General features: G+C 57.9%; 54 protein-coding genes, 1 tRNA gene and 2 pseudogenes. 21 read left to right on the forward strand and 36 right to left on the reverse strand.

What is annotated here, in order from left to right:
• Positions 1 to 133: 133 nt before the first annotated feature.
• A pseudogene (locus D9V82_RS03310) lies at positions 134 to 553 on the forward strand (HNH endonuclease signature motif containing protein); the annotation flags it as partial.
• Here D9V82_RS03310 and D9V82_RS03315 read toward each other — a convergent pair.
• The 25 genes from D9V82_RS03315 to rho form a co-directional block, all read right to left on the reverse strand.
• Positions 550 to 1,665 (reverse strand): cysteine desulfurase family protein, encoded by a 1,116-nt coding sequence (locus D9V82_RS03315; RefSeq protein ID WP_121910978.1) that lies wholly within the window; start codon positions 1,663 to 1,665, stop codon positions 550 to 552. The pseudogene D9V82_RS03310 and the gene D9V82_RS03315 overlap by 4 nt on opposite strands.
• Positions 1,665 to 2,606: an electron transfer flavoprotein subunit alpha/FixB family protein gene (locus D9V82_RS03320; RefSeq protein ID WP_121910979.1), complete on the reverse strand. Its 942-nt coding sequence runs from the start codon at positions 2,604 to 2,606 to the stop codon at positions 1,665 to 1,667. Before D9V82_RS03320 ends, D9V82_RS03315 begins: the two co-directional genes overlap by 1 nt.
• An 8-nt stretch (positions 2,607 to 2,614) precedes the next feature.
• Entirely contained in the window at positions 2,615 to 3,397 is a 783-nt protein-coding gene (locus D9V82_RS03325; RefSeq protein ID WP_121910980.1) for an electron transfer flavoprotein subunit beta/FixA family protein, read from the reverse strand.
• Between the two features lie 25 nt (positions 3,398 to 3,422).
• On the reverse strand, positions 3,423 to 4,556 hold the full coding sequence (locus D9V82_RS03330) for a THUMP-like domain-containing protein (RefSeq protein WP_121910981.1): 1,134 nt from the start codon (positions 4,554 to 4,556) through the stop codon (positions 3,423 to 3,425).
• Positions 4,553 to 5,380 (reverse strand): NUDIX hydrolase, encoded by an 828-nt coding sequence (locus tag D9V82_RS03335; RefSeq protein ID WP_121910982.1) that lies wholly within the window; start codon positions 5,378 to 5,380, stop codon positions 4,553 to 4,555. The genes D9V82_RS03330 and D9V82_RS03335 overlap by 4 nt, the downstream gene beginning before the upstream one ends.
• Positions 5,380 to 6,198, reverse strand: a complete 819-nt coding sequence (locus tag D9V82_RS03340; RefSeq protein WP_183122427.1) for an ABC transporter ATP-binding protein — start codon at positions 6,196 to 6,198, stop codon at positions 5,380 to 5,382. The genes D9V82_RS03335 and D9V82_RS03340 overlap by 1 nt, the downstream gene beginning before the upstream one ends.
• A gap of 50 nt (positions 6,199 to 6,248) precedes the next feature.
• Complete coding sequence (locus tag D9V82_RS03345; protein WP_121910984.1) at positions 6,249 to 7,175, reverse strand: tetratricopeptide repeat protein; 927 nt, start codon at positions 7,173 to 7,175, stop codon at positions 6,249 to 6,251.
• Positions 7,175 to 7,483: a thiamine-binding protein gene (locus D9V82_RS03350; protein WP_121910985.1), complete on the reverse strand. Its 309-nt coding sequence runs from the start codon at positions 7,481 to 7,483 to the stop codon at positions 7,175 to 7,177. The genes D9V82_RS03345 and D9V82_RS03350 overlap by 1 nt, the downstream gene beginning before the upstream one ends.
• Positions 7,484 to 7,493: 10 nt before the next feature.
• Positions 7,494 to 7,778, reverse strand: coding sequence for a hypothetical protein (locus D9V82_RS12575; protein ID WP_121910986.1), 285 nt, complete (start codon positions 7,776 to 7,778; stop codon positions 7,494 to 7,496).
• Positions 7,778 to 8,470 (reverse strand): endonuclease NucS, encoded by a 693-nt coding sequence (gene nucS, locus D9V82_RS03360; RefSeq protein WP_121910987.1) that lies wholly within the window; start codon positions 8,468 to 8,470, stop codon positions 7,778 to 7,780. The genes D9V82_RS12575 and nucS overlap by 1 nt, the downstream gene beginning before the upstream one ends.
• Positions 8,471 to 8,491: 21 nt before the next feature.
• Complete coding sequence (locus tag D9V82_RS03365) at positions 8,492 to 8,971, reverse strand: DUF2550 domain-containing protein (protein ID WP_121911140.1); 480 nt, start codon at positions 8,969 to 8,971, stop codon at positions 8,492 to 8,494.
• A gap of 184 nt (positions 8,972 to 9,155) precedes the next feature.
• The gene (locus D9V82_RS03370; RefSeq protein WP_121910988.1) at positions 9,156 to 9,524 is read right to left on the reverse strand and encodes a F0F1 ATP synthase subunit epsilon; all 369 of its coding nucleotides are present in this window, start codon (positions 9,522 to 9,524) and stop codon (positions 9,156 to 9,158) included.
• Positions 9,525 to 9,533: 9 nt separating this feature from the next.
• Positions 9,534 to 10,979: a F0F1 ATP synthase subunit beta gene (gene atpD, locus D9V82_RS03375; RefSeq protein WP_121910989.1), complete on the reverse strand. Its 1,446-nt coding sequence runs from the start codon at positions 10,977 to 10,979 to the stop codon at positions 9,534 to 9,536.
• Between the two features lie 3 nt (positions 10,980 to 10,982).
• Positions 10,983 to 11,972, reverse strand: coding sequence for a F0F1 ATP synthase subunit gamma (locus tag D9V82_RS03380; protein ID WP_121910990.1), 990 nt, complete (start codon positions 11,970 to 11,972; stop codon positions 10,983 to 10,985).
• A 50-nt stretch (positions 11,973 to 12,022) separates the two neighbouring features.
• Positions 12,023 to 13,663 (reverse strand): F0F1 ATP synthase subunit alpha, encoded by a 1,641-nt coding sequence (atpA, locus tag D9V82_RS03385; protein ID WP_121910991.1) that lies wholly within the window; start codon positions 13,661 to 13,663, stop codon positions 12,023 to 12,025.
• A 60-nt stretch (positions 13,664 to 13,723) separates the two neighbouring features.
• Positions 13,724 to 14,539, reverse strand: a complete 816-nt coding sequence (locus tag D9V82_RS03390) for a F0F1 ATP synthase subunit delta (protein ID WP_121910992.1) — start codon at positions 14,537 to 14,539, stop codon at positions 13,724 to 13,726.
• Positions 14,540 to 14,545: 6 nt separating this feature from the next.
• Entirely contained in the window at positions 14,546 to 15,115 is a 570-nt protein-coding gene (locus tag D9V82_RS03395) for a F0F1 ATP synthase subunit B (RefSeq protein WP_121910993.1), read from the reverse strand.
• 43 nt (positions 15,116 to 15,158) lie between these two features.
• Positions 15,159 to 15,398 carry an ATP synthase F0 subunit C gene (locus D9V82_RS03400; protein ID WP_121910994.1) on the reverse strand — a complete coding sequence of 80 codons (240 nt, stop codon included), beginning with the start codon at positions 15,396 to 15,398 and terminating at the stop codon, positions 15,159 to 15,161.
• Between the two features lie 104 nt (positions 15,399 to 15,502).
• Positions 15,503 to 16,303, reverse strand: coding sequence for a F0F1 ATP synthase subunit A (gene atpB / locus D9V82_RS03405; RefSeq protein ID WP_121910995.1), 801 nt, complete (start codon positions 16,301 to 16,303; stop codon positions 15,503 to 15,505).
• 445 nt (positions 16,304 to 16,748) lie between these two features.
• Positions 16,749 to 17,162: a Cg1360 family ATP-synthase-associated protein gene (locus tag D9V82_RS03410; protein ID WP_121910996.1), complete on the reverse strand. Its 414-nt coding sequence runs from the start codon at positions 17,160 to 17,162 to the stop codon at positions 16,749 to 16,751.
• 64 nt (positions 17,163 to 17,226) lie between these two features.
• The gene (locus tag D9V82_RS03415) at positions 17,227 to 18,366 is read right to left on the reverse strand and encodes an MraY family glycosyltransferase (protein WP_121910997.1); all 1,140 of its coding nucleotides are present in this window, start codon (positions 18,364 to 18,366) and stop codon (positions 17,227 to 17,229) included.
• Positions 18,367 to 18,380: 14 nt separating this feature from the next.
• Positions 18,381 to 19,049, reverse strand: coding sequence for an L-threonylcarbamoyladenylate synthase (locus D9V82_RS03420; protein WP_121910998.1), 669 nt, complete (start codon positions 19,047 to 19,049; stop codon positions 18,381 to 18,383).
• 32 nt (positions 19,050 to 19,081) lie between these two features.
• Positions 19,082 to 19,915 (reverse strand): peptide chain release factor N(5)-glutamine methyltransferase, encoded by an 834-nt coding sequence (prmC, locus tag D9V82_RS03425; RefSeq protein WP_121910999.1) that lies wholly within the window; start codon positions 19,913 to 19,915, stop codon positions 19,082 to 19,084.
• Between the two features lie 9 nt (positions 19,916 to 19,924).
• On the reverse strand, positions 19,925 to 21,001 hold the full coding sequence (gene prfA, locus D9V82_RS03430) for a peptide chain release factor 1 (protein WP_121911000.1): 1,077 nt from the start codon (positions 20,999 to 21,001) through the stop codon (positions 19,925 to 19,927).
• Positions 20,994 to 22,844, reverse strand: a complete 1,851-nt coding sequence (gene rho / locus D9V82_RS03435) for a transcription termination factor Rho (RefSeq protein ID WP_121911001.1) — start codon at positions 22,842 to 22,844, stop codon at positions 20,994 to 20,996. Before rho ends, prfA begins: the two co-directional genes overlap by 8 nt.
• A gap of 374 nt (positions 22,845 to 23,218) precedes the next feature.
• Here rho and D9V82_RS03440 point away from each other — a divergent pair, with 374 nt between their 5' ends.
• From D9V82_RS03440 to mobA, 5 genes are all read left to right on the forward strand, one after another.
• Entirely contained in the window at positions 23,219 to 25,006 is a 1,788-nt protein-coding gene (locus tag D9V82_RS03440) for a long-chain fatty-acid--CoA ligase (protein WP_121911002.1), read from the forward strand.
• Between the two features lie 61 nt (positions 25,007 to 25,067).
• Positions 25,068 to 26,183 carry a GTP 3',8-cyclase MoaA gene (moaA, locus tag D9V82_RS03445; protein WP_121911003.1) on the forward strand — a complete coding sequence of 372 codons (1,116 nt, stop codon included), beginning with the start codon at positions 25,068 to 25,070 and terminating at the stop codon, positions 26,181 to 26,183.
• Positions 26,184 to 26,194: 11 nt separating this feature from the next.
• Complete coding sequence (locus D9V82_RS03450; RefSeq protein ID WP_121911004.1) at positions 26,195 to 27,394, forward strand: molybdopterin molybdotransferase MoeA; 1,200 nt, start codon at positions 26,195 to 26,197, stop codon at positions 27,392 to 27,394.
• A gap of 14 nt (positions 27,395 to 27,408) precedes the next feature.
• Positions 27,409 to 27,888, forward strand: coding sequence for a cyclic pyranopterin monophosphate synthase MoaC (gene moaC, locus D9V82_RS03455; protein ID WP_121911005.1), 480 nt, complete (start codon positions 27,409 to 27,411; stop codon positions 27,886 to 27,888).
• A complete protein-coding gene (mobA, locus tag D9V82_RS03460) occupies positions 27,888 to 28,463 on the forward strand; it encodes a molybdenum cofactor guanylyltransferase (protein WP_121911006.1) in 576 nt (191 codons plus the stop codon). The genes moaC and mobA overlap by 1 nt, the downstream gene beginning before the upstream one ends.
• 52 nt (positions 28,464 to 28,515) lie before the next feature.
• Here mobA and D9V82_RS03465 read toward each other — a convergent pair whose 3' ends face one another.
• Positions 28,516 to 28,995, reverse strand: coding sequence for a molybdopterin-binding protein (locus D9V82_RS03465; RefSeq protein ID WP_121911007.1), 480 nt, complete (start codon positions 28,993 to 28,995; stop codon positions 28,516 to 28,518).
• 228 nt (positions 28,996 to 29,223) lie between these two features.
• Between D9V82_RS03465 and D9V82_RS03470 the strand changes: the two genes are divergently transcribed.
• The 5 genes from D9V82_RS03470 to narI are packed head-to-tail and all read left to right on the forward strand — an operon-like array spanning position 29,224 to position 37,523.
• Positions 29,224 to 30,549 carry a nitrate/nitrite transporter gene (locus tag D9V82_RS03470; protein WP_121911008.1) on the forward strand — a complete coding sequence of 442 codons (1,326 nt, stop codon included), beginning with the start codon at positions 29,224 to 29,226 and terminating at the stop codon, positions 30,547 to 30,549.
• An 18-nt stretch (positions 30,550 to 30,567) separates the two neighbouring features.
• Entirely contained in the window at positions 30,568 to 34,305 is a 3,738-nt protein-coding gene (locus D9V82_RS03475) for a nitrate reductase subunit alpha (RefSeq protein ID WP_121911009.1), read from the forward strand.
• The gene (gene narH, locus D9V82_RS03480; RefSeq protein ID WP_121911010.1) at positions 34,305 to 35,897 is read left to right on the forward strand and encodes a nitrate reductase subunit beta; all 1,593 of its coding nucleotides are present in this window, start codon (positions 34,305 to 34,307) and stop codon (positions 35,895 to 35,897) included. Before D9V82_RS03475 ends, narH begins: the two co-directional genes overlap by 1 nt.
• Positions 35,898 to 35,905: 8 nt before the next feature.
• Positions 35,906 to 36,733: a nitrate reductase molybdenum cofactor assembly chaperone gene (gene narJ / locus D9V82_RS03485; RefSeq protein WP_121911011.1), complete on the forward strand. Its 828-nt coding sequence runs from the start codon at positions 35,906 to 35,908 to the stop codon at positions 36,731 to 36,733.
• A 10-nt stretch (positions 36,734 to 36,743) separates the two neighbouring features.
• Positions 36,744 to 37,523, forward strand: coding sequence for a respiratory nitrate reductase subunit gamma (gene narI, locus D9V82_RS03490; RefSeq protein WP_121911012.1), 780 nt, complete (start codon positions 36,744 to 36,746; stop codon positions 37,521 to 37,523).
• A 292-nt stretch (positions 37,524 to 37,815) separates the two neighbouring features.
• Here the strand turns inward: narI and D9V82_RS03495 are convergent, their stop codons facing one another.
• The 3 genes from D9V82_RS03495 to D9V82_RS03505 are packed head-to-tail and all read right to left on the reverse strand — an operon-like array spanning position 37,816 to position 41,464.
• The gene (locus tag D9V82_RS03495) at positions 37,816 to 39,198 is read right to left on the reverse strand and encodes a multicopper oxidase domain-containing protein (RefSeq protein ID WP_121911013.1); all 1,383 of its coding nucleotides are present in this window, start codon (positions 39,196 to 39,198) and stop codon (positions 37,816 to 37,818) included.
• Positions 39,199 to 40,398, reverse strand: coding sequence for a beta-carotene 15,15'-monooxygenase (locus D9V82_RS03500; protein WP_121911014.1), 1,200 nt, complete (start codon positions 40,396 to 40,398; stop codon positions 39,199 to 39,201).
• Positions 40,388 to 41,464 (reverse strand): hypothetical protein, encoded by a 1,077-nt coding sequence (locus tag D9V82_RS03505; protein WP_121911015.1) that lies wholly within the window; start codon positions 41,462 to 41,464, stop codon positions 40,388 to 40,390. Before D9V82_RS03505 ends, D9V82_RS03500 begins: the two co-directional genes overlap by 11 nt.
• Positions 41,465 to 41,534: 70 nt before the next feature.
• On the opposite strand from D9V82_RS03505, the gene D9V82_RS03510 reads away from it, so the two are divergent.
• The 4 genes from D9V82_RS03510 (at position 41,535) to D9V82_RS03525 (ending at position 45,165) form a co-directional block, all read left to right on the forward strand.
• On the forward strand, positions 41,535 to 41,795 hold the full coding sequence (locus D9V82_RS03510; RefSeq protein ID WP_121911016.1) for a DUF2249 domain-containing protein: 261 nt from the start codon (positions 41,535 to 41,537) through the stop codon (positions 41,793 to 41,795).
• Positions 41,796 to 41,879: 84 nt separating this feature from the next.
• A complete protein-coding gene (gene modA, locus D9V82_RS03515; protein WP_121911017.1) occupies positions 41,880 to 42,641 on the forward strand; it encodes a molybdate ABC transporter substrate-binding protein in 762 nt (253 codons plus the stop codon).
• A 3-nt stretch (positions 42,642 to 42,644) separates the two neighbouring features.
• Entirely contained in the window at positions 42,645 to 44,501 is a 1,857-nt protein-coding gene (locus D9V82_RS03520) for an ATP-binding cassette domain-containing protein (RefSeq protein ID WP_121911018.1), read from the forward strand.
• Positions 44,502 to 44,505: 4 nt separating this feature from the next.
• Positions 44,506 to 45,165: a helix-turn-helix transcriptional regulator gene (locus D9V82_RS03525; protein WP_121911019.1), complete on the forward strand. Its 660-nt coding sequence runs from the start codon at positions 44,506 to 44,508 to the stop codon at positions 45,163 to 45,165.
• Here the strand turns inward: D9V82_RS03525 and thrB are convergent.
• The 4 genes from thrB to argS form a co-directional block, all read right to left on the reverse strand.
• Positions 45,152 to 46,081 carry a homoserine kinase gene (thrB, locus tag D9V82_RS03530; protein ID WP_121911020.1) on the reverse strand — a complete coding sequence of 310 codons (930 nt, stop codon included), beginning with the start codon at positions 46,079 to 46,081 and terminating at the stop codon, positions 45,152 to 45,154. The genes D9V82_RS03525 and thrB overlap by 14 nt on opposite strands.
• Before the next feature lie 24 nt (positions 46,082 to 46,105).
• On the reverse strand, positions 46,106 to 47,446 hold the full coding sequence (locus D9V82_RS03535) for a homoserine dehydrogenase (protein ID WP_121911021.1): 1,341 nt from the start codon (positions 47,444 to 47,446) through the stop codon (positions 46,106 to 46,108).
• Positions 47,447 to 47,622: 176 nt separating this feature from the next.
• Complete coding sequence (lysA, locus tag D9V82_RS03540) at positions 47,623 to 48,960, reverse strand: diaminopimelate decarboxylase (RefSeq protein ID WP_121911022.1); 1,338 nt, start codon at positions 48,958 to 48,960, stop codon at positions 47,623 to 47,625.
• Positions 48,961 to 50,613, reverse strand: a complete 1,653-nt coding sequence (gene argS / locus D9V82_RS03545; protein WP_121911023.1) for an arginine--tRNA ligase — start codon at positions 50,611 to 50,613, stop codon at positions 48,961 to 48,963. It abuts the gene before it with no gap.
• A gap of 222 nt (positions 50,614 to 50,835) precedes the next feature.
• Between argS and D9V82_RS03550 the strand changes: the two genes are divergently transcribed.
• From D9V82_RS03550 to D9V82_RS03570, 5 genes are all read left to right on the forward strand, one after another.
• On the forward strand, positions 50,836 to 51,621 hold the full coding sequence (locus D9V82_RS03550) for a (Fe-S)-binding protein (RefSeq protein ID WP_121911024.1): 786 nt from the start codon (positions 50,836 to 50,838) through the stop codon (positions 51,619 to 51,621).
• Complete coding sequence (locus D9V82_RS03555) at positions 51,621 to 53,126, forward strand: lactate utilization protein B (protein WP_121911025.1); 1,506 nt, start codon at positions 51,621 to 51,623, stop codon at positions 53,124 to 53,126. The genes D9V82_RS03550 and D9V82_RS03555 overlap by 1 nt, the downstream gene beginning before the upstream one ends.
• Positions 53,123 to 53,743 (forward strand): LutC/YkgG family protein, encoded by a 621-nt coding sequence (locus tag D9V82_RS03560; protein WP_121911026.1) that lies wholly within the window; start codon positions 53,123 to 53,125, stop codon positions 53,741 to 53,743. Before D9V82_RS03555 ends, D9V82_RS03560 begins: the two co-directional genes overlap by 4 nt.
• Before the next feature lie 111 nt (positions 53,744 to 53,854).
• On the forward strand, positions 53,855 to 55,411 hold the full coding sequence (locus tag D9V82_RS03565) for an alpha/beta fold hydrolase (RefSeq protein WP_121911027.1): 1,557 nt from the start codon (positions 53,855 to 53,857) through the stop codon (positions 55,409 to 55,411).
• Between the two features lie 53 nt (positions 55,412 to 55,464).
• Positions 55,465 to 55,538, forward strand: a tRNA-Arg gene (locus D9V82_RS03570).
• A gap of 91 nt (positions 55,539 to 55,629) precedes the next feature.
• Here D9V82_RS03570 and D9V82_RS13070 read toward each other — a convergent pair.
• Both D9V82_RS13070 and D9V82_RS12160 read right to left on the reverse strand, forming a co-directional pair.
• Positions 55,630 to 55,839 (reverse strand): annotated as a pseudogene (locus D9V82_RS13070) (hypothetical protein); the annotation flags it as partial.
• A gap of 262 nt (positions 55,840 to 56,101) precedes the next feature.
• A complete protein-coding gene (locus D9V82_RS12160) occupies positions 56,102 to 56,320 on the reverse strand; it encodes a hypothetical protein (RefSeq protein ID WP_167449719.1) in 219 nt (72 codons plus the stop codon).
• A 211-nt stretch (positions 56,321 to 56,531) separates the two neighbouring features.
• On the opposite strand from D9V82_RS12160, the gene D9V82_RS03575 reads away from it, so the two are divergent.
• Positions 56,532 to 56,771: a hypothetical protein gene (locus D9V82_RS03575; protein WP_121911028.1), complete on the forward strand. Its 240-nt coding sequence runs from the start codon at positions 56,532 to 56,534 to the stop codon at positions 56,769 to 56,771.
• A 453-nt stretch (positions 56,772 to 57,224) separates the two neighbouring features.
• Here D9V82_RS03575 and D9V82_RS12165 read toward each other — a convergent pair whose 3' ends face one another.
• Positions 57,225 to 57,383, reverse strand: a complete 159-nt coding sequence (locus D9V82_RS12165; RefSeq protein ID WP_167449720.1) for a hypothetical protein — start codon at positions 57,381 to 57,383, stop codon at positions 57,225 to 57,227.
• Between the last annotated feature and the right edge of the window lie 288 nt (positions 57,384 to 57,671).

A 57,671-nucleotide genomic window follows, 5' to 3' on the forward strand; every position in this document is an offset into this window, starting at 1 on the left:
AGACACCTCATGCACCGCACAGGAGACGCCAATGGTGACCACAACCAGCTAACCGCCTGACCTCAAACACAGAACTGAATACCGAGCCGAAAGCACAAACGGCTACACCACTACACGGGACTTGACCACCCCGACTACCACTTGGGATATGGACCAGGCGGCAATGAGGGTAAGCCCAGCCTACTCCACGCCACCGCTCGTCGGTGCTTATGTGGAAGGTCGCGATGGTGTCTGCCGTTGGCCAGGCTGCAACCGACCCGCCTACAGCTGCCAAAAAGATCATCGGATCGATTTCTCAGAGGGAGGAAAAACGACCGCAGGAAATTTAGCCTCGCTGTGCCAACACCACCACAACATAAAAACGGATAGAAGCGCCTTTTACATCATGGATCCTCACAGCGGAGATATTGTCTGGCTGTTCCAAGATGGCCGGTGGGAATACGACGAACCACAGGGGCCTCTAGCTACAAAGAATAAGAACTGGGCGCTGACCGTTGCCCAGGCAATCGCCGCGCGGCGACGCAACGCCGCCAAAGAAAGGACCGATACTTAAACCGTGCGAGCCCGGGCGACGACATCCGGCAAGTGCGCAAGCAGGTAATCCACATCGTCTTTTGAAGTAAGACGGCCCAAGGTGAAACGGAGGGACCCGATTCCTTCATCTTCGGTGACACCCATCGCCGACAACACATGAGACATGCGGTTGACGCCTGCACTGCAGGCACTGCCAGTCGATGCCTCAATCTGCAGCGAGTCCAGCAACATGATGAGACTATCGCCATCGCTCCCAGGGAAAGAAACATGCAGGTGCGAGTGCAAGCATGGCTCGGTGGAATTGACGAGGACGTTATCAATGGAAGAGACAATCCCCTCCCGCAGCTTGTTCCGTAGTGCAGCGACGCGTTCGGATTCGGCAGCGCTTTCGGCAATAGACTCCTCCAAAGCCGCGGCGAGCGCGGAGGCGCCGGCTACGTCTACCGTGCCGGGGCGAAGCCCGCGCTCTTGCCCGCCGCCGTAGTAAATCGGCTGTGGTGCAGGGGTACGCTTCGCCAATAGCACGCCGATACCGCGCGGGCCGCCAAATTTGTGGGCGCTGGCGGCAAGCGTCGTCAGACCCAACTCTGTAAAGTTGATTGGAAGCTTGCCCGCTACCTGCACCGCATCCACGTGCATCGGAATACCAGATTGTTGCGCGAGGGTTGCGAGCTTTTCGATGGGCTGAACCGCACCGGTTTCGTTATTGGCCCACATGCAGGTGGCAACATCGGCAGGCTGAGCGAATGCACCCTTATCGCTGACATGGCCACTGCGGTCCACCGGGAGCAGATCGACATTGGCGCCGTCTCGGGCAAGCTTGCTTACGGTATCGCGCACCGCTGGATGCTCAATATCCGTCGAGATAATGCGGTTGGTTTTTCCCGCCGCATAAAGCCCCTGGATAGCGATATTATCTGCTTCAGTACCAGAGGAGGTAAAGACGACCTCGATGGGTTCGCACCCAAGGAGGGAGGCGACCTTCTCGCGGGCATCATCCAGCACGGAACGGGCCCTGCGCCCCGAAGCGTACTGCGCGCTAGAATTAAGCGACCCGGAGGCGGCAACCCATGCGTCAATGGCGGATTGGCGCATCGGTTGGGTTGCTGCGTAGTCGAAATAATGCGGCATTACCGGCGCGCCTTCAGTTCCTCAGTCAGAGCTGGGGCAATTTCGTGTAGGTCGCCTACGACACCGAGATCTGCGATCTGGAAAAATGGCTCATCTTGGTCCTGGTTGACCACCACGATAGTGCCGGAGGTCTGCATGCCCGAAGTATGCTGAATTGCACCGGAAATGCCCAGCCCAATATAGAGATCCGGCGACACAGACACGCCAGTCTGGCCCACCTGGTGGGGGGCGTCGTAGAAGCCTTCATCGACAGCGTCGCGGGTGGCACCGACGGCACCACCGAGGGCATCGGCAAGCGGCTCTACAATCTCGGCGAAGTTATCGCCTACGCCACGGCCGCCGCATACCACAATTCGGGCTGCGGTGAGGTCGGGCCGACCAGACTTTTCAGCTGGGGTAAAGGAATTAACCTTGACATCTCTCTCCGTGGCCGCAGGTAGCGGCATGGGGGCGGGCTGGGCTTCCACCTGCTGGGGCTCTGCTGCGACTGAACCGGGCTGCAGGGTATAAATAGGGCAGCTGCCAGAAGCCTCCGAGGTGGTCTCGTAAGTGGCGCCGAAAATTGTCATCGTCGCGGAACCATCCGCATTGATAGAGTCCACATTGGAAAGCACACCGGAAGCCAGGCGAGCAGACAGGCGGCCAGCAATCTCATTATTCGTCGGGGTGGCGGCTAAGACCATCGGCGCCGGATTTGCCGCGCCTAAGGCATGCAAGGCATCAACTTCAGGGGTCACCAGACGCTGGTCATAATCCTCGGCCGTTGCCTGCACCACCTGGGCGGCACCGAGGGCCGCTAGTTCGCCATCAAAAGCATCCGCTTGCTTGCCGACGACCACCGCAGACACCGTACCCAACTCGCGTGCAGCAGTAATGAGCTCACTGGTAACGGGGAGAATGCCGTCTGTATCGTGTTCAACAAGTACGTAAACGTGAGACATTTCTACTCCTAAATCAAGTTCTTTGCGGCAAGGAAATCAGCAATCTTCTTCGCAGCATCTTGCGGCTGTGGCTCCGAGATAACCTCACCGGCCGTGCGCGGTGGGCGCTTGGAAGAAGCAGTTACCCTCGTGGTCGGCGCGACGGCATCAATGCCCAAATCCGCCACACTCAGAGTGGTAATCTCTGCTTTTTTAGCGGCCATTAGCCCTTTGAAATTAGGGAAGCGTGGCTTATCCGCTTTATCGGTGACTGAAATAATTGCAGGTAGAGCGGCCTCAAGTTCCCAGGTTCCGCGGGCATCGTCGCGGGTGCCTTTCACTGCGCTGCCTGCAAGCTCCACTTGATGTAGCTCGGTCAACGCGGGTAATTGGCGGTACTCCGCCAACAAACCGGCAAGCATTCCAGTCGAGGAATCGGAAGCCTCATTACCCAACGTAATCAGTTGGACGTCCTGGAGCGTGTTAATCGCCGCATTGAGCGTCCACGCGGTTGACAGTGCATCAGCGCCGGCCAGTGCGTCATCGGATACTAGGACCGCGTCATCTGCACCCATCGCAAGCGCCTTGCGAAGAGCTTCATCCGCTTGCGCGGGTCCCATCGTCAACGCGACTACACGGTAGTTCTCATCCGGGTTGTCATCGCGCAACCGTAACGCCTGTTCCACGGAATACTCATTAATCTCATCAATGATATTATCCACGGAGGTGCGATCCAGGGTGTGATCATCTTCCAAGGATTTGGTGGACCACGTATCTGGTACATGCTTGACCAGAGCCACAATCGTTGGCATTGGGGCAATCACCTTTCAGATAGATTTATCTTGCGTAATTATCTTCGGACGATAATACTCGGGGTTGGCACAGCAAGGCGATACCCTGTGAGCCAATTCGCGTAATGATAACTGCGAAAGGCCTCGACCCCTTTAACTTCATCTGCTTTCTCAGCTGGTCGGGATCAATATCGACCCCGCGCACAAGGATTTCCAGGCTGCCTGCATCATAAGATTTTAGTACCGACTTTAGGCGCTTTAAGGGAACCTTTTCTATGAATGGAAATCCCGACATTCCCTGCGGAATGCGATTGCCTGTCAAATACGCGATTCGCGGATCGATCTGCCACAATCCCTCGCGCGCGGCGTAATGCTGCACGAGACCGGCGCGCACCACTGCCCCATCGGGATCAATAAGATACGTGCCGATCTCACCAGCCTCTGGTAAGTGCTGCTCTTCATCTGTTAGCACGTCAACCGACTCCCCTTGAATCATTACCGCCTGCCTGCCAGTTCCAAGGCCAGGTGTGTAAAGGCATGCTTCCTTAACTGCCCCGTTGACGCTGCTTATGATGACCAATCCATCCCAATCATTGAAATCAAGCCCCGGTGCGCACTTGATGGCCATGTGTGCGTCCCTGTGCGCAGCTATCAGGTCCGGCAACGGTGGCAGCAAGTCTTCCGGGCGGGAAATCCGTCGCCCTGATTTTCTGCGGGCAGGGTCGGCGATAATCGCGTCAGCCGCAGAAGTAGTTGTTAGCGCGTCTGCTTGAAAGAAAGAGCCAGAAGCCACATTATGCCGGGCCATGGCAAGGCGCGCGGCGTCGATATCGGAGCCGATGTAATCAAGGCTGGATGCATAGCCTTCGGTGCCAATGGAACAGGTAACGTCGTGCACGCTGCGCACTCCCCGCTGGCGCAAAAACTCGGAACGATAGCGCGCGACGGGCAGCGGGGTGGCTTGCTGGGCTGAATCGCCATCCATAAGCCAAGTCTCAGGCAGCTTTTTGCCCCGTCGGGCAATAAGCAGCTCCATAGCGCAGCGCGCATAATCACCGTAGGCAGCTTTCAGCTTTTCTATATCCCGCAGCCGCGAAGCCTTGCTCAGCTCCAAATCCCAGCTGGTGAGTTCGGCGTTATACTCGCTTAAAAAACGGACTTCGTCGAGGTTAAAACTCATATGCGCTCGGTGGGGGTGGTGGCAAAATATTCCGCATACTGCGGATCGTTTCTGGGATCGCCGATGACGGGGCGAAGGTCGGACGATGAAGCATCATCAAGCACTTCCTGTACGGTGGAGTATTTGCATAGCCGCTGCATCTGCGCCCACGTAGGAACTACAAGGCGGACAAGTCCGGCCCGCCAGCCTTCCAGGACGAGCTGCGGCGAAAACCACCCAGCGTCATCGGCCTCGTGGGTATCCCCGTCCGGTTCCTGCCCACGCGGGAGCACGGCGACGAAGAAAAAGGTATCGAACCAATGATTTTTGCTTTGCCCTACCCACCGGGCCCATGGAAAGAGCATATCGGTATCGACGCGCATCCCGTTATTGCTGAGGAATTCGGTAAAGGAGATGGTGTGATTTTCCAACAGCCTTCGCTCGCGGTAATACCCGCGTACATCAGAAATCTTGCCATAATCCCGGATAGCAAATAAGATACCGGATTCCTCGAAGAGCTCCCGGGCCGCGGCAAAGACTAAAGCGTGTGCCTTGTACTTGGTCACGCCCATACGCCGAGCCATAGACACGACGGACTTTCCGGCCCACAAGTTACCGGAACCCCAAGAGCGCGGTGGAAAATCGCGCGGGTCTACCCCACCGCCGGGGAATACGGCATGGCCCGGGTAGTTACGCATGGTGCTCACGCGTTCTTGCACCCATACCTCGAGCCCTTCGGGGCCATCGCGAAGCAACAGCACGGTCGCTGCCATACGCCCACCGTTGAACCCGGTGAGATCGTTGGAATCGATCGCATCGAGCCGGTCATGAATCTCGTTGTCCATCAAGATATCCGGCGGGCAAAGTATCGCTTCCCAATGCGATCCACTTCAATGGGCTGGTGGAAAGCCTTGGAAAAGTTTTCCGAGGTCAGCACGGAATCGATCATCCCTTTTGCTACCACCTCTCCTTCATCCAGAAGCATCGCGTGGGTAAAGCCATACGGGATTTCTTCCACGTGGTGGGTAATCATAACGATGGCCGGGGCATCCGGATCCATGGCGAGATCGCCCAAGTATCTCACAAGATCCTCGCGACCCCCGAGATCCATACCTGCGGAAGGCTCATCGAGGATGAGTAGCTCCGGGTTGGACATCAAGGCGCGGGCGAGGATGACGCGCTTCTTTTCACCTTCCGAAAGCGTCTTCCACGTGCGTTCCTTTAAGTGGCTGGCGCCGACCCGGGCCAAAATGTCATCGGCGCGGGAAAAGTCCATATCGTGGTACTCTTCGCGCCACCGGCCCAGAACTGCATAACCGGCGGAAATAACAAGGTCGTGGACTCTCTCATCCGCGGGAATACGCGATTGTACGGCGGCAGAGGAAAGACCAATCAGCGCGCGAAGATCCCGCATATCGGTCTTGCCAATTTGCTCACCCATCAAAAAGGCCGTGCCCTTGGTAGGAAATTCCTCTGCGGCCGCCATGCGGACCAGGGAGGTCTTTCCGGCACCGTTCGGCCCGATAATGACCCAGCGTTCATCGAGCTCGACTTGCCAGTCCACAGGCCCTACCAAGTTCTTGCCACCGCGGCGCAACTCCACGCCACGGAAGTCGATGAGCCAGTCTTCATCAGTTGGGGTTACGTCGTTCACGTCTTCCATTGTGACTGATTTATTCACCGCCCGCAGTAATTGACACAGCTCCGCCGACTTTAATACAGCACGTTCGCCAGCATCGTGCGTGCCTTAAGGACACGGGGATCATTGCTTGCAAAAAGACCGAAGAACTCAAGCAGTCGCTGCCTCAGCTGAGCCTTCTCATCGCCGCCTGCGAACTGCATCGTCTCAATAAGACGGTCGAAAGCCTTTTCTGGGGCACCTGCCACGACTTCGGCATCAGCGGCACGCATCTGCTTGTCGATGTCCCCCTTATCCCCATCCGCAGCAACAATCGGGTCCTCGGTTTGGTTTGCAAGATCTAGCCGCTTTAAAATCACGGCGGTATCACGCGCCCGCTTAATCTGCACATTATCACGATCCGATTCCAAAATAGACTCATAAATCTTTATTGCGCCATCGAAATCGCCGGCGTTTAAGAAAGATTCTGCCTCCTGCAGGCGAGGGTCATCCTCTTCTTCCTCGTGTGCAGCAGCCGGAGTGGGCTCAAGGCCCTTAAGCTGCGGGCCCACTTTTTCTACCAGGCTATCCAACCACCGCTGGAGGGCCTCCTTGGGCTGGGCTCCCTCGAAATTAGTAAGCGGTTGTCCGGCAGCAATGGCTACCACGGTAGGCAGATTTTTCACCCCAAAGGCTTGCGCAACCTGCGGAGTGGCCTCCGCATCGACGTAGCCTACGAGGAATTTCAAGTTGCCCGCCACCGCTAATTCCTGCAGGTCGTGCTTCAGCTGCTCGGACTGAGTAGAACGCGGTGTGCCGATGAGTACGACGACCGGAACCTCGGTGGAGCGGCGCAACACGTCAGAATCGAAGTTCGCCTCGGTGATGGTAAAAAATGGCTGGACTCGGCTAGCCTGTCCAGCTGCCGCCTGCTCTTGCGCCTGCTGTCGGGCTTCAGCACGCGCCTTGACCTGGCTGAGATCGAGCGCACCGCCCACATACGCATTATTCGCAGAAGTCATTAATCCTCCTTAGCTAAACGACGATTCACGGCATCTACTTTATCTGTCAGTTGGTTTGTCACACCTTCGCGGATATCAGCCTTAACTACCAATGAAGTGCGCGGCGATACCGCCCGCACCGCTTCCGTAGCTTTTTTGATCGTCCCAAATACCTCGTCCCACTCACCTTCTAAGAGGGTAAACATGGCGTTGGTTTCATTGGGCAAGCCGGATTCGCGAACCACGCGGACCGCCTCCGCCACGGCATCTGCCATCTCGCCCGAGTCATTATCCACCACTGCAGGTGCTACTGAAAATGCAACAATCATGCCCGCGAGTCTACCTTCGCTCCCAGCAGTGCCGATGCCAATGGCGGCGATCGTCGCCTTGCCTACCGGTATCACGCGGCCAGGCGACGATGTGAGCGACTCCTGGCGGAATATTTTGATTACATTCTGGGCAAATATAATATTTTTGCGCCCGCGCGGAACCAATATGCCGCATGATATGAGGCTCTCCGTGCGTCCACCTAGGCCCTTCGACCGTCTGCGAACCCAAAAAGGTTGAGCCGTCTTCTGGCAACGGCCGGGATTGCTGTGGTTTTCGCCGATTTCGCCGTGGCATTAAAATAACCGCAATTCTTTCGATTCAAGTCCGCGCAGCTCCTGGTAGTCCAAGACCACACAGCGTATCCCGCGGTCTTCGGCTAGCATTCGGGCTTGCGGTTTGATCTCCTGGGCCGCAAAAATCCCGGATACCGGGGCGATTAACTCATCGCGGTTCAGCAGATCCAGGTAGCGGGTTAATTGCTCTACTCCATCGATGCCACCGCGGCGTTTAACCTCCACGGCGACATTCCGGTTATCAGCGTCCTTAGCCATGATGTCTACCGGACCGATGGCAGTAGGGTACTCACGGCGGACCAGGGTAAAATTAGAGCCCAAGGTATCTATCTTCTCAGCCAAAAGCTCCTGCAAGTGTGCCTCCACACCATCTTTGACCAGCCCGGGGTCCTCGCCCATGTCATAGGAGATATCCTCGTGGATTTTCGCAATTGTGATGCGCAATTGCTCCCCTTTCGGGTTTTCCACTAGCCACAACACCTCGCCTGTGTCATTGCCATCGACGTCCTCAATGGCGGATTCATTCACGGTGCACGGCGGGGTCATCCAATTCAGAGGCTTGTACGCGCGGTCATCGGCATGCACCGATACCGAGCCATCTGCTTTGATGATAAGCAGGCGGTCCGCCAAGGGCAGGTGGGCGTCGAGCCGTCCCACGTAATCAACTGAACAACGGGCGATTACTAAGCGCATGGCTACTACCCTAGCCTGTTACTAGTGGCGCTTGGACTGGCGGGTAACTCGTTGCCGCAACCGCTTGTAATCGAAGCGCTGTTGCCGCTTGGACGGCGCCGCCTCAACCCAGGCTTCAAAGGCCATAATCCCACGGGCATCGGAAGCCAACTCGTATTCCGCATCCCCGGTCCTAAAGTGCACCACTTCGGTTGCATGAGACATAAAAGAAGCCTCGTCATCATCTAGGGAACGAGAGTTCACAATGGTGATGTCGAGGCGGTTGAACCAAAGATTATAGCGCGGAAATACAGAACGCAGTTTGAAGTATTCGACAACTTCGCCGGTATATCGCAGTACACCATGGCGCCAAGAATAGCTATCTTTCGCCGGCATTGGGCGCAGCAAAACTGCGGTACCGCGCGAACGCAAGGTAAAAAACCGCAGGGCAGCCAGCAGGACGAACAGCAATACCACTACCGCTAAGGCCCACAGGACCACCGAGATAACCATTGAATTCATGGGCTCCACACGCCATCCTTGGTTAGTGAAAGAATAATTATTTGGATTGTAGCGCTTGATTCCGCTTGCACGCCAATAAGAAAAGACCAAGAAAAAGTGAAAAGCGCACCGGAAAAATCCGATGCGCTTTTTTGAGAGCAGGAAGGGCGGATATTGCTGCCCTCTCCTACCAACCCAAGGTTTATTAAGCCTGTGAACGGCGAAGTGCACGCAGTGCGGCCTCACCGCGAGACTTGGTGAGCTCATGGGACGAAGAGGAATCCTCTTCTGCCTTGGCCTTATCCACCTCGTCGGACCAAATAGCCCAATCGGCGAGGACGGTAATCTTGTCCTGGGTAACGGAGAGGAAGCCACCCTGGACGGCGGCAACACGCCGCGCGCCATCAACTGGGTGGATGGTCACTACACCATTGTCGATCAACTGACCGATCACAGGTTCGTGACCGGGAAGCACGCCGATCTCACCCTCGGTGGTTTCTGCCGTCACCATGGAGGCCTGACCGGACCACAATGAGCGCTCAACGGAAACCAATTCGGCGGTGATGTCAGCCATGGGCTCTCCCTACTTCTCGTTCAACTTTTGGTATGCAGCCTCGACGTCATCCAAACCACCCAAGCCGTTGAATGCCTGCTCTGGGTAGTGGTCGAACTCACCGTTGCAGATGCGCTCGAAGGCATCGATCGTATCCTGCAGCGGCACGTAGGAACCCTCCAAGCCGGTGAACTTCTCTGCAACGAAAAAGTTCTGACCCAAGAAGCGCTCGATACGGCGGGCACGCTGCACGGTAACCTTGTCTTCTTCAGACAACTCGTCCATGCCCAGGATGGCAATGATGTCCTGCAGTTCCTTGTTCTTCTGCAAGATACCGATGACGCGCTGTGCAACCTCGTAGTGCTTCTCGCCCACAATGCCAGGCTCGAGGATACGAGAGGTAGAGGTCAGGGGGTTCACTGCAGGGTAGATACCCTTGGAGGCAATGGCACGGTCCAGCTCGGTCGTCGCATCCAAGTGGGCGAAGGTCGTGGCTGGGGCCGGGTCAGTGTAGTCATCCGCAGGCACGTAAACGGCCTGCAGAGAGGTAATGGAACGACCCTTGGTGGAGGTAATGCGTTCCTGCAACACACCCATCTCATCAGCCAAAGTTGGCTGGTAACCCACAGCAGAAGGCATACGACCCAACAGGGTGGATACCTCGGAGCCCGCCTGGGTAAAACGGAAGATGTTGTCAATGAACAGCAGCACGTCCTGGTTCTGCACATCGCGGAAGTACTCCGCCATGGTCAGGCCGGACAGGGCCACGCGCATACGAACTCCTGGTGGCTCGTCCATCTGGCCGAAGACAAGTGCGGTGTCTTGCAAAACGCCCATCTCTTCCATTTCTAGGAAGAGGTCGGTGCCCTCACGGGTGCGCTCGCCAACGCCGGCGAAGACCGACGTACCAGAGAACTCGCGGGCAATACGGGTAATCATTTCCTGAATCAGGACGGTCTTACCCACACCCGCACCACCGAAGAGGCCAATCTTGCCGCCCTTCACGTAAGGGGTCAGCAGGTCGATGACCTTAATGCCGGTTTCGAGGATCTCGGTCTTGCCCTCGAGCTGGTCGAATGCTGGTGGCTCGCGGTGGATTCCCCACTGCTCGCCGTCGCGGCCGAGGCCCGGCTCGTCAAGGCAGTCACCGAGAGCGTTGAAGACGTGGCCCTTGACGACGTCGCCGACCGGAACGGAGATAGGCTGCCCGGAATCGACCACTTCGGCACCACGGACTAGGCCGTCGGTAGGTGCCATGGACACGGTACGAACAAGGTTGTCACCGAGGTGCTGAGCGACCTCAAGGGTGACGGTCTTTGCCACAGCTTCAAGCTTAATCTCGACGTGAAGTGCGTTGTACAGGGCCGGAAGTGCCTCACGCGGGAATTCCACGTCCACCACCGGACCGATGACGCGCACGACACGACCGGCGACTGCCGAAGACTGTGCATTCTGCTCTTGCAGAGCTGTAGTCATAATCTAGTCACTTTCTGCGCTGTCAGATAGCGCGCCAGCGCCACCGACGATCTCTGAAATTTCCTGGGTAATCTGCGCCTGACGAGCCTGGTTAGCCACACGAGAAAGGTCATTGACCATCGCGGTAGCGTTGTCAGTAGCAGATTTCATAGCTGTACGGCGTGCAGCGGACTCAGAAGCCGAAGCCTCCAAGAACATAGCAAATAGGATACGCGAGACGTACTGGGGAAGCAGGGCTTCCATCAAGGTATCCGCGTCCGGTTCGAACTCGAAGTCCGGGGAAATATTATCCACTCGCTCCGGGTCCTCTAGTGCGGAGTCACCCATCTCGAACTCCTCGCCCTGCACTACCGGCTCAACAGGCAAAAGCTGCTGCGCACGCGCGGTTTGGGTGAGCATCGACTCAAATTCGGTGTAGACCACATGCACTTGGTCGAAGCCGGTGACACCCGCTCCTTCACCTTCCGCATGCAGACCCTCACGGGCCTTGGTGATTCCCTTCGAACCAGCAATGAAGCCATCGATTATATGGCGACGCACGTTGTGGGTAGCCTCCCAGGTGGGATCCTGAGAGAAACCGTCCCAGCTGCCGGCTACTTCTTCCTCACGGAAGTTGTAATGCCCGATGCCTTTGCTACCGGCAACGTAGAGAACTACCTCGTAACCCTTACTTTTGAGGAGGGCCTTGAGCTGGGCTGCCTTCTTAAAGACGTTGTTGTTGTAGCCACCGCACATGCCTCGGTCAGAGGTAATTACGAGAATCGCGGCGACGTTGCCGTCTTCACGCTCGCGCAGCATAGGGTGCTCTAGCGTCGACGCAGCGGCCAACCGGTTCATGACATTGGTCAGCTCAGTCGCGTACGGCTGAGAAGCTTCTACCCGAGCCTGCGCTTTGGTAATGCGCGAGGTAGCAATGAGCTCCTGGGCTTTGGTGATCTTCTTGGTCGAGTTCACGGACCGAATGCGGTCGCGCAATTCGCGAAGATTAGCCATCGTTTCTCCTCCCTTCTTTCATATAGACGGTCAATTACGAGAGCCGAACTCTACTTAGCCGTCTTCCGGGAGACGTTGAGCTCAGTGCTTTTCACGTCATTTTCATCCAAAGGATCTACAGGCTCTTCGGTACCCAAATTCTGACCTTCGGAGGTACGGAACGTAGGTGCGAATTCCTTGGCTGCGGCTTCGAGTGTTTCCTTGGACTCATCGCTCAACGCCTTGCCACCAGCGATCTGTTCAAAGACCTCTGGAGTATTAGCGTTGAGGTACTCGTGCACCTCGGCCTCGAAGCGGCGGACGTCCTCGACGGGAACGACGTCGAAGATGCCTGCCTCGGCGAGGTAAATGGACACCATCTGGTATTCCACCGCCTGCGGCGAAGATTCAGACTGCTTCAGCAGCTCAACCAAGCGGGAGCCACGCTCCAGCTGCGCCTTGGAGGCAGAATCAAGGTCAGAAGCGAAGGCAGCGAATGCCTGCAAGTCACGGTAAGCAGCTAGGTCTAGACGGAGATTACCCGCAACCTTCTTCATACCCTTGGTCTGTGCCGCACCACCAACACGGGACACGGACACACCAACGTTGATAGCCGGGCGAACGCCCTGGTTGAAGAGGTCAGACTCCAAGAAGACCTGACCGTCCGTAATGGAAATGACGTTGGTCGGGATGAAGGCACTGACGTCATTGGCTTTCGTCTCAATAATGGGCAGAGCGGTCATAGAGCCTGCACCCATGTCATCAGAGAGCTTAGCAGCACGCTCTAGCAAACGAGAGTGCAGGTAGAACACGTCACCTGGGTAAGCTTCACGTCCTGGCGGGCGGCGCAGCAATAGCGAGATTGCGCGGTAAGCCTCAGCCTGTTTAGTCAAATCATCGTAAATGACCAGGACGTGGTTGCCCTCGTACATCCACTGCTGCCCCAGTGCAGCACCAGAAAATGGTGCCAGCCACTTGTAGCCAGCGGAGTCAGAGGCCGGGGCTGCCACAATAGTGGTGTAGTCCAGCGCGCCGTGCTCTTCGAGGGTACGACGCACGCTCGCGATGGTTGAGCCTTTCTGGCCAATGGCGACGTAAATACAACGGACCTGCTTGTCCTTGTCGCCAGACTCCCAGTTGGCCTTCTGGTTCAAAATAGTATCGATGGTAACCGCGGTCTTACCGGTCTTACGGTCACCAATGATCAGCTGGCGCTGACCACGTCCAATCGGAGTCATCGCATCAATAGCCTTGATGCCGGTCTGCATTGGCTCTTCAACCGGCTGGCGCTGCAGCACCGAAGGTGCCTGCAACTCGAGGACGCGCTCTTCTTGGCTTTCGATTGGGCCCAAGCCGTCGATGGGCCGGCCCAGTGGGTCGATAACGCGGCCGAGGAATTCCTCGCCCACGGGGATGGAGAGAACCTCGCCGGTCCTCTTCACCTCGTCGCCCTCCTTAAGGGACTCGTAGTTACCCAGGACCACGACACCAATAGAGTTGGTGTCAAGGTTCTGTGCGACGCCAATTACGCCGCCGGGGAACTCGAGCAGCTCATTCGCCATGACGGATGGCAGGCCAGAAACCTGCGCGATACCGTCAGCTGCCGAAATGACCACGCCGACCTCCTCACGGGAGGCCTCCGCGGAGTAGCTCGAGGTGTAGTTCGCGATCGCACTACGGATCTCGTCGGAGGAGATCGTCAGCTCCGCCATGTTCTTCCTGCTCTCGGTAGTATCTTCCAGCAATTACTTAAATCATTTCTGTCGTTTCGGCTAGACCATCTGGGCACGGAAGCGGGCAATCCTGCCTGCTGTCGAACCATCGATAATTTCATCGCCGACGCGGATGCGCATGCCACCGAGGAGGCTGGTGTCAACCTCAGAATGAATGGACATCGCACGACCATAAATTTTGCCCAGCTTCTCAGCGAGTACTGCCTGCTGGCTTTCATTCAATTCACCCGCCGCGACAACGCGCGCGATAGTGCGATCCTGCAGGGCTGCTGCAGCATCAGCCAAACCGGCTACGTCATCAATGGGGTTCTGCTCTGGACGGCTGATGGCCTGCAGCGCGAGCGCTTCAGTAAACATCGTGACCTTGCCATAGAGCACGTTTGCCAGCAATCCGCGCTTGCGCGCGGAGTCAGCAGTTCGATCGGAAAGCAGCTGGGTAAGCTCGCCCTCGCGGTCCAGAATCCGTGCCAAGCGGAATAGCTCGCCTTCGACCTGGCCCAATTGGCTTTGCGCCTCGGCTGCACGCAATAGTGCGCGGCGCCCCAAGGACACAAGCCCGTTAACGAAGTCCTTCGGCGAAGACCATTGATTCGCCGCCGCTGCCTGCAGGATACTTAGCGCACCGGCAGACACCTTGGAACCAAAGAGATTCTCGGCCAAGGACTTCCGTGCTTCAGCCGGGGCGGCGACGTCAATAAAAGCACCGCGCAATTCGCGGTCACCATCTAATACGTCGACAACCTCGAAGATATCCAGGCCGGCTTGGACTGCACTGGCAACGTTCTGATCGCCAGCGAGAATTTCATCTACACGGGATTGTGAGTTCGCGAGCGCTTCGCGGCTAGCTGCCTTCATAGGTGCCTACTTTCCGGCCGGTGCCACAGAGTCGAGCTCGGACAAAAAGTCATCAATGGTAGAGGACTTCTTGGAAGCATCAGAAAGCTCGCTGCCCAGAATCTTTTCTGCCAGATTGATGGAATTTTGTCCCATTTCGGAACGCAGCTCAGTAACAACCTGCGCACGAGAAGCTTCCAATTGCTTTTCGCCGTTGGCAACAATGCGGCGGGATTCCTCTTCCGCCTGGCTCTTCGCGTCAGCTTCGATCTGCTTACCACGCTCGCGCGCCTGCTCGCGGATCTCGGCTGCCTCTGCGCGGGCATCAGCCAGCTGAGCATTGTACTTTTCTAGAGCAGCCTTAGCCTCGGCCTGCTGAGCCTCCGCACGCTTCATGCCGCCCTCAATCCGGTCTTCACGCTCTTCGAGCAACTTGGTGTACCGAGGAAGTACGAACTTCCAGAACAACCAAAGGATTACGATGAAGCACAGCAAAGACCAGAAAATGTCATAGTTCTTAGGCAGAAGAACGGAGAAGCTACCCGAACCTGGGTTCTCTTCGCCCTCTGCTGTAAGCAAATAAACGACGTTATTCATAGGTCTCCCGTCTTAAAAGTTTCGGTTTGAAAAACTCGTACTTTTAGAACAGGAAGCCGGCAACAAGGCCGATAAGGGCCAGGGCCTCGGTGAAGGCGATACCCAGGAACATAGTGGTACGCAGCTGGCCGGCCATCTCCGGCTGGCGAGCCATAGCCTCTACGGTCTTGCCCGCGACGATGCCAATACCGATACCAGGGCCAATAGCAGCCAAACCGTAACCGATGGTGCCGAAGCCTTCGAACTTCGTAGCAACATCCTGTGCCAAAATGATTTCGTTCATGGTGAAAGTCGTTCCCTTTCGTAAAAATCTTCAGTCCGAACCGGACCGAATGTCAGTGTTGTGTAATTAGGTGGATTACTCGGTCGCGCTCGTCGACCTCGCCCTTAGTGCGAATCAGCGTGCAAGGACAACTCGATATACACCGCCGTCAACAAGGCGAAGATGTACGCCTGTAAGAAGATAACCAGAATCTCGAACAGGCTCATAGCCAAGCCCAAAACCACGGTCAGTCCAGACAGGACGGTCCAACCATTTAGCTGCCAGAAGAAGAAGTTCGTAGCAGAGAAGAGAAGAACCAGGATGATGTGTCCAGCGAGGAAGTTCGCCATGAGACGAATTGCAAGGGTAACCGGTCGCAGAATAAACGTAGAGAAAAACTCAATCGGTACCACCAAGAGGTGCAATAGCGGTGGCAGGTTCGGAATCACTACGGAGGAGCGAATGAACTTACCTATGCCGTAGCGCTTGGCGCCGGCGTAGATCATGACGATGTACGAAACGGCTGCCAATACAATTGGCATACCAATACGGCCGTTGGGCGAGACGTTAAGCCCCGGAATAACGGTCGCGACGTTCATAAATAAAACCGCGAAGAAGATGCTAGCGATTATTGGCAGGAATCGCTTTCCCTCCTTCTTACCCAAAATGTCCTCGGCGATGTGCACGCGGACAAAGTCGACCGCATTCTCGCCCACATTCTGAATGCCAGAAGGAACCAACTTAGGGTTCTTAAAGGCAGCCCAGAAAAGAGCCACCACAACTAGCGTCATCAGAATGCGAATCAGCATCAGTCGATCAAGCGCGAACCACCCGTTGGCGAATTCGCCAAAAAACAGATGGTCGGCATCAATTTGCCCCGGGAAGAATTCTTCACCTAGATCGGGCGTATGGAAGTGCCCTTTCATAGCCAATAATGTAACGCTCAGCGTTCTCTCCCGTGTTCGGGCCACACAGCCAACAGCTGGCTACTGTGGTGCGATGGACGTCTCAAACTCTCTGCCTTGTACACGGACTCCGTCGCACATCAGCGTGGACAAGACAGGGATTCACCGTGCAGGTTGCAAGTGCAACACTTAACCTCACGGTAACCCGAAGAAAATCGTATCAGCTGGATCAACAGTTTTCGCACGTGGGGGCCCCATAAACCACATCCGATAGCGTCGTTTCTAGCTTTTGACAGACAAAACCGGGCTATTCCTGCCTAATTCACAAACGTGCAGTTGATCACACCATCGAACCAACACACCTGCTCGGGGGTGATCAACGTCCACTAAAGCCAGCATGGCGGCACAAAAAGGCCGCCGGCCACCGCCCAGGTGAACGACGGCTTACCCCATTTGTGGGTCCAGCTCAGGACACGTAGGTGACCCTGGAGGTAACTACGGCCCAGACTTCGGCCCCCAAGGTAACGATGAGCGCAACGACAACAGTGAGAAACAGCGCCCACGTGTCGTAGAAATCCATGTCCCGGATAATGGCCAGAACACCGATGAGCACGATCAGTTTGATAAGCCAGCCGCCCAGTACAACCGCGATCGTGGTGGAGGGCGTCGAGTGCGCGGTAAAAAGCACCGAAAGAGCGGTAAACAGGACAAAGCCACCGCCAAGGCCAGCGCCTACGATAACGCCCCACAGCCCTGCGACACCTTGTGCCCCGCCCCATACGGCAAGAGAAATGATGGTAAAGATGCCGAGGGCAATGGACCCCTTCTTTACGGCGCGCTGCAGCGGCAGGCGAGGCTCATCGAAATTAGCATTTTCCATTGCTTCACTCACGGATACTCACCCTACCTCACGCACTGAAAGAGTCACGCAACGCGCCACCGTCCTATGTCCGGAACCCAATCTTGCCCTGCCGCAGTGGAATCAAGGTCGTGCCAAAGGCAACCAATAACGCGATGATTGATAAGCCGATAGCTACCGGGACAGGAACGATGGAAAACGACACCGCCCCAAAGGCCACCGCGGAAACCCAAAGGTACAATACGAGAACGGTGCGCCGGTGTGTATGCCCCAACGATAGAAGGCGGTGGTGGATATGTGCCTTATCCGCAGAAAACGGCGATCGCCCTTGGGATAGGCGGCGAATCACCGCCCAGACAAGGTCTAAGACTGGAATAAACACCGCAGCGACCACCACAATGATGGGTGACATAAGCGCCACCATGTCCACGGTTCCATACAGTGACATATTGATTTTGCCCGACGCGGAGGTGGAGGCCGCAGCGAGCAAGAGCCCGATCAGCATAGAGCCGGAATCGCCCATGAAAATACGGGATGGTTCAAAATTATGAGGCAAAAAGCCTGCGCATATTCCCACCAATGCGGCGCTGATAATAGCCGGTGGATACGCCGATACCGCCCCGCCTTGGTCATGCAGGACAGTGACTGAGAAAACTAGGACCGCGCCGCCTGCGATAAGTCCAAGGCCTGCGGCTAGCCCATCCAGGCCATCGACGAAGTTGATGGCGTTGATGAGAAGGACGGTAAAAAACGCGGTAAGAAGGGTGCTTTGAATCTGGTCAAGGACCACCGTAGTGCCGCCCCCGAAGGGTATAAACAGCAGCGTCCAGGTCAGGCCAAGACCGCTCATGAGGGTGGCGACAAACAGCTGCCCGAAAAGCTTAATAAGCGCGCCGAGCTCTAGATAGTCATCGGCAACGCCCACGAGGACGATGGCCAGCGCTGCCCACGTCACCGCACCCATTTCCGGAGTAACAGGCATGAAGCCGCGAGTCAAGGCTGGAAGCTGGGCTGCAAGGAATATCGCCGCTCCGAAACCGGTAAACATGGCGAGGCCGCCCATGCGAGGCGTCGGCTGAGAGTGCGAATCGCGCAGGCGAATTTCTGCCACTCGGCCGGTGCGAACTAAAAACGAACGCACTACCCCGGTGGTTAGGTAAGTAAAAGTAGCTGCAACGAGGATGATCAAGGCCAACTCGCGCAGCGGTACGCCAGTGCCGCTCACGCAAAAAGCTCCTTCTATCCTTGGAGCCGGGTGCGCAGCGAGTCCGCGGACACTCCGAGAACCTCACCGATTGCTTCTGCGGGTATAGCGCCCTCACGCAATAGGTATGGAATGTCTCCCGAGAGATCAATAATGGTAGAGGGCTTGCCCACGTCCGTTTCTCCCCCGTCCAAGTATACGGTGACGGCTTTGCCTAATTGGCCCTTAGCCATATGCACAGTCGTCGGCGGTTGGTGCCCGGAGATATTGGCAGATGACACCGCCATCGGCCCCACCTCGCGCAAGAGCTCGATAGCGATGGGGTGCAAGGGCATTCGCAGCATGACGGTGCCACGGGTATCGCCCAAGTTCCATGGCAGCGACGGAGCCTGCGGCACCACGATGGATAGCCCACCTGGCCAAAATGCCTCGACGAGGTCTCGCGTGGAATCGGGGTAAGAGGCAACAAGCCCGCGCACGGTGTCCCAAGAGCCAACAAGAACGGGAACCGGCATATCCGGGCCCCGCTGCTTAGTGGCGAGCAGATTGGCTACCGCATCATTATCAAAGGCATCGCAGCCCAGGCCGTAGAGTGTGTCAGTGGGCATGACCACCAGCCGCCCAGACTTAGCGGCCTTGGTAGCGATGCGCACGCCCTCCTCACGCTCGGCGTCATCGGCGCAATCATAAATCTTTCCTTGCATGAATAATCCCCTTCTTGCCCGACTGTGATGCCTTAGTCTACAGCGCGCTGCGCAGTAACAAAGCGCGGCGTGCCTGTTAAGTCCCGCAATGGCGCGATATGAGAGAAGCCACCGTGATCACGCACCGCATCGAGCACCGCCTCGCCGGTCGTATCATCGTGTTCAATCGCCATGATCCCGCCAGGCCGCAAAAGTCTCGCAATGGTAGGAATCAATCCACGGATTACTCCCATGCCGTCATCGCCACCGAAGACAGCTAGGTGCGGGTCGTGATATACCTCTGGCTGCAGGTTCGGGTTTTCCGGAACGTAGGGCGGGTTGCTTAACACGAGATCCGCCGTGCCATTCCAGTCCTCTAAGACATGGCTATCCGTCGCGTCTGCCTGCACTACCTCTACCCTGGTGCCGCGGGTATTGGAGAGGGTGAACTCGAGGGCGGCATCGGAAAGCTCCACTGCCCTTACCTCCGCTTGCGGCACATAATGCTGAAAGTACAACGCCAGCGCGCCCGACCCTGAGCACAAGTCCACCATGCGCGGGCCAGGGGCATGGTGGACCGCCCAGTCCGCCATCACCTCCGTTTCCGGGCGCGGAATAAACACGCCGGGCCCCACTTTTAAATCCAAAGGCCCAAACCACGCCGTACCCAGGACGTATTGCAACGGCTCTCGCCGTTCGCGCCTGCTCAACAGCGACTGAAAAGCAAGGCCGAAGCCGGGCATTGGTTTCTCATGCAGTGGAATATCCAGATGCCCACAGTGAATAAGGTGGGAGATAAGAATGCGCGTATCCCACTCGGGGCTTCCTACTCCAGCAACGCGAAGGCGCTGCACCCCATGGCGCAGCGCCTCACCGTATGTCTTCATCGACCGTGCTTATCCTTCGGCCTCGAGGCGTTCGGCGCGCTCTTGGTCCTGCAGGGCCTTAATGAGATCCTGCATATCGCCATTCAACACGGAGTCCAAATTATTCGCCTTATAGCCAATGCGGTGATCCGTGATGCGGTTTTCGGGCCAGTTATAGGTGCGCACGCGTTCGGAACGGTCCATAGTACGCACCTGGGAGGCGCGTTGCTCGCCAGCTTCGGTCTCGCGGGCCTCACGCTCCATCTGGTCTAGGCGGGCCTGCAGCACCTGCAAGGCACGCGCCTTGTTTTGAATCTGTGAACGTTCCTTCTGGCAGGTCACAATCAACCCCGTGGGCAAGTGAGTAATGCGCACCGCGGAGTCGGTGGTATTCACGCCCTGGCCGCCCTTACCGGAGGAACGGTACACATCGACGCGGATATCTTTGTCATCAATATTGACCGATTCCACTTCTTCGGGCTCCGGGTACACCAGCACTCCGGCGGCAGAAGTCTGGATGCGCCCCTGTGACTCCGTGACCGGCACGCGCTGCACGCGGTGCACTCCGCCTTCAAACTTAAACACAGACCATGCGCCATCGCGCGTCGGAGACTTTGCCCGGAAGGAAATGGTCATATCCTTCACACCGCCCAAATCGGATTCGTTAAGGCCCAAGACCTCCCACTTAAAGTCGATTTTATCCGCGAAACGCTCGTACATGCGGGCCAAGTCGCCGGCAAAGAGCGCGGCCTCTTCGCCGCCTGCACCAGCCTTGATCTCCATGATGATATCTTCCGAATCCTGCTCATCACGCGGGGCAAGCAGGTCAGCTAATTTTTCTTCCAGCTCTTCCACGGACGCCGCTAGACGGTCCGCTTCTTCCTGAAAATCATGGTCCTCATAAGCCATCTCCTTGGCGTCCGCGAGATCCTCACGCGCCTGGGTCAGCTCATCGTTAACTATGATAATGGGGCGTAACTCCGCGTAGCGCTTGGACAGCTTGCGAAAAGCCTGCTGATCGCCGGCGATTTCCGGATCGCCCATCTGCATCTCAATGCCCTGGTATTCCGACACAATGTCATCAACCATGGAAACTTGATTAGACATAGTCTGCCTCATCCTTATCCGCAGCCATCGGTGCCGAAGACGCCACCTGCATGAGGAACTCGCCATTGGAGCGAGTCTTCTTAAGCTGCTTGATCAACAGGTCAATGGCCTGGTGGGAGTCAAGAGCCGACAGAATGCGGCGAAGTTTGGTCATGATTCGCGCCTCTTCGGGCACCAACAAGAGCTCGTCCTTACGCGTGCCGGATGGGTTGACATCCACCGCCGGGAATACCCGGCGCTCCGAGATCCCGCGATCCAGCTTCAGCTCGGCGTTGCCCGTACCCTTGAATTCCTCGAAGATGACGGTATCGCCGGTCGAACCGGTCTCCACCATCGCGGTGGCAATGATGGTGAGCGAACCGCCCTCCTCGATATTGCGGGCGGCGCCCAAGAAACGCTTTGGCGGGTAGAGCGCATTGGAATCCACACCGCCAGATAGGATGCGGCCCGATGCTGGGGAGGAATTGTTATAGGCGCGACCCAACCGGGTGATCGAATCCAGCAGCACCACAACATCCTTGCCCTGCTCCACAAGGCGCTTGGCGCGCTCGATGGCCAGCTCGGAGACAGAGGTGTGTTCTGATGGTGGGCGGTCAAAGGTCGAAGAAATGACCTCACCCTTCACGGAACGCTGCATATCCGTGACCTCTTCAGGACGTTCATCGACCAACACCACCATGAGGTAACACTCAGGGTTATTGGTAGCAATCGCGTTTGCGATATTTTGCAAGATGGTGGTCTTACCGGCCTTCGGCGGCGAGACGATGAGCGCGCGCTGGCCCTTACCAATCGGCATAATCAGGTCGATGACGCGGGTAGTCAGAAGCTTGGGATCTGTTTCCAAGCGCAGACGCTGATTAGGATACAGCGGCGTGAGCTTATTAAAGTGCGGGCGCTGCTTGGCCGCCTCAGGATCAATTCCGTTGACCGTATCAACCTGTACCAACTGATTGTACTTACGGCGATTGCGGCCATTTCCGTGCGTGTGGGTAGGCCCAGCCACTTTTACCTGCCCGGTAATGGCATCACCAGAACGCAGCCCCAAGCGGCGCACAATGTTCTTGTTCACAAACACGTCCGCATCGCCCGCGCGGTAACCGGTGGTACGCAGGAACGAGACATTATTGTCTACGACATCCAAGATGCCGCCAACCGCCTGCAGCTCGTCGCCTTCTCGTACCTGCAAGTCATTGCCGCCGTGGTTATCAGTATTGCCCCGACCACCCCGGCGATTCCGGCGGTTGCGCCGGCCGCGGCGGTTGCCGCGGTCCCCGTTATTATCGTCGTTGCGATTATTGCGGTGATTATTATCGCCGTTTTTCTCACCCTGCTTATCTCCCCGGTTATCGGCGCTATCGAGGGAGTCATCACGGCGATCATGCTGGTGATTCTGGTCACGATTTGGCGCCTCACCCCGGTTATCGTCATCGTGCTCTTGACGCTCTTGGCGTCGCGCACGGTTGCGGCGGGCACGGCGGGCCTGCGACCGCGACTCATAGCGCTGGTCGTCGCCGTTTAGTTTGCGGTCCTTGCTGCGATTTTCCTGCGGCTCGTCAGACGTGCCAGTATCGCTCTCGCCGCGATCGTCTTTCTTGGAAGGCTTATCCTCGTGTTTAGCAGGTGCCGCATCCTTAGCAGGTTTCTCGGACTTCTTAGCCTTTTCTTCCTGCTCTATTTTTGCTTTCGCTTTTGCAGGAACCTGACCGGTTTTAATGGCGGTAATAAGCTCCCCTTTGCGCAGGGCAGAAATGCCACGAAGGCCACGCTCGGCGGCCATTTTGCGCAATTCCGGCAGCTTCAGGGATGCGAGATCCTGTGCTGCGGTGTTGTCCGTATCGCTCACGGATATCCTTTCGTTGCTTGACCAGATCCATAGTTGGGATCCGCCCTTCCCCACTTCAGGGAAGCCTGGGCGGGTGCACTGGAAGCCGATGTGTATTTTTCTTATCTTTTCGCCCTCGTGCCAAGGCGCTAGCACACCTTGCCGGGCAATAAGCATGAGGCCTCTTCCATTTACCTTAAAGGAATTACCCCTTGTAGCCAGTACGCGGGGCGGAAGAATTCAAGAAACGACTGTGGGCAATGTTTAACGATGGGACCTGTCACTGGACCCGATTGCATAGGATTGGGAAAAATTTTCCCACTTACCTATCAGTCGGAAGTAAGTATAGCGTATTAGCTACACCGTGAGTACTTGGACGCCGCTACAGTGGAAGCATGCTTTCCACGATGATGGATATTCCCCTTTCTCTAACCCGTATTTTGGAATACGGCGCGTCAGTGCACGGCACTACTACTGTTACTACCTGGCGCGGTGAGAGCACCGGATCCGAGATGGGCCCCGCAGAAAAGGTCACCTTTCGCGATATCGCCGCCCGCGCCGCAGCCTTTGCCCATGTTTTGCACGATGACCTCGGTATTACCGGCGATCAGCGCGTGGGTAGCTTCATGTGGAATTGCGCAGAGCACCTCGAAGTGATGTTTGGTTCCGCTTGCAAGGGTGCAGTTTTTACTCCACTGAATAAGCAACTGATGAATGACCAGATCCGGCACATCATTAGTCACGCCGAGGTCTCCGTTATCGTGTGTGATCCCCGCCTTGCCCCGCAGTTGGGCACGGTGTTAAACGGCGCGTCATCTGTACATTCAGTGATTTTTACAGGTTCCCAATCGCCACAGCGCTTTGCCCACCATTTTCCACGCGGCATAGAGTTTTATTCTTACGAAGCTCTTCTGGATGGCCGCTCGACCACATACGATTGGCCCGAGCTCGATGAACGCACCGCCGCCGTATTGTGTTATTCCACCGGCACCACCGGCGCGCCGAAAGGCGTTTTATACTCCCACCGCTCGCTCTACCTCGAGGCTATGCAACTGCGTTCTTCGGATTCCTTATGCATTACTCACGGCGAGACCTTCCTGTGCTGTATCCCTATCTATCACGTGCTGAGCTGGGGTGTTCCCTTTACGTGTTTCATGACGGGCACCCCGCTCGTGCTTCCCGATGCCGATGTCTCCGCCCCCACCCTCGCCAAGGTCATCGCGGCCACGTCGCCGCGCGTGGCCCACGGCGTGCCCACTATCTGGATCCAGCTATTCGTGCACTACCTGCACAATCCGCCTGAGCGCATGACTTTGACAGAAATTTTCGCCGGTGGCTCACCGGTCCCGCCGCAGCTTATTAAGATGTGGGAAGAGCATTACGGTGTCGACGTCGTCCATGTCTGGGGCATGGTGGAAACCTCAACGGTCGGCAGTGTTGCCCGCCCACCGCAGGGAGCGTCTGGGGACACCCGTTGGGCCTATCGCATCTCCCAAGGAAGAATTGCCACCTCACTGCAGTACCGCGTGGTCAATGACGGCCAAGTGGTGTCGAAGACCGACCGCAATGCCGGTGAGCTCCAAGTACGCGGTAATCTCGTGACCGGTTCTTATTATCATTCCCCCACCGCCGAAGCGGGCGACGTCGCCTCCGAGTTCCGCGGCAAACCGGTTGAGGAAGCCGAATCCAAGTTCACCGCGGATGGCTGGTTGCGCACCGGCGATGTCGGTTCCGTAACGAAGGACGGCTTCCTCACCGTTGAGGACCGCGCCCGCGATGTCATCCGCTCTGGCGGCGAGTGGATTTATTCGGTGCAGTTAGAAAACCTCATCATGGCCAACTCCGATGTGGTGGAGGCCGCAGTGATAGGCTACCCCGATAAGCAATGGGGGGAGCGCCCCCTCGCAGTCACCGTCTTGGGTGAGCAAGCCTCTCCCACCATCGAAACCGCCGAAAAATTGCGCCAGAGCCTACGCAAAGAATTACCCAACTGGATGCTGCCGGAGTACTGGACCTTCGTCAAATCGATCGATAAAACCTCAGTGGGAAAGTTTGATAAGAAAGATTTGCGTACCCATGTGGCGGAGGGCGATTACAATATCATCCGCCTGAAAGGGCCTGGTGAAGCCCAGCGCCTTGATGAGATTAACGAAGACGGTCGTAGCCATAGATACGAGGACTAATCATTGCCCAGGTGACGTTTCAGCTTGGTATACGTTGCTGCCCACTCCTAGACTGGCAGCAATGACTCCACCAGCGCCTTCTTCCTCAGCGGTGTCCCTACCCTTGCCCACTGTAGGTCGGGCGCAGCCGCCAGAGGATCTACCTGCCGCCACAGCCGACGGTACCCGCGCCTTGGTTGATCGCTACGGCCGCAGAGCCCGCGATCTGCGTGTGTCACTCACGGATCGCTGCAACCTGCGCTGCACATACTGTATGCCTGCCGAAGGCTTACAGTGGATGCCCACAGAGCAAACGCTGTCTGATGAGGAAACGATCCGGCTTATTCGTCTCGGCGTGGAAAAACTCGGTATCCGCCAGGTGCGTTTTACTGGCGGCGAGCCGCTGCTACGCAAATCTTTGGAAAAGATTATTTCCGCCACCAAAGAACTAACCACGGATGAGGGCATCGCGCCATCGACGGCGCTAACCACCAATGGGTTGGGCCTGGAAAAGCGGGCTGCACAACTTGCCGCGGCGGGGCTCGACCGCATTAATATCTCGCTCGATACCATCGATCCACAGCGCTATGCCGCACTTACCCGTCGCGACCGGCTTACCCACGTGCGCAAGGCCATCGCCGCCGCGGCCAATGCCAAATTAAATCCCGTCAAGATCAATGCCGTAGTCATGCCCGGTGTCAATGAAGTAGATATCGTCCCGCTGGCGGACTATGCCCTGCACCAGCGCGCACAGCTGCGCTTTATTGAGCAAATGCCGCTGGGCCCGCGCGATAAGTGGCGCCGCGAAGACATGGTCACTGCGAACGATATTGTGCACCGGCTGCAAAACTATTTTTCCATGCGCCCGGCGCGCGAGCCACGCGGATCGGCCCCGGCCGAATTGTGGGATGCCGTCGCCCCCGATGGCACCGCCGGCAAGCTTGGCATTATCGCCTCGGTGACCCATCCCTTTTGTGGCGACTGTGACCGCACCCGGCTTACCACCGATGGCGCCGTGCGCAACTGCCTATTTGGCAATTCCGAAACCCAGTTGCGCGATCTCATGCGCTCTGGCGCCAGCGACGAGGAATTAATGCAGGCATGGGCCGGGGAAATGTGGGCGAAGAAACCAGGCCACGGCATTGATAATGAGGGCTTCTTGCAGCCGATGCGTCCCATGTCTGCTATTGGCGGCTAGTCTACTAATTTATGTCCGCATCGCGTTCCATTTCTGAGCATCTTTCCGCGGTTCTGGCACTCGCCCCGGCACCGCGGGCAGAGTCCGTTCACGTAGGCCCTGTGCTGCACGGCCGGGTTTTAGCGGAGGACGCCATCGCGCGTTTTCCCGTTCCGCCCTTTGCCAATTCCGCCATGGATGGCTTCTTGGTCCGCGCTACAGATATTGCGGGGGCAGGACCGTGGACGCTGCCGGTAGCAGGCGATGTACCCGCCGGGGCTGCGGCGCAGGACGTTCCGGCTGGCCAGGCGGTGCGCATCATGACTGGCGCGCCGGTGGGCGATACCACTGGCCTTATCGTGATCCCAGTAGAAAACACCACCGTCCCGCCTGGGCCGACAGATTTGCCAGGTGAGGTCACCATCACTGCCGCGCCCACGAAAACGCATATCCGCCCCGTCGGCGAAGACGTACAGCCAGGCACCGTCGTCGCTCCTGCCGGTACCACCACGGATGCTGCGGTTATCGCAGCGCTAATATCCACCGGCATTTATACCGTCCAGGCCTTCCGGCGCCCGCGCATCGCGGTGATTTCTTCCGGCAATGAGCTATCCGCCTACCCAGATGAGCTTGCTGCAGGATGCCTGCCGGATTCCAATGGGCCGATGCTCGCCTGCCTCGCCCACACGGAGTCCTACTGCCACGTGAGCGATAACCCCGCGGAATTATCCCGACTGCTCGATGAGTTCTCCGAATCTCACGATCTCATCATCACGTCTGGAGGGGTATCGGCCGGCGCTTTCGACGTGGTGCACGGAGTACTGGGCACAGCGGATAAGTCGTGGTTCGGGCATGTTCACCAGCGACCCGGCGCGCCGCAGGGCATAAGCACGTGGCGGGGCATTCCGGTGCTAGCGTTGCCGGGCAATCCGGTAGCGGCGTTCGTTGGTTTCCAGCTCTACGCCCGCCCACTCATCGCCGCCTTGTCGGGTCAGTCGCACCCGCGAAAGACCGTGCAGCTGCGCGCAGCGGTCGAGGCGCCGTTGCCATCGGCAAGCACGCACCCCCATATAGTCCCCGTAACCGTGAGTTTTACGGGAAAACCTACGATTACTGGTGCGCTCAGTCAGGGCAGCCACCGAGTGGTTTCGCTAACCGGTACAAGTGGGTATTGCATCATTGATGGCCCTGCCCCCGCCGCGGGAGAAGAGACCACCGTCTATCTGTATTAACGAGGAGATTTGTCATGGACTTTACCCACCTTAATTCCGCCGGCACCGCCTACATGGTCGATGTGACACAGAAGCAGCCGACCGTGCGCACCGCCACCGCTGAGGGCGAGGTCGTCTGTTCCTCGGCGGTCATGACCGCGCTGCGCGAGGGCACCGTGCCCAAGGGCGACGTGCTCGCGGTCGCGCGCATCGCCGGCATTTCCGCAGCGAAGAAGGTCCCAGAGCTCCTACCGCTCGCCCACACCATTGGCGTGCATGGCTGCGCGGTGGATCTCGAGCTTGCCGATGCCCACGTGAAGATCACCGCCACCGTGCGCACCGCTGACCGCACCGGCGTGGAAATGGAGGCGCTGACCGCGGTCAACGTTGCCGCCTTAGCGCTCATTGACATGGTCAAGGGCGTCGATCGCTCCGCGTATATTCGCCGGTGTGGCATCGTGGCGAAGTCGGGCGGGCGCTCCGGCGATTGGTCTAGGACCCTCCCGGAGGCTTGATGGACGGCGCGATCATTCTGGCCGGTGGGCAATCGCGCCGCATGGGCGGGGCCGATAAGGCCCAGGTACGTGCCTTCGGCCTGCGCCTGGTGGACCGATTAGCGTGCCAGCTTCCTTATGGCATGCCGTCCATCGTGATTTCCCCGCACTACCTCGGCCTGCCGCAGGTGTGCGAATCGCCGCTTTTTGGCGGCCCCGTCGCCGGTATCGAGGCTGGTGCCCGTGCCCTGTCACATTGCGAACGCCTAGCCCTCTTCGCGGTTGATGCACCCGATTCCCCACAACTTCTCCCGGATCTCTACGGTGCGTTAGATGCTGTACCCTCCGTCGGCGCCGCGATTACCCGCGCCGCTGACGGATACTTACAGCCCCTGTGTTCGCTGTGGCATACCGCTGCGCTCTTTGAACGCTTGGGCGCGCTGGAATCGACCCGCAACGTCTCCGTGCGCAGGCTCATCCGCGGCGCCGATTTCGTCGAGGTGGCCGGCACCGGCGCCGAGCGCGATTACGATACTCCGGCCGAATTGCGGGACCTTCCGCCACACCCCGCCCGTCGCGCTCACCGGCACAGCTAAGGCAGCCACAGTCCACCCTCCCCCGTGAGCGCGAAGGGAGGGTGAGTAAGAATTATTCGCCGCGGGAGCGGAAGACATCAGCAAACAGCGGCGCAATAACCCCAAAGGCGTCTGCCACGGCGCCGGTGGATGAAGCGCAAGTGATAATGAGGCTGCCGCCGCCGTGCTCGGTCATGCCGATGATCCCGCGGGACAGGCCCGCCTTGGGCGAGGACTCGAGCCCACGCAAGAGCACCTGGGTCTCCAGGCCGTAAAGGCGGGCTTTGATGTAGCGCTCGGTGACCTCGGGGGTCAGGTTCGTCGCCCCGATACCGGTGCCGCCGATGACCACGACGATATCGGTGCCGGTATCCACCGCGGTGCGCAGCGCTTCATCGACGGGCGTAAAGCCTTCCGGCACGATGCGGGGTGGTGCGACATCGATGTCGTGGGCGCGGAGGATTTCTGCCGCTTTCTCCCCGGCGCGGTTCGGTTTTTCCCCGGCCAGAATGCGGTCCGAGCTGACAATTACCTGTGCCTTTCTTTGGGGCATGAGCCTCTTTCCTTGCCTACTGTAGAGTGTGTTTAATATCACATCATGCCGTTTCCGATACCACCATATTCGAGGCACGGGGCTAACCTGCGACATCAGATTCGATCAAGAATTACGCAACATTTGTATGTCGTAAATAGATACGGATTTTATCAGTTTTATTTACCTTTTTGAGCATAGTCGCAGGTAGATTCAAGAGTTGAACGACCTACTATCTGTGAGGAAATCATGAATGCTCTTGATACCTCAGGCAAAGTCATCCAAGGTTGGGATCCGGAAGATTCCAACCGCTGGGATTCTAAAATTGCCTGGCGCACACTGTGCATCTCCACATTTGTCCTTATCATCGGCTTTGCCACCTGGTACCTCGTATCGGCAATTGCCCCACAGTTGAACAAGATTGGTTTCGACTTAACCCGCAGCCAGCTGTACTGGCTGACCGCCATCCCCGGATTGGCATGCGGTATCTTTCGCCTCATCTTCATGTTCTTGCCACCCATCCTCGGCACCCGCAAGCTTGTCTTCAGCTCCTCGCTGCTATTTATCATCCCCATGCTGGGCTGGTTCTTCGCAGTACAGGACTCCTCCACCCCGTACTGGTGGCTGCTGACCCTCGCCTTCCTCTCCGGCATCGGCGGCGGCGTCTTCTCCGGATTCATGCCCTCAACCGGCTACTTCTTTCCCAAGCGCCTATCCGGCACCGCGCTTGGTATCCAGGCCGGCATCGGTAATTTCGGTATCTCCTTTATCCAGCTAGTCGCCCCATGGCTTATGGGCTTTACGCTGCTGGGTGTAGGTTTTGTTGCTCCGCAGCGCACAGCTGATGGGGAAATCTTTGTTCACAACCCCGCCATTTTCTTGGTGCCGTGGACCATCGTCGGTGCTTTCCTGGCATGGACCCTGCTCAAGGACGTTCCCGTAAAAGCGAATTTCCGCCAGCAGATGGACATCTTTGGAAATAAAAACACCTGGATTCTAACCATCGTCTACTTCATGACCTTCGGCGCATTTTCTGGTTTCGCCGCTCAAACCGCACTGCTAATTAACCAGATTTTCGGCGAAGGTTCCGAATTTGCCGGCACCTACGAGAATCTGCCCGCCGGCTCGAGCTATGCCTTCCTCGGGCCCCTCATTGGCGCGCTCGTTCGCGCCCTGTGGGGCCCGCTGTGCGATAAGTTCGGCGGCGCCATCTGGACCTTCATTGGCTGCCTGGGCATGACCATCTTTACCGTCGTGGCTACTTTCTTCCTCACCCCCAACGAGCCGGATGAGGTTTGGTGGTTCCTTGGAACCATGCTCATTTTCTTCTTCTTCACGGGCTTGGGCAACGCCGGCACGTTTAAGCAAATGCCCATGATTTTGCCCAAGCGCCAAGCAGGCGGCGTCATCGGATGGACCGGTGCGATTGGTGCCTTCGGCCCCTTCGTGGCAGGAGTTTTGCTCTCTATCTTGTCTGCACCGACGTTCTTCTGGGGATGCGCCGTGTATTTTGCCATCACCACCGTGTTGGTGTGGATCTACTACGCCCGCCCCAACGCCCCATTCCCCGGATAATTAGGAGCTTTCACCCCCATGACTGCATACTTCTCGCCCGCGAAGGGCAACTCAAATCCGCTCTTTAAACTCGGCGCCTACCTGCGCAAAGGCGAAGCTACCGAGTCCGGCCAGCAGCTTTTCTTAAAGGGCGGCCGCCAGGCAGATGTCTTTTACCGCAACCGCTGGTCCTTCGACAAAATGGTGCGCTCTACCCACGGTGTGAACTGCACCGGCTCATGCTCGTGGAAAGTCTATGTCAAAGATGGCGTGATCACCTGGGAATCGCAGGCGGTGGATTACCCCACCACCGGCAATGACATGCCAGAATACGAGCCCCGCGGCTGCCCGCGCGGTGCCTCCTTTTCCTGGTACACCTACTCTCCTACCCGCGTGCGCTACCCGTATGCCCGCGGCGTGCTCGTAGATATGTTCCGTGAGGAAAAGGCAAAGCACGGCGACTCCGTTCTGGCATGGCGCGCTATCCAAGAGAACCCAGAAAAACGCCAGGCCTATATCTCCCAGCGGGGCAAGGGCGGGCTTATCCGCATCTCCTATGAAGAGGCCATCGATATTGCCTCGGCCGCGCACGTCTACACTATCCGCAAGTACGGGCCGGACCGTATCAATGGCTTTACCGTGATCCCGGCAATGTCCCAGATTTCCTATGGCGCGGGCATGCGCTTCTTACAGTCCATTGGCGGCGTCGCCCTGTCTTTCTATGACTGGTACGCCGACCTCCCCCCGGCATCACCGCAGACCTTCGGCGACCAGACCGATGTCCCCGAATCCGGTGACTGGTACAACTCTTCCTACCTCATGATGTGGGGCTCGAATATCCCGGTCACCCGTACCCCAGACGCCCACTTTATGGTGGAATCTCGCTACAAGGGCACCAAGGTCGTGGTGGTCTCCCCCGACTTTGCAGATAACACCAAGTTCGCCGATGAGTGGGCCCGCATCGAGCCGGGCACGGACGCCGCGCTCGCCTTTGCCATGGGCCACGTCATCTTGAAGACCTTCCACGTAGACCGCCAGGAACCATACTTCCTGAACTACATGCGCAAATACACCGACTCGCCCTTCCTGGTATCCCTGGAAGAACACGGCGACGGCACCTACACCCCAGGTAAGTTCCTCACCGCCTCGCAGCTTGCTGATGCCACCTTGGCCTCTTCCCCCAACGCCACCCACCGTGGCCTGGTGATGGAAGAAGACGGGCGCATAGTTGACCCGGGCGGCACCGTGGCAGATCGCTGGGATAACGAAAGCGCCAAGTGGAACCTGGCGCTGGACAACGCCGATCCGGTCATGTCCATCGCCGAAACCGATAGCTTTGACACCGCCGAGGTGCTCTTCCCCCGCTTCGACCTGGATACCAACCCGGAAGACGTGGGAACCGATAAGCCCATTGGCGCGGGTATCGTCCACCGCGGCGTTCCCGTCCGCGAGGTCGACGGCAAGCTCGTTACCACCGTTTTCGACATCATGCTCGCCCACTACGGCGTCAACCGCGAGGATCTCCACCTGCCCGGTAGCTGGCCGAAGGACTTCCATGATCCCAGCGAAGTCGGCACGCCTGCCTGGCAAGAGGAACTCACGGGCGTGGCCGCCGATACCGCCATCCGTATCGGCCGCGAATTCGCGCAGAATGCCGCCGATTCCCAGGGCCGCTCGCAGATCATCATGGGCGCAGGCGTCAACCACTACTTCCACGCCGATAATATCTACCGTACCTTCTTGGCACTGACCTCCATGTGCGGTACCCAGGGTGTTAATGGCGGCGGTTGGGCGCACTACGTGGGCCAAGAAAAGCTGCGTCCGATCAACGGCTGGACCCAGTGGGCCATGGCCGCCGACTGGCAGCGCCCACCGCGCCACATGATTTCCACCGGCTTCTACTATTTCGCCACCGAGCAATATCGCTACGATAATTCACGCGCCTCCCACTTAGGTTCACCGCTGGCCAGCCACGGTTCCATTGGCGATAAGATGGTCTCCGATACCATGGCGGAATCTATGCGCCGCGGCTGGATGCCGGCCTACCCGCAGTTCAACCGCAACTCCCTCTTCCTCGCCGATGAAGCCGACGAGGCCGGCATGGACATCAACGACTACGTGGTCCAAGAGCTAGAAAGCGGCCGCCTGGAATTCTCCTATGACAACCCGTCTGCGGAGGAGAACTGGCCGCGCATCCTGCTCAACTGGCGCACCAACCTGCTCGGCTCCTCCGCCAAGGGCACCGAATTCTTCCTGCGCCACCTTTTGGGAATCGATTCAGACGCCACAGCCGAAGAACTCGCCCCCGCAGACCGCCCGCGCAGCATCAAGTGGGTGGACAAGGCACCGGAAGGCAAGCTAGATCTGATGATGACCACGGACTTTCGCAATACCTCCACCACGCTGGTCTCAGACCTCATCTTTCCAGCCGCCACCTGGTATGAAAAGCACGATCTGTCCTCCACCGACATGCACCCGTACCTGCATTCTTTTAACGCGGCAATTAACCCACCGTGGGAGGCACGCTCGGACTACGAGGTCTTTCGGGATCTGGCCGCAGCGCTATCCGATAAAGCCACCAAGTGGCTGGGAGTGCAACGCGATGTCATCACCCAGCCGAGCCACCACGACACCCCAGACGAGCTCGGCATGCCCCACGGCATCGTCCCCGACCCTGAGGAACAGGGCCTTATCCCTGGTGTCACGATGCCGAAGCTCCATGTTGTCGAGCGCGACTACACCAAAATCTACGAAAAGTGGGCGCACCTGGGTCCGCTTCCCGCGAAGCTCGGCACCGGCGTACACGGCACCAAGTTCGATGTGAAAAAACAGGTCAAAGAACTCGAGTTGATTTGTGGTACGTCCGAGACCTCAATGGGCGAGCTAGTGGACCTATCCAAAGACACGAAAGTCATCGATGCTATCTTGCATCTTTCCGGTGTCTCCAACGGGGAACTAGCCAAGCAGGGCTTCGAGTTCCTGTCCTCTCGCACCGGCAAGGACCTCACCCCACTGGGCGCCCCCGATGAAGACGCCCGCATCACGTGGGACGACATCAAGGAACGCCCGAAGGAGATCATCACCTCCCCGGAGTGGACCGCCGATAAACGCAATAAACGCCGCTACACCGCCTTTTCCATCAACGTCGAGTTTGATAAGCCCTGGCACACACTGACCGGCCGCATGCAGTACTACATCGACCATGACTGGTTTATGGACTACGGCGAATCGCTGCCGATCTTCCGCCCGCCGTTGGATCACGTCCACATGCACGGTGAATTCGCGCCGGGCAGTGAATTGACCAACGACCGCGGCGAAGCCGAAGTCACGCTGCGGTACTTGACCACGCACAATAAGTGGTCCATCCACTCGCAGTACTTTGACAACCTCCACGTGCTATCCATCTCACGCGGCGGCCAGGTGGTCTGGATGTCCAATAAGGACGCCGAGAAAATCGGCGTCACGGACAACGATTGGGTCGAGGTATACAACCGCAACGGCGTCGTGTCCGCCCGCGCCATCGTCTCCCACCGCATCCCGGAGGGAACCATGCTGTGCAACCACGCACAGGAGCGCACCGTGGGCACACCTATCAACGAACACACCGGGCGGCGCGGCGGCACGCACAACTCGCTGACCCGCATTTCCATCAAACCCGTGCACATCGCAGGCGGCTATGGACAGCTGACCTACCACTTCAACTACATCGGCCCCACCGGCAATAACCGCGATGAAGTCACCCGCGTTCGCCGCCGTTCCCAGGAGGTATCCTACTAATGAAAGTCATGGCCCAAATCTCCATGATCATGAACTTGGACAAGTGCATTGGTTGCCACACGTGTTCCGTTACCTGTAAGCAAGCATGGACCAACCGCGAAGGCACCGAATACATCTGGTTCAATAACGTGGAAACCCGCCCCGGCCTCGGTTACCCGCGCACGTGGGAGGACCAAGAGAAGTGGAAAGGTGGTTGGGAGCGCACCGCGTCCGGCAAGATCAAGCCCAAGGCGGGCGGGCGTCTCAAGAAGCTAGCGACCCTCTTCCACAACCCCAACCTGCCCACCATCCAGGATTACTACGAACCCTGGACCTACCAGTACGAGGACCTGATGGGCGCCAAGGCCGGCCAGCAGACCCAGCCAACCGCCAAGCCAGTATCCCAGGTCGACGGCCGTGACATCGGCAAGATCGAATGGTCCTCCAACTGGGACGATAACCTGGGTGGCTCTACTGCCACGCTTGACGGTGACCCCGTTCTTCACAACATGAACCTCGAGGTCAAGAAGGAAATCGAGGACTCGTTCATGTTCTATCTGCCGCGCATTTGCGAGCACTGCATGAACCCGACCTGCGTATCCTCCTGCCCCTCCGGCGCAATGTACAAACGCAGCGAAGACGGCATCGTCTTGGTGGACCAGGACCGCTGCCGCGGCTGGCGCATGTGCGTATCCGGCTGCCCGTATAAGAAGGTCTACTTCAATCACAAGACCGGCAAGGCCGAAAAGTGCACGCTGTGCTACCCGCGCCTTGAGGTTGGCCAACCCACCGTGTGTTCCGAAACCTGTGTCGGCCGCCTGCGCTACTTGGGCGTCATCCTCTACGATGCCGACCGCGTCGCTAAGGCCGCCTCTACCGAAAACGAACAAGACCTTTTCGAAGCCCAAAAGTCGATCATGCTCGACCCCCACAATCCGGAGGTAGTCCGCGGGGCCCAGGCCGAGGGCATCCCGCACTCCTGGATCGATGCCGCACAGCAGTCCCCAATCTACGATCTGATCTTCAAGTACGGCGTCGCATTGCCGCTGCACCCGGAGTACCGTACGATGCCGATGGTCTGGTACATCCCGCCGCTTTCACCCATCGTTGACAAGGTAACAGCGACCGGTAACGACGGCGAGAACCACAAGATCCTCTTCTCGGCGCTATCGAATATGCGCATTCCGCTGGAATATCTGGCGGGCCTGTTTACCGCCGGCGATACTGTGCCGGTGGAAAAGTCGCTGCGCCGGCTCGTCGCGATGCGTTCGTATATGCGCGATATCAACCTGGGCAACGAGCCGCAGGAAGAAATCGCCCAGGCAGTCGGTATGACGGGCAGGGACATGGAAGGCATGTACCGCCTATTATCCATCGCTAAATACGATGACCGCTACGTCATCCCAACCGCCTCACCGGAATCTCCGCGCGGCATTACCGACCTAGACCCTTTCGGCGATGTGGACCCGGCCAAAGCCTCCCAGGAGGTCTTCCACGACCTGGGCATGGGCGCGCCCGAAGCCTGCACCCACGGCGCCGAACCACAAGGAAAGGTCTCGCTGCTCTCATGGCACGGTAACCGGCCCGCGGCCATGTTCCCGTCGCGGAAGTAGGTTAAGCCGTGAATATCTTCGATAAACTCCGCCAGCGCCAGCAATCTTTGCAGCGGCCATCGGTCCCGCAGGATGGCGACGCCCCCGTGGCCGGATTCGGTACGCCCGCCGGCATCGGTTCCACCGGCGGTGCCAAGGACGTCAAAAAGACGCTGCGCGCCCACACCGGCCAAGTACCCAACGACTTTGTCACGCCGGTCGAGGTCACCGCAGACCAGCGGCGAATCGTCGCCATGGCCGTTTCCGTATTGCTTAACTACCCCAGCGAGGATATCTTTGACCGCCTCTCGGTGGTCGAAGACCAAGTAGATGACCTGCCGCTGGCCATTGCCACAGACTTTATAAACTTCGCCGAATGGGCGCGCAGCATCGGACCCCGTGGCTTGGAGGAACACTACGTCGAGACCTTTGATCAACGCCGCCGCTGCACGCTGTACCTGTCTTACTTTGCCGTCGGCGATACTCGCCAGCGCGGGATGGCTATTTTGTCCTTCCGCCAGCAATTGGAATCGCTCGGCTTCGAAATTTCAGACGAAGAGCTGCCCGATCACCTCTGCGTCGTCCTCGAAGCCCTCGCCATGAGCCAGGGGGAAACGCACGAGCGCGCCGTCGAATTAGTGGCCAGCTACCGCGAAGGAATCGAGGTGCTGCGCGCGGCCCTCGCCCGCGAGCGTTCTCCCTATGTCAGCTTGATCGTCGCGCTGTGCAAAGCGCTTCCGGAAGTTGATTCTGATACCGCGCAAAAGTACGTCGATCTCATCCGCACCGGCCCACCCGCCGAGATGGTCGGCATTGCAGACCTTCCCTTCCCCACTACTCAACCAGACCTCGTCTAGGAGCCACATCATGTTTAATAACTTTCTCTGGGGTGCCTTCCCGTGGTTAGCCATCGCGGTATTTTTCGTGGGCATCTTCTGGCGTTGGCGTTCCGACCAATTCGGTTGGACCACCCACTCCTCCCAAATCTATGAATCCAAACTGCTGCGCTTATCCTCGCCGCTCTTTCACTGGGGCATGGTCTTTGTCGTCATCGGCCACCTGATGGGCTTGGCCTTCCCCAAGTCCTGGACTCAAGCCGTTGGCATCAGCGACCACGCCTACCACCTCCTTGCCACCATCCCCGGCTCCATCGCCGCGCTAGCCGTCCTGCTGGGCTTTGCCGGATTGCTGTACCGCAGGCTAAAGAACCGCTCCGTATTCTTGTCCACCTCCACCTCGGATAAGGTCATGTACGCGCTGCTCGGCCTCGCGCTGGTATCGGGCTCCTTTGCCACTTTTACCCTGCAGCTTTTCGATCTTGCGGGCACCGGTGGTTACGACTACCGCGAGACTATTTCCCCATGGCTGCGTCAGTTGTTGATTTTCAACATTCAGCCCGACCTGATGGCCGGTGCCCCCTGGCAATTTAAAGTCCACGTCCTCTGCGGTTTCACCATCATCGCCGTGTGGCCCTTTACCCGGCTCGTCCACGCGTTCTCGGCGCCAGTCGGCTACGTCACGCGCCCCTATGTGGTCTACCGTTCCCGCGATGAGCGCACCACCCCAATGCGCTCTACTACCGCATGGGAGCCTATCCGCTCCAACCGGAAGCAATTGGAAGGAGAAACTCCGAGCCACGGTGCCTAGGTAGTTTCCCCGCTCCTCTTTACCGCCGCGCGCCGTCCAGTATGTGGATGGCCCGCGGCGGTTGCCTTTTGTCTACAACTGCTCCTGCGCTGCCCATGCACGCTGCCCCACCCGCCCTTCGCGCTCACCGGCAGTACGGTACGCCCACAATCACCGCCGCCCTGTGAGCGCCAAAGGAGGAGGGCAATAAAGAAACCCCGCCCTTCGCGCTCACAGTAAGAGGTGAAAATACCTCTCGGCAGTGCCCTGGTGAGCGCGAAGGGCGGGGTGGGGACGGGAAGCTAAGAACGCCTTATTCGGTGACGACGAACTTGCCGTGCTGCCCCTTTTCCGCGTTAGTCATGATGTGGTTGACAAAGGAATACGTTCCAGGCTCGTTGAAGGTCATTTCCACGAACCCGCCTTGTGCGGGAAGAAGGTCGAAGGCTTGCGAGCCGGTCTGGGACTCGTCTTTGATGAGGTAGGCGCCTTCCTTGTAGGCCGTATCGAATTGCTCGCCCACCACGTGGAAGCTAAGCGGTTGATCGGGTCCCACGTTCAGAATCCACAGGCGCACGGTATCGCCCACTTTGGCCTTGATAGGCTCGACATCGTACTGGCTGGGGTAGTAATTAAAAGCCATCAGGTCGAACTCGCCGTCGGCCACACGCTGGGCATCGGCGCCGGTCTTTTCCTCACCGAGGAAGACATCGTTGGCGATGAAGTTGTACTCGGCATCGACGTCCTTTAGGTCTGGTGGATCGATGATGACATTGCCGGCCATGCCGTTGGCGATGTGCAGGGACATCGGGGCGGTTGAGCAGTGGTACATCCAAATGCCGGAGCGATTCGCGGTGAACTCGTAGGTCAGTTCTTCCCCAGGCTGGATGGACTTCATGTTTGTATCCGGGTTGACCTCACCGGCATGAAAGTCAATGGAATGGGCCATGCTGCCCTCGTTCTTGATGGTGATCTTGAACTTATCGCCCACCTTGCCGCGCAGCGTCGGCCCTGGCGCCTGGCCATTAAAGAGCCATCGCATCTGCTTAACACCGGGGGCTACCTCAACAATTTCCTCGGTCATCGACCAGGTTTCCGCATGCACAGTGGTATTGGCCGCAGGCGCAAGAGAGGAATCGTAGGCGTTAAAACCTTCACGGAAGGCGCCCAGCTCGGCGGCGCTGGGAACCTTGACGTGCGGATTGGAAGCCCCTGCCACGGCGTGGTGGTGATCGTGCCCGCCGGTGCGCGGCGCGGACTCACCGACGTTGACGTTAAAGGTCATGCCCTGCAGGCGATGACCGGCGATGGTGCAGTAGCCTTCGATGCTGGATTCGATCACACCGGCATCGAGCTGCACGGTATCGCCTGGATCGACGCGGCCGGTTTCGGCATCGCCAATCTTAAGATCGTGCACTTGGTCCCCGGTATTGGTGAAGTTAACCACCAAGTGAGTGCCAGGATCCACGTCAACATGGTTGGGTACGAAGGCCATGCCATCGACTTTTACGTCAATGGTGTGGGTGTCACCTTCGGTGGCGGAGCTCGCCGACTGGGATTCCTTAGAGGTGGTATTGACTATGGCGAGCGCGATAACCGCAGCCAGCGCGATGCCAATGAGCAACCACGAGGCCCACTGGGAATTGCTGGACTCCGGCGGCTCATCTTGTGGTTGGGGGGAAGAAACACTAAGCATTTAATTCTCCAGATTCTGTTGTTGGTAAACGGCGCGGCCCACGGCAAGCACGTTTAATGCTAAACCTATCCCCATGAGGATAAGCCCGGCAGGCAGGGCATTGACAAGGCTCAGCAGGGCGCCGAGGTTAATAAGGACGAGTCGGGCAAAGCCAGTGCGGTCCGCGGTATCCCGGCCGTGGTGCACCTTGGCCGGACCCCCTCCCACCAGCGTCGGTAACAGGTGATGCAATACGCCCGTGACCAGTTGCAAGACTCCACCGCCGAGGAAGGCCGGGACCAAAAACAACGTGATGACGCGCGGATAAGCACCGAACGCTGCGGCGACGGCATCGCCGGCGCATAGGGCAAGCATCCACAGCAATCCGGCGATGACGGATACCGATGCTGTTGTAAGCCGGGGGCGACGCCCCAGCACGGTGGCCAGGACGGGTTGGATGATCATGATGGAGGCTAACACGACGAGCAGCTGGGCGATGCCCGCCGCCCGCGCCCATCCCACCGCGCCGCAGACCATGCTCAGTGCCAGCCCTACGCAATGAACGATGAGCCCACGGGTACACCGCGTCCGCGCGGTAGGCGAAATAGCGGTGCCTGACAGGGTGGGAAGCAGCGTCACGATGGTACCCACAATGGTCAGCCACGCGAATCCCCAGACCATACCGCGCGAGTGAGCGGCCACCAGGAAGGAATAGTTACCCACACCATTGCCGCTTAAAATCACGAGAATTGCAGAGGCGATCATGAAGATAGAGGCGGCCGCATAAAACGGCACCGTCACCGCGAAGGAACCAGAAAGCGAGCCACGCAAAGACCTGTAGGTGAAAACGATTTGCCAGGCAAGGGCGGCGATGATGAGGAGAGAGGCGACATCGGCAAGCAGGCCCCAGTCATGCCCCGCCCGATCGAGAATGAGCAAGAAGAGGCCAGCCTGGATAAGCGTCACGCGGGCGCCTACTCCCCGGTAACCATCATGGGCGGTGCGGGTAAGCGCCTCAGTGAAATGAGTGGAATATACGATGATGGCGGTAGTCAGTGCGCCAATGGCCAGCGGATGGATAAGGTCCCACCACACCACGGGCGCGCCCAGCAGGTTGGCCACGTTGATGCCAATGCCGATAAGCACCCACGCGCCGACAAGGGCGGCGGTAAGAATGTGCCAGCGGCTACGCGCGGCCAAGGAGATGTCATTAATGTGCACGGTGGGCCTCCTTCACCGTCAAAGTAACGCCGGAGACTAAGAAAACCACGATGGCGACGATGGTGATCACCCCGCCTACCTGGTAGGCGACGGTGTGGCTTAAGACATCGGCAAGAATGCGCAGCGCCAGACCGCCGTGCAGGACCACGACGGGCAGGAAAAGCACCGGGTGGTAGGGCAAATGGCGGCGGATCACAGAGGTAATAATGAAGGGGGCGTGAGCAAAAATCATGGATATAACAAAGCCCAAAAAGATGGCATGCACGGAGGCGTCGTAGGCAAAGCCAGAACTTTCCCCATACAGCAGCCAAAAATAACCGCCGAGGGCTAGCCAAAAATACCCGGCCAGCATGCAGGCGGCAGAATAACGCGGCAGCCCGCGCGAGCGTACCAGGTTCTTTGCCACATCCACACGTACGGTGGCAACCGCAATGCCGATAAGCGCCGCACCCATAGCGCGGTAACCCACGGCCGGCGAAAGAATATAGACCACGCTAAGCGCCGCCAACCCTAAGACCCACAGCGTAATCCGCTTATCCGCCTGGGCACCGGCGATAGTGATGCGGGCAAGCTCCATGCGCTCGCCGATGATCGTAGCTACCACGTAAAGCACACACGACGGCATGGCCGTAGAGAACGTCGGTGTCATGGCCCACAGCAGTGCCGCCGCTACCCCGCCGATGACCCCGGTAGCCTGCACGATAATGGACAAAGCGGGCTGGCGTCGGTGGATGGTTGCATAAATAAACCCCAGCACGATAAAGCCAGCCGCGAAACACAAAGCCGGAACCTGCCGCGGGAGGCCACTTACGATGCCCACGAATCCGGCGGCGTGAAAGATGGGTCCTACCCAGGCCCACCGCGTGCGCACGGCGACGGCGCGCTCCAGCCCGATGGCGCTGCCAACAAAGCCGAAGACCAGCAAGGGGCCATGGTCAGATGCCACGGAAGATGCCGGCGAAAATCCCACACCGAGCAGGGATGCCCCCGCAGCGAGCCCAACCAGCAAGGAAAGCCCGGCGCAGGCAAGGAAGAAGAAGCGGTGTGCGATCCTATTATTTATCACGGTTTTAATCGTACTAATATTGGAAGCACGGTAAAAGTCTCACCCCATCTCCGAAAGGATAACCGCCGCCATGGAACTTCCCGTCACTGATACCTCCCAGCAGAACTCCATCCCGACGCTTAACGTCACCTTAATTCCCCACGCAGTGCGCCACGGCGCCATCCACGGCGCATTGGGCACCCTGAACGTGGACCAAGCCCTGATCCTCATCGCCCCGCACAACCCCCTGCCGCTACTCAAGGAAGTAGAAGAACGCGAGGAGAAATTCGAGGTGTCTTACCTCAAAGAAGAAGAAAACGACTATCACATCAAATTCACGCGAATTGCATAGTGTACTTCCGTGAATGGCGTTACACTCCTGCAGATCACCCCTCCTCCGCTTACATAGCCGCCGACGTAATAAGGAGCCTTCACTATGCATAAGACGCTTGCCGCAGCCACCGTGGCCGCCACAGGCATAGCGCTATCCGCCTGCTCCCCTAATACCTCCACCACCGCGGCTTTAGAAAAAACTAGCGTGCACCTCTTGGCTGCATCATCCACCCGCGTCATCAATGATGAGCTAGAAAAACGTGCTTTAGAGCTCGATACCCCGCTTGACCTCGAGTTCCAAAACGGCGGCTCGGCCGACTTGGTCAATAAGTTGATCGAGGGCGCTCCTGCTGACCTGCTGGTGACCGCGTCCAAGAAGACCATGGACAAGGCCATCAGCGATGGAACCGTACGGGACCCTAAGGTTCTGGCCACCAACGTCATGGTGATGGTCGTGCCGAAGGGTAACCCGGGCAATATCCACTCCATTGAGGATCTGCAGAACGAAGACCGCTTCGTCATCTGTGACCCGCAGGTTCCCTGCGGCGATATCTCTTCCCAGATCATCGAAGAAAACAAACTGGACGTAAAGCCCGCCTCCCAGGAGCAGCAGGTCGCTGATGTTCTGGGCAAGGTCGTCTCTGGTGAGGCCACTGCTGGCTGGGTCTACTCCACCGACGCTGCGGCCGCTGGCGATGACGTAGAGGTCATCGAGATCCCGGATGCTGATAAGTTTGCCAACCAGATCCTGGGCGGCGTTTGCGTCGAGGCTGAGCACCCCCAAGAGGCGCAGAAGGTCCTCGACATATTGGCCGATGACTTTGATCAGACCTGGGAAGATTACGGCTTTAAAGCAACGGATTAAGTGATGACCCCTCCCCAACCCATCCGCCTTAAATCTCCCCTCGTTATCGGCCTTATCGGCCTCATCGCGGTCGTTGTCATCCTCGTTCCCGTAGCCTCCTTGGGGCTGCGCGTACCGTGGAACCGCGTTGACGAATACCTCGCCAAACCGGAGATATGGGACATGCTCAAGCTATCCCTCGCTGCGGCATTCCAATCGATGCTGCTGGCGATGGTACTGGGTACCAGCTTTGCCTTATGGGTCCAACAGCTCGGCCGGGGCAGCGGCGTTATCCGCCTGCTCATCTATTTGCCCTTGGCCATGCCACCGGTGGTGGGCGGTTTGGCGCTGACCGCCGCCATCGGCCGCCGAGGCTATCTGTCCCCGCTTCTTGACGCCATAGACTTCCATTTTGCTTTTGCTTTCCCCGGCGTCATCGCCGCGCAGTGCTTTGTAGCCTTGCCCTTCGTCGTGGTGGCGGTCGATTCTGCCCTGCGCCAATTGGACGAGGAAATTGTGGCCTCTGCCGCCAGCGTAGGGCTTTCGCGCTGGGAGATACTGCGCAAAATCACCATTCCCTCCATTGCTCCCGCCTTGGCTACCGGCGCTGGACTTGCCTTCGCGCGCTCCCTCGGCGAATTCGGCACCACGTTGACCTTCGCTGGTTCCCAGCCGGGCGTAACCCGCACGATGCCGCTTGGAATCTATTTGGAGCGCGAAGTCGATACCGATGGTGCCTATGTGCTCTCCGCCATCCTCATCGCGATGGCCATTGTCTGCCTGGCCCTCGCCGGCCTTCCCTCGCTCCTCCAGCGTTCCTACCGGGCGCAGGCGCGCGCGCTACATAACATGGACTACGAAAAACTCAGCGCTCTGACAGCCCCGGATCACGCCTCCGCGTTATCCGTCACGGCAGATGGGAGGACAACAGCGTTTACCCCGCGCGCGATCACGGCCATCGTGGGTTCCAATGGATCGGGCAAAACCACTTTGATGAAACGCATCGCCGGGCGGCTAACCGGCGCGCAGATTACCGCCAACCAGGATGAGATTGTCCTGCTTACACAGCACCCCGGCCTGCCACCGCGGGCTACCGCCACCCAGGCCATCGCTATGGTCACCCGCGATAAGCAGCAGGCGACGGAATTGCTCGAGGCAGCGGGACTGCGGGAGCTTAACGATGTCCCCGTACCAGCCCTCTCCGGCGGCCAAGCCGCCCAGGTGGCACTCGTCCGCGCGCTCGCCGCTCGGCCCACCATCCTGCTTCTGGATGAGCCCTTAGCAGCCATCGACGTGGAGTCCGCCAGCAAGTGGCGCCGCTTCTTGCGCGCTACCCGCCGCCACCACACCACCTTGCTCGTGACCCACAATGTACTGGACATTGCCGGGCTTGCCGATGACATGGTGGTCATGAATTCCGGCCGCGTCATCGCCCACGGCCCTGCCACGAATCTGCTCGATGCCCCGCCTACCAACCATGTGGCCACAATCGCCGGGCTCAACCGGGTGGAAGGTACGGTCACCAAGGCTACCGCTACCGAAACGGTAGTCTCCTGCGGAAACACCACCATCACTGGCGGCGCCAGCGATCTCCGCGCTGACGATAAGGTAGTAGTCACATTTAAGCCTAGCGACGTACAACTGACCCCTAACGGCTCTACTGAACTAAATCACTGGTCCACCACCGTCATCGCGGTGGAGGCTACCACTATGGCCGATGCCCGGTTGAGCTTAGATATGGGCGGGCACACGATTACCGTGCCGGTAAGTAGAGAAACGGCTTTGGATATTGATGTAGGCGATACCGTATCCTTTAGCGTGGCTAAACATAAGATTTCTGTTAATCAAGCCCCCCAACAGCACTCAAAGATACGAAGTTAAACGCATGCCTAATTCGCTGCCCCGCCCCAGCTCTGACCTTTTCCCAGAAGCACTCAAACTCTCGCCCAAGCAGCGCGAGGTACTCACGCAAATCCAGCACTACCCACGGGGAGCCCGTGCCACGGAGGTAGCAGAGGCACTAGGCATGCACGTCAATACCGCCCGCGGGCATATCGATGAGCTCATTCAGGCCGGAGCCATCACTGCGGTTCCACAACACAGCTCCGGACGCGGGCGCCCCTGCCTGGTGTACCAGGCCCGCGTGCCAGATAACCGCGCCATCGCGGAAGAGTATGCCAGCCTCATTGGCGTGCTGACCTCTATGCTTGCAGGAAAGGAAGAGCTCGATGATTTCTCTTCCTCACAAGCCCGCGAACTAGGGCGGCAGTGGGCGCGGGCTACGGGCGCGGACATCCACATCGGCGCACTCGATACTCTTTTCGCCACCCTGCGCGATATGGGTTTTGATCCGTCGCAGGGCGAGGATCCTTGCGAAATCGAATTGAATGCCTGCCCTTTTGTGTCCTCTGGAGCTACCCCGAGCGCTTTTGTCTGCGCCATTCACGCTGGCTTTTTGCAAGAAGCCAGCGGTACGGACACGGATATTACCTTGACACCGATACAACGCCCCGAAGTGTGCCAGATCGAGATTAAGCCTGCGTAACTTCCACCCGGACCGGGCCCGCGACTGTGAGATCGAAAACGCGCAAGCCCTGCTCGCGGGCATCATTGAGAACACTCTCATCGATGTCCTCCGTGTGCAGCACCATCACCGTCGGCCCCGCCCCGGAAAGGTAGGCGGCGTACCCGCGGTTGCGCAGGCGGTTAACCCACTCCGCAGTTACCGGTAGCACGTCAGCGCGATACGGCTGGTGCAGGCGATCGCGGGTGCCTTCCCACAATAATTCAGGGTAATTCTGCAATGCGGCTACCTGGACGGCGGTGCGCGAAACGTTAAAAGCGGCATCGGAATGCGTCACGTGCGAGGGCAGCACACGGCGCACCGCTTGGGTGGAGGCGTGGGAATCCGGCACCAGCGCCGTCGCCCGAATGTCTGGATGCACGGGGATGGTGGCGGCGTTGTATTCCGGCAAAGAGCGGCCATCGACGGGGACCGTCGTCCACGAGACCACGGCGCTTCCTAATACAGAGGCCGCGGCGTTATCAGGATGTCCCTCAAAGGCCGAAGACAATTGCACGAGCTGTTTTTGGGTTAGCGGGCTACCCGCCAGGGCGTTGCCCGCGGCCACGCCGGCCACAGCCGTGGAAGCCGAAGAACCGAGGCCGCGCGACTGGGGAATTGTATTATGCGAGACCACGCGCAGCCCTGGCACGGTCGCGCCCGCAGCAGATAGTGCCGAGCGGATAGCTTTCACCATCAGGTGCGAGCCATCGCGCGGGAGTTCTTGTGCCCCCTCGCCGAAAATCTCTACCTCGAGGCCGGAAGGAATGACCTCCACCTCGGCGGTATCATACATGCTCAGCGACATGCCGAGGGTGTCATATCCCGGCCCCAGGTTCGCCGTGGAGGCGGGGACGGTGACTATCGCTTTGGTGCCGACTTCAACTTCGATGCTCATGAACACTAAATATATCGAACTGATTTAGCTGCCCAGGCGAATGACCGAGTGAACGGCCTCAACTTCATCGAGCTCGCCCAAGACCGAAACGATGTTTTCCAGGGTCGCTTCCTTGGCAGCGTGGGTGACCACGATAAGGCGCGCGGTGTCCTCGCCATCTTCCTGGCGCACGGTGCGCAGCGATACCTCATGTTGAGCAAACAGCGCGGCGATGGCCTCCAACACGCCAGCGCGGTCCTGGACTTCCATATCGATGTGGTAGCGGGTATCGACCTCACCGAAGTCCGCGATGGGCAGGTTGGCGTAGGTATTCTCGCCCGGCGCGCGACCGCCGTGTACGATATTGCGGGCGGCACCGACGACATCGCCCAGCACGGCTGAAGCGGTGGGATTGCCGCCGGCACCATTGCCGTAGAACATGAGCGACCCGGCTGCCTCTGCCTCGACGAAGATGGCATTATAGGACTCACTCACGGAGGCCAGCGGGTGGTCCTTGTCCACCAAGGTAGGGTGAACGCGAGCGTTGACCACTTCGGATCCATCCTCACGGTGCAGGCGCTCGCAAATAGCCAAAAGCTTGATGGAATAGCCGGCATTGTTTGCTGCGACAATATCGTCCGCAGTGATCTTGGTGATACCCTCGCAATGCACGTCTTCGAATTTCACGCGGGTATGAAAACCAATGGAGGCCATGATGGCCGCTTTAGACGCCGCGTCGTGGCCCTCCACGTCCGCAGTCGGATCCGCCTCGGCATAGCCCAAGCGGGTGGCTTCCGCCAAGGCCTCATCGTAGGAAGCCCCGGTAGATTCCATGGCATCCAAGATGTAGTTGGTAGTACCGTTGACGATGCCGGAGATGCGCTCAATCTGGTCACCTGCCAGGGATCGGCGCAGCATGCCCACGACGGGGATGGCGGCGGCCACTGCAGCTTCAAAGTAAAGATCAACGCCAGAGCGTTCCGCGGCCTCGGCCAATTCATCAGCATGCGCGGCAACGAGCGCCTTATTGGCTGTCACCACGGACTTGCCAGAGTTAAGCGCGGCCAAAACCAACTCACGCGGGAAATCGATACCGCCGATGACCTCCACCACTAGGTCAATATCATCGCGAGAGATCAGGGCCTTGGCATCATCAGTCAGCAGTTCGCTGGGCACGCCCGGGCGCAGCTTGTTCTTGTTCTGAACAGCGATGCCACGGATCTCTGCTGGTCCACCGATGCGATGAGCAAAGGCATCCGCATTGTCATCTAAGAGGCGGAAAACTTCCGCTCCCACGGTGCCGAATCCAAGCAGCGCAATGCCAACGGTTTCGCCTTCGCCCTTACCGGTCGAATGTAGATCTAGCTCACTGTGTGAAGCATCCATAGTCCGTCTCCATGTCGATTTAGTGGTGAAAATGTCCCCGCTTTGCGCGGCTACAGGACACTATACAGAACGAGCTGTCTATATTGGGACATGCGGGGGATAATATTCCGTTCAGCGACCGAAGCCTCGGCTGTGCGGGCCGAATACAGCAGCGGCGCTACGAGGGATGTGTCGGACTAATCCACTTCCAAGGACAAGAGGTCCTCGATGGTCTCGCGCCGCAACATCGGCTTGGTATTTCCCACGCGCGTGGCAACAACCGCAGGGCGTACCGCGCCGTTATACCGGGACGACATCATGTACTGGTACCCACCGGTGGCCGCAAAAGCAAGCAGGTCTCCCGGCTGGATATCATTGGGCAATTCACCTTCCGCAAGGAGGATATCGCCGGATTCACAGTGGAAACCCACGATGCGCGAGGGCACCATTCCGCCATCACTAAAGCGGTTTACCAGGCGCACATCGTATTCAGAACCATAGAGCGCAGGACGGATGTTATCGGACATTCCCCCATCGATAGAGATATAACGGCGCACCGGCAAATCGGCCTTGCCGGTTTCCACGTCCTTGACCGTGCCCACACGGTAGACGGTCACGGCAGAACCCGCCACCAAGGAGCGACCGGGCTCCACGAGAAGAAACGGTGCCTTGATGTCGAGTTCGTCTGCGGTCCGCTCCACAGCGCGCAGCATGTCCTGAGCTACGCGGTCAATATCCAACGCTTCCTCATAGGGCATATACGGGATACCGAAGCCGCCGCCCAAATCCAGCTCGGCTAGGCTAACGCCCAGCTCGGTATGGATCTGGCGGTAGAGCTCCAGCACGCGCTCAGCAGCAAGTTTAAAGCCCTCGGCATTGAAAACCTGGGAGCCCACGTGGCAGTGCAAGCCGGTCAGGTGGAGGTTGTCTACCTCCAGGCAGCGCTTCGCAGCAGCAAACGCCGCACCCGTGGCTAAGGAAATACCGAATTTTTGGTCTTCGTGCGAAGTGGCCACGAACTCGTGCGTATGCGCGTCCACGCCCGGCTTGACGCGAATCATCACCGGCTGGACCGCGCCTGCCTCCCCGGCAATGCGGTTGAGCTCTTCGAGCTCCTGCTCATTATCGATAACTACGTGGCCCACGCCCGCATCCACGCACAGGCGTAAGTATTCCTCATCTTTGTTATTGCCATGCGCCGTAATACGCGCGGCTGGAAACTCGGCGGCGAGCGCAATCTTCAACTCATTGAGCGAGGCAGCATCGAGGCACAGGCCTTCTTCATTGACCCACTGCACCACTTTTTTGGAAATGAACGCCTTAGAGGCATAGTGCACGTGATCGGGTCCGCCAAAGGCACCGGCCATGTCTTGGCAGCGCGAGCGGAAATCGTCTTCATCGAATACGTAGAGTGGCGTGTGGAACTCCTCTGCCACATCCGGCAGGGGGACATCAGCCACGGTGACTACACCGTCTTCTTGACGGTGCGCATTCCGCGGCCATACGTGAGCGGGAAGTTCGTTGAAGTCGGTCATTTACATCTTCTCCGGTGCGTTCACGCCGACCATGGTCAAGGCATTAGATAGTACAACGCGCGATGCTTCCGCCAACGCGAGGCGCGCGCTGTGGATGGGCTGTTCATCCTCCCCCGCCTTGGGCAGGACCTGGCAGGTATCGTAAAACCGGTGGAATACGCCAGCCAACTCTTCGGCATAACGCGCCACGCGGTGCGGCTCGCGCAATTCCGCGGCATCTGCCACCACTGCGGGAAACTCACCCAGGGTACGGATCAGGTCGCCTTCGCGATCATGCTCCAGCAGCGAAAGGTCCGCACCTTCGGAGCTAATGTCCAGCTCAGCTGCCTTGCGTCCAATCGAGCACAACCGGGCATGCCCGTATTGCACGTAGTAGACAGGATTATCCGAAGACTGCGACTCCCATAGTCCCAAGTCGATATCGATGGACTGATCCACCGAGGAGCGCACCAGTGAATAACGAGATGCATCAACGCCGATGGCGGCAACCAAATCCTCCATGGTGATGACAGTGCCCGCGCGCTTGGACATGCGCACCGGCTTGCCATCGCGAAGCAGATTGACCATCTGACCGATGAGCACCTCAACGCCATCGGCGTCATAGCCCAAGGCGGCGGCCGCCGCTTTCAAGCGCGGAACGTAACCGTGGTGATCAGCACCCAACATGTAGATATTGAGGTCGTGACCGCGGTCGAATTTGTCAGCCACATAGGCGATATCGCCGGCGATATAGGCCGCATTGCCGTCCGATTTCACCACGACGCGATCCTTGGAATCGCCATAATCACTAGATTTTAGCCACCACGCATTGTCTGCTTCGTAGAGGTGGCCTCCAGCCTTCAAGGTCTCGAGCGCCTTGTCTACCGCCCCAGATTCAAAGAGAGAATTTTCATGGAAATAAACATCAAAGTCCACACCAAATTCGTGCAGGGACTGCTTAATTTGGGCGAACATCATCTCCACGCCATCAGCACGGAAGGCCTCTTGCACCTGCGCGGCATCCCCTTCGAGCGCGCCTGGGTTCTTTTCCAACACTGCGGTAGCGATATCGCGAATATAGTCTCCGCCATAGCCGTCTTCCGGGGTGGGCTCACCCTTAGCTGCGGCAACAAGTGAGCGTGAAAAACGATCGATCTGGCCGCCATGGTCGTTGAAGTAGTACTCGCGGGTAACCTCTGCGCCGCAGGCAGTGAGTACCCTGCCCAGCGAATCGCCTACGGCAGCCCACCGCGTGCCTCCCAAGTGGATCGGACCGGTGGGATTGGCGGATACAAATTCCAAGTTAATCTTCTTGTCCGCAAAGGAGTCGTTAGAACCGTATTCCGATCCTGCTTGCAGAATCTGGGCTACGATCTCGCCTTGAGCGGCAGCAGCCAAGCGGATATTAATAAAGCCAGGGCCAGCAAGTTCAGCCTTTTCGATGGCATCATGCTGGGCCAATTCTTGTGCTAGCCAGCCGCCCAATTCGCGTGGATTAACGCCGGCTTTCTTGGCCACCTGCAAAGCAAGGTTGGTGGCGTAGTCACCGTGTTCTGGGTTGCGCGGGCGCTCGACCGTGACAGATTCTGGTAATACCGAGGCATCTAAGTCATGTTCTGCCATGACCGCGGTGGCGAATTTTTTAACTAAGGTGGCCAAATCAGCTGGAGTCATGAGACAAGAGTCTAGTTCACTGCCCCGACACGTGTGAAAGGAAGCACTGCCTAACCTTACGGCGGGGCGCAAAATACCATTTCTAGACATCTTAGGCAAACCTATATTGCGATAAAAATTACAAAATATATGCTAGTACTAGGTAATTCCACCTACTATCCACACGGTGAATGTGTAGGGTTAGTTACACCTCCATGACTAAAAACTAATAAGGAGCACCGTATGCGCATTGCGCTTTTTTCTACTTGCATTGGTGACACTCTTTTCCCGGATGTCCAAAAGGCGACGGCATTGGTACTTTCCCGGTTAGGTCACGAAGTGGTCCTTCCAGAGGAGCAAACTTGCTGCGGCCAGATGCACATCAACACCGGCTACCAGAAGGAATCATTGGGCATGATCCGCTCTTATGCGGACGCCTTCGCAGATCCTTCTATCGACTACGTCGTCGCCGCCTCGGGTTCCTGCGTGGCAGCGGTTCGCGATCGACACGAGAGTATCGCCGACCGCTTCGGGACTTCTGCCGATGTCGATGGCGCGCAGAAGACCGCGGGAAAAACATACGATCTCACGGAATTTTTGGTCGATATTGAAGGCGTGACCAACGTCGGTGCCTTCTTCCCGCACCGTGTAACTTATCACTCCGCCTGCCACGGCCTGCGCTTCCTCAAGCTAGAAGACCGACCCTACAAGCTTTTGCAAGAAGTCGAGGGCATCGACTTAGCACCGCTGGCCAACAGCGAGGAGTGCTGTGGCTTCGGCGGCACCTTTGCCCTGAAGAACGCAGAAGTGTCCCAGGCCATGGTCACCGATAAAACCCGCCACATTAAAGACACCAAAGCCGAGTACGTTACCGCCGGTGACTCGTCCTGCCTGATGAATATCGGTGGCGCACTGCACCGCCAGCGCTCCGGCATCCGCGCACTGCACATGGCAGAGATTTTGGCCTCCACGAAGGAACACCCGTGGCAGCCTGACTCCGCCGCTTACTCAAAGGAGACGATGCTCTAATGACCTCTTTCCTCGACACCACCCCACCACGCGCCCCTGAAGGCTACGGCAACTTGCGGGGCAGCAAAACCTTCGTCCCGCTTGCGCACGTGGGTCTGAATAACGCCACCCAGCGCCATAACCTGCAGCACGCGACCACCACCATCCGCCAAAAGCGCGCCAAGGCCGTGCAAGAAGTAGATGACTGGCAGCAGCTGCGCAACGCCGGTTCTGCCCTTAAAGAAGACGTCGCTGCCCGCATGCCGGAACTACTCGAGCAATTTGAAAAGGCCGTGTCTGACCGCGGTGGAATCGTCCACTGGGCCCGCGACGCCAAGGAAGCCAATGAGATAATTGAGGGGCTTATCCGCGAAACGGGCGAGACCAATGTAGTCAAGATTAAGTCGATGGCAACCCAAGAAATCGGCTTGAACGAGCACCTGGAAGAGGTCGGAATTCACGCCCAGGAAACCGACTTAGCAGAACTCATCGTCCAGCTCGGTGACGATAAACCATCCCACATCTTGGTGCCGGCAATCCACCGCAACCGCGCGGAGATTCGCGATATCTTCGTCAATAAGATGCCCAATATTGATGACTCGTTGAAGGCTGAGCCCGCCGAGTTGGCCGAGGCATCACGCCAGTTCCTGCGGCAGCAATTTATGAAGGCCAAGGTCGCCATTTCCGGCGCGAACTTCGGCGTGGCTGAAACAGGCACCGTTAATATCGTGGAATCTGAGGGCAACGGACGTATGTGCCTGACGCTACCGGAGACGTTAATTACCGTCATGGGCATCGAAAAGCTCGTGCCTACATTCCAAGACCTGGAAGTCTTCCTGCAGCTGCTCCCCCGTTCCTCCACTGCGGAGCGGATGAATCCCTATACTTCCATGTGGTCCGGTGTGACAGAAGGCGATGGCCCGCGGAACTTCCACATCGTCTTGCTGGATAATGGGCGCACCGCTGCACTGTCCTCGCCCATCGGTCACCAGGCGCTAAAATGTATCCGTTGCTCGGCCTGTCTGAACGTCTGTCCCGTCTACGAGCGTGCGGGCGGCCACGCCTATGGTTCTGTGTACCCAGGGCCCATCGGCATATCACTGACCCCGCAGCTGACCGGCATAAAGGATCACCACGATCCATCGGCTAGCCTGCCGTACGCGTGCTCGCTGTGCGGGCGCTGCGACGAGGTGTGCCCGGTGAAGATTCCGCTTTCTGATGTCATCGTGGAAAACCGCCACCAGAAAATCACGCACGCTGCCTCCCCGATCGAGCCGAAGCTTTTCAAGACGGTGCAGCTCCTCTGGGATAGCCCCAAGATGTGGGATAAGGTCACCCGCCTCGTGGCCCTCGGCCGCGTCATGGGCGGATTTAATGGCACCATCTCGTCGCTGCCGCTATTTATGTCCGGTTGGTCCGATGGCCGCGATACCGCGGTTCCACCGAAGAAATCTTTCCGTCAATGGTTCGACTCCGATGAAGGCAAAGAACTCCTGGCCAATGCTCGTAAGGAGAGCTCCAAGTGACTGCTAAACAAGAAATATTAAACCGTATTCGTTCGGCACAGAAGCAGGCTGGGCTGCCGGATCACGTTGATATTCCGCGCGATTACCAGCGCAAAGGCACGCTAAATGATGACGAACTGCGCGAGATGCTGGTCGATCGGCTTGAGGATTACAAGGCAGAAGTCCACATCACGGAGGAAAGCGATCTCAAAAAGACGCTGGAGACCATCGTCAAGGATCGCAACTGCACAGACATACGCTACGCCCCGGGCATGAATGCCGAGCTTTTTATTGGCCTTCCGGCCCGCCCTGACGACGAAGCAGCGGATCCGCGCGAGCTTGACGATGCCGATGCCGTCGTCACCGAGTCCTTCGTGTCATCTGCGCAGACCGGCACCATCGTGTTGCAATCCAATTCCCAGTGCGGCCGCCGCGCCCTAACGCTGGTACCAGACCGTCACATCTGTATCGTCCGCCGCGACCAGATCGTCTATGGTGTCCCCGAGGTAATCTCTCGAATAGACCCCTACAAACCGGCAACGTGGATCTCTGGTCCTTCCGCGACTTCTGATATCGAGCTCTCTCGTGTCGAAGGAGTGCACGGTCCGCGCGATCTCATTGTGATTATTGTGAAGTAGTGAGGTTAGGGTGCCGAGTTAGGGCACCCGGCGCTTAGAAATCACTGCCACGAAGCTGTAAGAAGCATAAGCTAGTTCTGACAAACGCTATAGAAGTCGGAGATTTAGCTTATGCTTTCTTTTTCTCAAAAAATTTCTACCGTAGTCTGCGCCAGCGCCCTCGCACTGGGCGCAGCAGCCCCCACTGCCGCGGCGGCTGACCCACAGATCACCTGGGAGGATTGCCCCGAACAGGTCAATATCGATAGCGCCGAATGCGGCCGGATAGAAGTACCTACCTACTACGATAATCCTGCGGCCGGCACCATTAGCGTCGGTTTCGTCCGCGTGCCGGCGGCACAACCAGAGGCCCGTCGCGGCGCACTGTTTACCAACCCCGGCGGCCCCGGCGGGGACGCTTATTCTTGGGCTGGAAACGAAGTCATGGAGTGGCCCGAAGCAGTTCGCAACGAGTGGGATCTGATTGGGGTCCAACCACGCGGCTTGCCTGGTTCCACCCCGGTCGACTGCGCTGCCACCCCGAGTTTCAATACGATCGCGGCCATCACGCAAATTGGCAAATCCATCCGAGACGCGTGCGAGCAGAATACCCCTGGCTACACTAACTCTTTAACCACCGCCAACACCGCACAGGACTGGGAGATGGTGCGCCAAGCGCTGGGCGAAGACGTCATCGACATCGCCGCTCTGTCCTATGGCACATACCTCGGCTCCGTCTACGCCACCAAGTACCCGCAGCACACTGGCAAGGTGCTGCTTGACTCCGGCATGAGCCCAAAACTGGCGTGGAATGGCATCTTCGCCTCACAGCAACAAGGGTATGAGAATGCGCTGCACGATCTTTTCCATTACATTGCGGATAATGACGCCACCTACCATTTAGGCACTACCCCACTCCGGGTCTATGAAAAGTGGTCGCAGAAAGTCGCCCTGGAAGCAGGTGCCCGCCCCACCGTATTGCCACCCGATGCAAAAATCGGCGACCTTCCCCCAGGGCTCGAGTTCGTCGGCCAACCGGGCGCCGACATCATGACCGCCACCGGTGGGCTACGCGTACAGGCGGAGTTCCTCGCCCACAAAGCGATTAACCCGCAGGCAGATCAGCGGTTTTCGGTAACCTTGGGCCGAACCCGAGAGGTGGTTCCCACCCCCGCTCACTGGGACGACTTTGCCAAGTACCTAAACGGCAGTAAACCATTGGAGATAGTAGACGATCCGGACCTCGCCCAAAAGGTACAACAGCAGGCTATCCAGATGATGAATATGCAAAATCTCATCGTCTGCAATGAGAATACCGTCCCCGGCAATCCGTGGCTCTTCCCCACCTACCTGTGGTCCACCTTTGTCACCGGCGATATTTTCTCGCTGGCTAATTCCCTGTATGGATCTGGCGCTGGGTGCGGCGGCCGCGTACCCATTACCGGCGAGGTGCCACTCGATGGCTCACACCTTGCTACCAAGCCCCTGCAAATCCAGGGCACAGGTGACCCCCAGACCCCGTATCAGTACCACACGGCACTCTCCCGACCCATGCAATCGCGCGTCCTCACCGTCCACGGCCCCGGCCACGGACACTTTGCGCTGGGAAATAAGACCGTCGATGAGATTGGCGTGCACTATCTGCGCACCGGTGAGGTCACCACTACTGACGTACCGGGCCTGATTTAGTTCCGCAGCGGCGGATGCGCTAGAATCACATCGTTGGGAATTTTCCCAACGATGTCTCCGTAGCTCAGCGGATTAGAGCATCGGTTTCCGGTACCGAAGGTCGCAGGTTCGATCCCTGTCGGGGACACTTTAACGAAACCCCTTTTACTAGCGTTTTTGCTGGTGAGAGGGGTTTCTCGGTTTTTGTGTATTGGATGGTTCGGGCCATTTTTGGCGGATTACTGGGGTGAATGTCGTCGAATTACATGGCCGTTATAACAGCAGTAGCTTGGATCGTCTGGTCGAAAGCGTGCAGCGGCAAAGCGTGAAGTCCGCATTGAGTCCGATAATGCCCACCCAACAATCTGCCGAGAAAACACGTCAGTGACAAACGCGGTGTACACAATGCCTTTCTTCGTGCGCACATACATAATGCCAGCCACCCATAGCGTGTTGAGGCCCCTGGCCTGTGAACTCACGCCCCGCCAAAGGTCAAATGCAGGCACAGATCCGGCACGTTAGGTTTACGGGTCGGGCCCCTCAGACACCGTCACTATCCCAATGACCGGACCACTGAATTCAACCGGCCCAGAATCACGAAGGCGATGAGCACTTAAGTCCTCGGGTCTTGGACTAGCGATAACCACGCGAGGTAATGAGGCTACCAGCCCGGTTATTCTTTTAACGTCTTACAAATGAACTCGACAGGGGTCACATCTTCAGGCGTTGGTTGTGGAAGGCTTTCCACGCAGCGGGCGGGCTCAAGTCCACTGAGTAGCCGTTTGCCATGACCCCCGACTTCGGGACCACTGCCTTACATGCGGCTTGCATTGACATGTTTTCCGCCGCGATGCGATCTTCCATAAGACAGACCACACGGTCTTTTAAATCCTGGTCAAAATTTTTCTTGGCTGGTCCAAATTTTCCCATTTACTCAAACGGGACGAAACCCGGGGAAAGAAGTACTCCTCGTGAAAACGACTCACCCGGAAACACTGATGAGGGAAAGCTGGAATGACACAGGCCGAGCTCTGAGCGAAGCGATGCAGAAGGTTCCACTCCCGAGATAAACCCCCTGCCGGATGGCGCTGACATCGAGCACACCCGAATCCAAACAATGGTCGCTGCACACTAAGGACCTTTGCCTGCCGTTAAGGATTTCTCGGGGGATGAAGACATGCTCCCCGGTGCCGCTAACAGAATGATGAAGATGGCGGAAACATCCATCGAAGCTCATCACCAAACTGCTGTGGCCGATGCTGACCTTCAGAATTCGGCAGCTCACTCGATTGATAACCGAGGATTGATTGAGCACAGGCAACAGATAGTATTTTCTGCAGTCACGATATTGGCTTTGCTTGGTACATTCGTCATGGATTAGTACGGCTAGCCAGTGCCAAGTGTTGTTGCTCTTATCGTTGCTGCGGCCGGAGGCTACGCTACATTCAAAACCAATCGGGATGGTTTTAAGCTTAATCCCCCTCCTGAGCACGTTGAAAATAGCGAGAAACTGTCACACTCGTGTTCCAGGTGGTACAACGAAAAACACCCTTAGCAAACGTTGGGGGTATTTTTCGTCTAAATGGTCAGGCATGTTTACTCTGTGGTGCGTTCCGAACCGGTGAGCCAGGCCGCGAGGAATGCCACGCCCTGACCTCAGCCGCATCCCACAGAGGAGTTCGACCATCAAGGTGGGTTACAGGTTGAGGAGACGGGTGTGTCCTGCCACGATTGCGGTAGCTACGCCACGTTGTGGGCGTAATTCCACAATGCTCAGCGCATTGATTAATCGTCCACAGTTCCCGCCCAGTGTCGGTGTCTGTGATTCTAATGCTCACTTCTTCCACACTTTCTTGTAGGTGGCGTAGCCAAGTACCACCACGGCCGCGACGGTGAGAATGGTGCTGGAGGTAGTGAACCCGTTGATGACGTTGATGGTCAGAGATATGGCCAGTAGGGCCAGGGCAATGAAGTAGAGAGTTCGTGAGCTCATGATTTTATCCTTTCGTTTAGTATTGGAGGGGTAGCCCCGGGGTTCAGGATGGTTGTTGCTTCCTGAACCCCTGGTGGCTACTTTTTGCGTTTTCCTCGCCGGTAGCGTTTCCGCTTTCGGTGCTTAACCTCGTTCTTTGGCTGCCGTCTTAGGGATTCCAAGGCGATTGCCAGTGATATGAGGGGAGGATTTCGCCCCAGATGTTGTTCTTTAGTGTGTACTGCTCATTGTATACAATTTTAACGCTGTATTTAAATGGTGTGACCCCATCGAAGCGGATCAAGTTGT

The organism is Corynebacterium macginleyi (assembly GCF_003688935.1).
GTDB classification, from domain to species: Bacteria; Actinomycetota; Actinomycetes; order Mycobacteriales; family Mycobacteriaceae; genus Corynebacterium; species Corynebacterium macginleyi.

Bases quoted from the DNA above. Each gene is read 5' to 3' on its own strand.
- D9V82_RS03315 (WP_121910978.1), bottom strand. From the start codon at position 1,665: ATGCCGCATTATTTCGACTACGCAGCAACCCAACCGATGCGCCAATCC.
- D9V82_RS03320 (WP_121910979.1), bottom strand. From the start codon at position 2,606: ATGTCTCACGTTTACGTACTTGTTGAACACGATACAGACGGCATTCTC.
- D9V82_RS03325 (WP_121910980.1), bottom strand. From the start codon at position 3,397: ATGCCAACGATTGTGGCTCTGGTCAAGCATGTACCAGATACGTGGTCC.
- D9V82_RS03330 (WP_121910981.1), bottom strand. From the start codon at position 4,556: ATGAGTTTTAACCTCGACGAAGTCCGTTTTTTAAGCGAGTATAACGCC.
- D9V82_RS03335 (WP_121910982.1), bottom strand. From the start codon at position 5,380: ATGGACAACGAGATTCATGACCGGCTCGATGCGATCGATTCCAACGAT.
- D9V82_RS03340 (WP_183122427.1), bottom strand. From the start codon at position 6,198: ATGGAAGACGTGAACGACGTAACCCCAACTGATGAAGACTGGCTCATC.
- D9V82_RS03345 (WP_121910984.1), bottom strand. From the start codon at position 7,175: ATGACTTCTGCGAATAATGCGTATGTGGGCGGTGCGCTCGATCTCAGC.
- D9V82_RS03350 (WP_121910985.1), bottom strand. From the start codon at position 7,483: ATGATTGTTGCATTTTCAGTAGCACCTGCAGTGGTGGATAATGACTCG.
- D9V82_RS12575 (WP_121910986.1), bottom strand. From the start codon at position 7,778: ATGCCACGGCGAAATCGGCGAAAACCACAGCAATCCCGGCCGTTGCCA.
- nucS (WP_121910987.1), bottom strand. From the start codon at position 8,470: ATGCGCTTAGTAATCGCCCGTTGTTCAGTTGATTACGTGGGACGGCTC.
- D9V82_RS03365 (WP_121911140.1), bottom strand. From the start codon at position 8,971: ATGAATTCAATGGTTATCTCGGTGGTCCTGTGGGCCTTAGCGGTAGTG.
- D9V82_RS03370 (WP_121910988.1), bottom strand. From the start codon at position 9,524: ATGGCTGACATCACCGCCGAATTGGTTTCCGTTGAGCGCTCATTGTGG.
- atpD (WP_121910989.1), bottom strand. From the start codon at position 10,979: ATGACTACAGCTCTGCAAGAGCAGAATGCACAGTCTTCGGCAGTCGCC.
- D9V82_RS03380 (WP_121910990.1), bottom strand. From the start codon at position 11,972: ATGGCTAATCTTCGCGAATTGCGCGACCGCATTCGGTCCGTGAACTCG.
- atpA (WP_121910991.1), bottom strand. From the start codon at position 13,663: ATGGCGGAGCTGACGATCTCCTCCGACGAGATCCGTAGTGCGATCGCG.
- D9V82_RS03390 (WP_121910992.1), bottom strand. From the start codon at position 14,539: ATGAAGGCAGCTAGCCGCGAAGCGCTCGCGAACTCACAATCCCGTGTA.
- D9V82_RS03395 (WP_121910993.1), bottom strand. From the start codon at position 15,115: ATGAATAACGTCGTTTATTTGCTTACAGCAGAGGGCGAAGAGAACCCA.
- D9V82_RS03400 (WP_121910994.1), bottom strand. From the start codon at position 15,398: ATGAACGAAATCATTTTGGCACAGGATGTTGCTACGAAGTTCGAAGGC.
- atpB (WP_121910995.1), bottom strand. From the start codon at position 16,303: ATGAAAGGGCACTTCCATACGCCCGATCTAGGTGAAGAATTCTTCCCG.
- D9V82_RS03410 (WP_121910996.1), bottom strand. From the start codon at position 17,162: ATGGAAAATGCTAATTTCGATGAGCCTCGCCTGCCGCTGCAGCGCGCC.
- D9V82_RS03420 (WP_121910998.1), bottom strand. From the start codon at position 19,049: ATGCAAGGAAAGATTTATGATTGCGCCGATGACGCCGAGCGTGAGGAG.
- prmC (WP_121910999.1), bottom strand. From the start codon at position 19,915: ATGAAGACATACGGTGAGGCGCTGCGCCATGGGGTGCAGCGCCTTCGC.
- prfA (WP_121911000.1), bottom strand. From the start codon at position 21,001: ATGTCTAATCAAGTTTCCATGGTTGATGACATTGTGTCGGAATACCAG.
- D9V82_RS03440 (WP_121911002.1), top strand. From the start codon at position 23,219: ATGCTTTCCACGATGATGGATATTCCCCTTTCTCTAACCCGTATTTTG.
- moaA (WP_121911003.1), top strand. From the start codon at position 25,068: ATGACTCCACCAGCGCCTTCTTCCTCAGCGGTGTCCCTACCCTTGCCC.
- D9V82_RS03450 (WP_121911004.1), top strand. From the start codon at position 26,195: ATGTCCGCATCGCGTTCCATTTCTGAGCATCTTTCCGCGGTTCTGGCA.
- moaC (WP_121911005.1), top strand. From the start codon at position 27,409: ATGGACTTTACCCACCTTAATTCCGCCGGCACCGCCTACATGGTCGAT.
- mobA (WP_121911006.1), top strand. From the start codon at position 27,888: ATGGACGGCGCGATCATTCTGGCCGGTGGGCAATCGCGCCGCATGGGC.
- D9V82_RS03465 (WP_121911007.1), bottom strand. From the start codon at position 28,995: ATGCCCCAAAGAAAGGCACAGGTAATTGTCAGCTCGGACCGCATTCTG.
- D9V82_RS03470 (WP_121911008.1), top strand. From the start codon at position 29,224: ATGAATGCTCTTGATACCTCAGGCAAAGTCATCCAAGGTTGGGATCCG.
- D9V82_RS03475 (WP_121911009.1), top strand. From the start codon at position 30,568: ATGACTGCATACTTCTCGCCCGCGAAGGGCAACTCAAATCCGCTCTTT.
- narH (WP_121911010.1), top strand. From the start codon at position 34,305: ATGAAAGTCATGGCCCAAATCTCCATGATCATGAACTTGGACAAGTGC.
- narI (WP_121911012.1), top strand. From the start codon at position 36,744: ATGTTTAATAACTTTCTCTGGGGTGCCTTCCCGTGGTTAGCCATCGCG.
- D9V82_RS03495 (WP_121911013.1), bottom strand. From the start codon at position 39,198: ATGCTTAGTGTTTCTTCCCCCCAACCACAAGATGAGCCGCCGGAGTCC.
- D9V82_RS03510 (WP_121911016.1), top strand. From the start codon at position 41,535: ATGGAACTTCCCGTCACTGATACCTCCCAGCAGAACTCCATCCCGACG.
- modA (WP_121911017.1), top strand. From the start codon at position 41,880: ATGCATAAGACGCTTGCCGCAGCCACCGTGGCCGCCACAGGCATAGCG.
- D9V82_RS03520 (WP_121911018.1), top strand. From the start codon at position 42,645: ATGACCCCTCCCCAACCCATCCGCCTTAAATCTCCCCTCGTTATCGGC.
- D9V82_RS03525 (WP_121911019.1), top strand. From the start codon at position 44,506: ATGCCTAATTCGCTGCCCCGCCCCAGCTCTGACCTTTTCCCAGAAGCA.
- thrB (WP_121911020.1), bottom strand. From the start codon at position 46,081: ATGAGCATCGAAGTTGAAGTCGGCACCAAAGCGATAGTCACCGTCCCC.
- D9V82_RS03535 (WP_121911021.1), bottom strand. From the start codon at position 47,446: ATGGATGCTTCACACAGTGAGCTAGATCTACATTCGACCGGTAAGGGC.
- lysA (WP_121911022.1), bottom strand. From the start codon at position 48,960: ATGACCGACTTCAACGAACTTCCCGCTCACGTATGGCCGCGGAATGCG.
- argS (WP_121911023.1), bottom strand. From the start codon at position 50,613: ATGACTCCAGCTGATTTGGCCACCTTAGTTAAAAAATTCGCCACCGCG.
- D9V82_RS03550 (WP_121911024.1), top strand. From the start codon at position 50,836: ATGCGCATTGCGCTTTTTTCTACTTGCATTGGTGACACTCTTTTCCCG.
- D9V82_RS03555 (WP_121911025.1), top strand. From the start codon at position 51,621: ATGACCTCTTTCCTCGACACCACCCCACCACGCGCCCCTGAAGGCTAC.
- D9V82_RS03565 (WP_121911027.1), top strand. From the start codon at position 53,855: ATGCTTTCTTTTTCTCAAAAAATTTCTACCGTAGTCTGCGCCAGCGCC.
- D9V82_RS12160 (WP_167449719.1), bottom strand. From the start codon at position 56,320: ATGGGAAAATTTGGACCAGCCAAGAAAAATTTTGACCAGGATTTAAAA.
- D9V82_RS12165 (WP_167449720.1), bottom strand. From the start codon at position 57,383: ATGAGCTCACGAACTCTCTACTTCATTGCCCTGGCCCTACTGGCCATA.